The sequence below is a fragment of the Arenibacter sp. F26102 genome, assembly GCF_023015865.1.
In the GTDB taxonomy this organism is placed as follows: domain Bacteria; phylum Bacteroidota; class Bacteroidia; order Flavobacteriales; family Flavobacteriaceae; genus Arenibacter.
In genome coordinates this window covers 288,358-330,154 of sequence record NZ_JALKBC010000007.1, presented here as the reverse complement: position 1 = coordinate 330,154, position 41,797 = coordinate 288,358, and the positions used below count along the sequence as shown (strand labels likewise).

Below are 41,797 nucleotides of genomic sequence, written 5' to 3'. Positions count from 1 at the left end.
CCAAATTTTTGAAAATCATGCTCGAACACAGGTAAATAACACTATTCCGACTACGATTATTTTGCAATTCGGTAGATTACAATCTAATTTACGTCATTATTACCGCTTGAAAAATAAAATTTCTTGGGTCTCGAACTGACAAACCCCGACTGCGCCTGTCTGACAACATGCAATTGCAATCGAGAGGCCATTATTTAAACTATAACACTCTACCCCTGATTGTAACCAAAGCGCTTCAATTGATTTGGATCGCTTCTCCAATTCTTGTTTACCTTAACATAGAGCTCCAAATGCACTTGTTTATCGAAGAATTTCTCCAAGTCTTTACGAGCTTCGACACCCACTCTTTTGAGGGCGCTTCCCTTGTGGCCTATGATAATCCCCTTTTGGGAATCGCGCTCCACCATTATGACGGACCGCATGCGGATGATATCTTCGTCTTCAAAAAATTCCTCTGTATCGATCTCGACGGAGTAGGGAATTTCCTTTTTGTAGAATTGGAGAATTTTTTCCCTAATGGTTTCGTTTACAAAAAAGCGTTCCGGCTTATCTGTTAACTGGTCCTTTGGGTAATATGGAGGTGCCTCGGGCAGCAATTCCAAAATCCGTAAAAAAACTTCCTTCACATTAAAATTCTGCAAGGCGGATATAGGATGAATTTCTGCTGTAGGCAATTGCTCCTGCCAATACTGCACCTGTTCTTCCAAGATACCCTGCTCAGAAACATCAATTTTGTTCAATAAGAGCAATACCGGAATCTTGGTATTTTTAAGTTTTTCAAAAAAGCGCTCGTCCTTCAATGCCTTTTCCCCTATCTCCACCATATAAAGTAGTACATCGGCATCCTCAAAAGCGGACTTTACAAAGTCCATCATAGAGGACTGCAATTCATAGGCGGGCTTTATGATCCCTGGAGTATCTGATAAGACCACTTGAAAATCATCTCCATTGACAATTCCCAATATACGGTGCCGGGTAGTTTGTGCCTTGGAGGTGATAATGGATAATTTTTCCCCTACAAAGGCATTCATAAGTGTGGATTTCCCCACATTGGGATTCCCAATAATATTTACAAAACCAGCTTTATGCGACATCTTCCCTTTTTAACTTTTATAATGGCAAAGGTAACTAAAAAATTTCTTGAAACTCGCCTTAGCCGATAGCAGAATTTCACCATACTGGTGGCTATTTATAACTTTTTGACTTCATGACCGAAAACAGAAATTTTCTAGTTTACCTCACCCAAAACTTCCAAAAATAGCAGTTCTGACCTCTCCAAAAGAGAGGTAAATAGGAAACCGCACCCCTAGTGGCGGAGAATCATTAGTTGAATATAGCCATCTATATCATAATTAAGCCTAAAATTATGTAAAGTACCACAGTTACCAAACCACCGATCAAGGCATAGGGTAGCTGTGTATTTATATGGTCTATATGATCACTGGCGGAGGCCATGGAAGAGATAATGGAGGTGTCCGAAATGGGGGAACAGTGATCTCCAAAAACCCCACCTCCCAAGGTAGCGGCAACAATTAAAGGTAGTGGTGCGCCATGGATTTCGGCCATAGGCATGGAAATCGCCATCATTATGGCAAAAGTACCCCATGAAGTCCCGGTCGAAAACGCAATAAAGGAACTGATAACAAAAATAACTGCCGGTAAAAAAGCGGGAGATAACCATTCTTTGGACCAATTGGCCACAAACTCCCCGGTTCCCAAGGCATTACATGCATCCCCTATGGCAAAGGCCAATAACATCAGTAAAGCCAAGGGCATTAATTCGCTGATTCCTTTCAGGGTGAGATCGATCATTTCCTTGGTTTTCATAATTTTCTGCGACCTATACAAAACCATGGCGACTAAAATTGCTGTGAGTACTGCATATAGCACGGATGAAGAGCCAGAGCCATTGCCTATGGCCTTAAAAAGATGGTCCGAAAATGAAGTGGCGTCCTCCACAGCATCCCAACCCGTATATGCCAAATTAATAGGCATCATGAACACCATAGTCGCCAAAGGCACAATCATATTATAGGCCTTGGCCTTTATCCCTTCTTTGGCCGCGAAAGAGGTAACCTCGCTAGACAACATGGGTTTGGCAGTATCGCTTAACAATTTCCCCGTTTCCCTGGTACGTTTTTCAGCCTTGCCCATAGGACCTATATCCTTTTTGCCAATAATTACCACAAATACAATAACTATGGCCAGGATAGGGTAAAAATTATAGGCTATGGAAGCCAGCATGGTTCCAAACGGATTTTCTATTCCTTGGGTAAGCAATAATCCCATTATAAATGCCCCCCAGGCATTAAAGGGTATTAAAATGGAGGAAGGTGCGGAACTGGAATCGGCGATATAGGCCAGTTTTTCCCTAGGAATCTTTAGTTTATCAAAAACGGGCCGATAAAGGGTCCCTACCGTTAAGGAACTAATACTGGTCTCCACAAAGAGTAAAATTCCTGTAAGTAAAGCCATAAGCTGCACCACTACCCTACTATAGCCACTTTGTTTTTTCTCAAAATAGACTATCACCTTATTGATCTGGTTAATAAATCCCTCCACCCCTTTGGAATATTGAACAAACAACAGCAAAGCCCCTACCAGCGCACTGAACATAATGGTCCTTGTATTTCCTGGGGATTTAAAAACATTTACCATCCCCTCTATGGCCGCTAGGGTGCCGGTGAGAAAATTCCAGTCATTGATGATGACCCATGAAAACCATATTCCAAAAAGCAGGGCAATATAAACTTGTTTTGTTCTGAGTGCCAAGATAATAGCAATGACAGGTGGTAAGATTGAGAGAAAACCATAGTTATCCATAAATGATCGGGCGAATTAAGGGTGACGGATTTTAATTAAAATCGATACAAAATAGAAAGATTTTGGACAAGGAGGACTACAACTGGGGATTTTTAAATAATAAATCTACTGAAAGCAGGGCAACACCCCTATGTCTTACTTTGGTTATAGGCGGTTTCAAGAAATTTATTATTTTACCTCACCCAAAACTGCCAAAAATAGCAGTTCTGACCTCTCCTAAGGAGAAGTAAATAGGAAATTCCGACCCAAGGGTCTCAGAATCTTTGGATTGATAAACATTTAGGCTAATTTTTAATATTTAATTCAAAATAGATTTGGGAAATCATAAAAAGGATGTATATTTGCAGTCCGAAATAATTCAGTCAGCATTATGAACTGAGGGTTAAAAGCCAAGTTGACTATTTTGGAAACGCACATCGCGGGATAGAGCAGTAGGTAGCTCGTCGGGCTCATAACCCGAAGGTCACTGGTTCGAGTCCAGTTCCCGCTACTAAGCAAGACGCATCACTAGAAATAGCTGATGCGTTTTTTGTTTTATGACCTTCACCTCCCGTTTTCACTGAGTTCGTTGAAAATATTACGGATCAAGTACAATTTCTGGGTATTTGAATATTTACGCATATAGTTGAGTTAATCTAAATAGGAAGAATTCTGTATTTCTAACGCCCCTGAACTGTGCCCTAAATGCCTTATTTTGGATATAAACCATTGTACAGATACATGTTAATCTATAGAAGCGAGAAAGGTTTTCTTTTAGATTATTCGGACACCTATTATCCTAACAGTATCATTATTTGAATTAACTATATGAATTTGTTAGGTTATTAAAAGGTAAATTCGTAAAATACTCAAAAAAAATATACTCAAATAACTTCCAATATAATTTTTGAATGGCTTGGAAAAATTAAATTTTATTTGCTAAAGTTCGCCTATGATACAAAGAAGAAACTTCATCAAGACAGGTATAGCAGGAACCACGAGTATGGCATTAGGCAGTATTTTACCCGCCTCATGTAAATCAGAAACCTCATCCAATGCAGCGCAGAAAATCAAGGTTGATCTGCCACGGCCGATTACAGCAATGACAGAGGAATATCTGGGCATCAAGCCGCTGAATTTATACGGAGGATATGAAGAAATGATGCAGAAGATGCGTTCATACCGGCCTCTCGACCTCAATGCAGTGGAATGGAGAAAAGCAAATCCCAACAAGGATTACAGCGAATGGGCACGACAGGCAAGGGAACGCCTTTTATCAGGATTACATTATAATTTACCACCTGTTAACTTACAGGCACAAACCTTGGAAACAGTTGAGACCGATTCATTTATCCGTGAGAAAATAGAATTCAACTCCACTCCATGGTTCAGAGTTCCCGGGTATTTCTATATACCAAAAAACGTTCCCCTTCCTGCACCGGCATTGATTGTCATGCATGCCTGGGGTGGCCCAATGCTTTTTGGAGCCGACCGCATCTGTGGCGAACCTGTGCACCCTGCAATTGTGAATCACCGTGCAGAAACCAGCAGTGGAAGACCTCTGGCAGACTGGTATGCTTCCAAAGGATATGCAGTAATCGTTATAGACGCATTTCATTTCGGAAACCGTGCACCACGTGGTATTAACGGCCTTCCCAATTCATACGACCCTTCAAAACTCGATAATGATACACATCTAGATTATGAAAGCCGTGCAAATGGAGCATTACATTACGGAATACGTGAACTGAACTGGGCTGGAACTACCTGGGCAGGTATAAATTACGGCGACGATAGCCGCTGTGTTGATTACCTGCTTTCGAGGAAAGAGGTTGACGACAACCGAATCGGATGTACAGGGCTCTCTGGGGGAGGATGGCGGACAAACATGATCGCTGCACTCGAACCTCGCGTAAAAGCAACGGTGACAGTAGGATGGATGACAACTAGCGACAGCCAGCAGGCTTATAACGTTAATGGGGCCGTCAATACGTTTTGCATGCTACCAGGAGTATGGGACCGGATTGATATCCCAGATATGATCTCTATGGCATCCCCAAAAGCATGCATGGTGGTAAGTGGAACCGAAGATATCCTCTTTCCTCCTGTAGGGAAAATGGAAGCCGCACGCCAGATCAGCGAAACGTATTTATGGGCTGGAAATCCAACTCTTTTTAGGAATTATACCCCTGCTAAACCCCATTGCTACGATCAGGAAATCCAGGAGGAAGCACTTATTTGGTTTAATAAACACTTGAAGAAGTAGAAGAGTTAGTGTAATTTCAAAATGGCCTCACTGACCTAGTAATCTACCGAATGTACAATCCGTTGGGAATAAAAAGGCAAAAACACTTTATGAATTCCGGAATCTACATTTTACAATCCGCAATTCATTATCCTAAGTTATCTTCAGAGTTCGAATTATTCTGGTAACCGGTAGCGTCCTTGATAACGGAGCACAAGTCCTTCATTTGGTTGTACCTTTAACATGTCCAATTTCTTGGCCAGCAAGCAGCGGATCTCGTTAATCATCTTGAAATTGTCCAGCCGGTCGACACAAAGATAGATGTCGCAGATAAATTGACCGGATAAACTAAATACACAAAACATTGTTTTTGGTTGAACGCAAGATATGTGAAAGACGAAATATATCTTAAATAAGATAATGCCAAAACCATACACATTTGCAATTCGCTACAGCCAACACACAAACCAAAAATTACAAAAGAGTATATCTTTGCCTACGCTCATTTCCAAACTAAATAATTAACATCGGAAAACCAAGCTGAATGTGAAATACCTAGTCCATCCCGATTATTATCGGGACCTTAAAATTAATATTTTATTTTATCAGTATTGTTGAAATTGTACTGTTGAATTGTTGACATGTATAGAGTGATTTATTTCCTATATACCGTAGATGGTATTTAATCCGAACAGCAGGATTCCTTATCCCAATGTGTAGCACTAGGGTGAAATAAAAACACCACAGTTAACCCTGTAATTACACCATAGGGTGAACTAATATTCACGTTAGATCAAACATAAAAAGCCACACGCCTTAAGAGGGTTATGCTGTGGTGAATTTCACTGAACAAGGTGTGGTTAAACTAGGACTTTAAAACACTATAGTGACATTTAACACATAACTACCAGATAGTTATGTCGTCATACGTTTATTTACGTAGAGGATGAAGGTGTGGTGCTGAGGTGGTGTTTTTTACTACATTAGTATTATTCATATTATGCTTTTACGGGCCATAATCTCATTGATGTGCATATAAAAAAAGGAACAATGGCCTCCCATTGTTCCTTTTTAAACCCCCAAGATGATAATGACTTCACGGACCCCTCTTGAAAGTATGATCTCCGAAGCCATTTTGGCCGTATCCATATCACTAAACTTTACCCATGTCGGGTTGAAATTTAAAGTACTTCATACAATAATACATCAGTTCAAATCTGGGATAAGAATATTCTATTCCCAGATAACCCATAAAACCTGGAAAGGTATCTCAATAAATTTTTTAAAATTTACGCGTCACATAATACATAAACTGTATACAATAGCCCTATCATGAAAATGACCGAAGTAGATAGAATTTATCAAATTGAATTTATTTGCAACTATCTACTGACCTCTACAACATTAATATTGTGACCACTTCGTTTCGATTAAAATCACTCCAGTCCGGTATCTTTATACCTACAGAAGGTCTCTTATCTCGGTCAATGCGGACTTTACTTAATCCTGGGAGCACTTATCATTACCTAATTAAAAGTAGAACTCTTGATTCAGGTCAAGGTTCCTTGCTCCGTAAATTACATCAGGTCCATCTGCGAGCCGTGCCCTTCCAGATAACCAGTCCAGGCAATGAGACAAAGGATTTTTTCCAATTGCCATCTTTTCAAGATCAAACAACTCAACTCACTAACTTTCTTTATTCCTTTTTGTACTGAAACTCCTTGTCAAATCCTACTTTTTCAAAATCTTCAGTTTTGGGTAAATCGAACTGATATTTGTGCAGTTCGTCTATTTCCACGGTGAGATTTACACCTTCAAATTCCATCACATGCCCGGCAAATTCCTCATCATCCGAAACAAAATGTAGGTGATAACCCGCCACGTTGATATTACCAATAAATTTGGGGCAATAAAAACCTACCATAGTTCCCTTAAAATTCTCCCTTTCAAAGATGGGCCGTTCTGGTATTAGTACGTCCAATCCCTTTTCAAAAGGAGCTTCTTGTTTGTGCAACCCCCCACATTTCATTTTTGAAAACTCTCCATGAATCTTAAAGGCATAAAAAAAGTTTTTAGTAGGCAATTTATCATTGATAAATGCACGAAGATCATCATAACTTTCAACCTTAGGCAATTCGTAAGAAAAATCCTTATAAAAAAAGGCAGCATTGGCATAAACTATCTTTTTACTATCTTCAGGTTTATGGACTTTCCCGTCCTCAGAGGCCTGATAAAGGATCCCGTTGAGCATAATGAGTTCCCCGTCAAGTAAATTATAAGAACCCAGTCCAATATCCCCCTTAGTCTTTAATTCCTTTGCGCTCAAATCTCCTTCGAAAATTTTGTTTACAAAGGCATACCAAATGGAATATTGGTAAAAAATATCTGGTTTTTCCAAAGCGGCCTCACTCTTTTCAGAAACTTCCTTGTCTGTTTTTTCCTTTTCTTCTTGACAGTTTGTAAATAAAAGTAAAGTGACTAAAATCAAAAATACTAATGACGCTGAACTTGGTATAATATTATTCTTCATGATAAGGAGTATTTTAATGGTTAGAATTTTCATTTTTTAAAATCGTATTATAAAATAAGAGGTGCTTTGTCCATAATTTGTAATTAGAGCACTATGGTCATTGTCCCAAATTATCAAATAGCTCGTCATATTTAAGTCCCAATGAAATATTGAATCTTGAAAAACCACGGCATAATAAGCTTACCGTATCATCACTTCCCAGTATCGGGTACGTTTGGAACTGCCGTTGGCCCCTTCCACCTCCAAGGTAATGACCGTGCGTACATTTTTTTCCTTGAACCGATAAATCGGATTTTGCTCAGTTGAGCTGTCGCCATTGCCGAAATCCCATTTCCATTTTTCGATCTCACCTATAGATTCATCCTTAAAGGCTACTATTCCCATTTCCTCGTCAATGACCTTAAACGTCCATGCTGCCTTAATGGAATCCAAAAATTCTTTTTCCAACGGCATTAGTTGAAATGCACATAGATAGGAGGCATTGCTAACCATTTTGACATTGTGGGCGAGATTGACATGGCCTTCCCTTTTCCCCCCGTCAAAATCCAATATCGACCAAGAGAGGCCGATGACCTTGTTTTCCTTTAGTTCCGATTCCACAGCCCTTTGCGGCCCTTCATTATGAGCATAATCATAAGGGGTAATCCAACCTTCCAACACCAAAGTACCGCTTTCCCCATGCTTAAAATCATAATCATAGGCATAGTTTGCATGCGGAAACTCGGAAATCCATGACTGGCTTCCCCACACCAAAGCCCATGCATTATTTACGGGTGGGGTATATATATGGTAGTTCTGCGCATGTACACCACTGAAGTTAAAATGATTTTCAATATAAGTAGAGGTCTGTGGCTCCCATTTCATCTGCTCACGATCATATACGGGGTTTTGTATAAAGGGACCTCCCGAAAGATCTCCGTCCACTACCAATTCAAAAATATCATTCATATAACCCTCGGGATTAAAACGTTCAAAATCCCAAAAATCGTCGTAGGCCTCGTAAAGAAAATAAATACGGTTAAGGTCTTTGACCCAGCCTATGGTTACTTTTACGTCGAGATCTTTGGGGTCGATATCGGTGCCCATACCGTCTTCGGTATCGTTCAAAAGATCTGTTCCATAGGTGTAGTTTTCAGGCACGAGCTCCCAATCCCTTTTGTCCCCGTCGATTCGTGGCATTTGATTTCTGGGGAATTGAAATATTTGAAATATCTCCCCGTTTCTTGCCGTATTGTAGGTTGGTAATGACTGGCCCTCCACTATCAATATGTTTCCTATTAAAAGGCAAAGGCTGATCGACCAAGCCAAACTATGATCCTGAAAGTTGATTTTTTTCTTGTTTTTCATAATTTATAGATACTATCTGTATTCTTTATTGTAGCTGTTGTATAATTCTTCATTGAAAAATTGATCCGTAAATTTTTCAAAGGCCCAGGATCCACTTCCTAATATATCTCATTGAATATCTACATTAATAATATCGTCAAGTGTGCCCTATGCTGAGCAAACAAATTAGACGGCGATCATTTTAAATGACTTTCCCTAACTTCTTCTTTCCGATTTCAATAATAGGTAGGTTAAAGATTGGGTAATCTATTGTCCGATAGGATATAGCAACCTTATCCCTTGTCACAGACTTTTAAATGATCAACAAATATTTGTAAATTGTTTGGAGGGAATGCTTGGACACGATTTGTAAAAATATCTTTAGTTATCATTATCAACAGCATAAATCTTACCAGCCAGCATATCTGGAACTAGAAGCCGACCTTTGTCTTCTTCCAAATAAAAGTCTGCGGCAGATTTTAACCCATCAATTAGTACCGTTGATTCTTCAGTTACACCATCGATTTTCCATACCGTACCTGCTACCCAACTGCTGATGTAATAATTACCTTTACTATCTTGTTCAACTGCATCAGCGCCTCGAAATTGGCCTTTCAACGGTTTTAATTCCCCATCCCGTTTTACCAAAAAATTACCCAGAAAAAATGCACCCACCATAATATTACCATCATTGTCAATTCCAACGCCATTTGGGTTTAACATTAATGAGGATGTGTCTTGCGCTATGGCAACCTTACCGTTCAAATCAACATGATAAATACGTCCTAATTGTGGAACCAATTTTGCCTCTTTACTGCCTAGAGGCCAAAGTTGGTTATTTCCATCACGCATGTATTTAGTCGCACCCATATCGGCCACAAAAATGCCTTTCCCGTAGGCATCTACCGCAACATCATTCAAATACAAAACTTCTTTGGGAAAATTCTCTTTCTTAATAAAAACACTTGCCTTACCTTCTTCATCTACTTTCCAAATACGTGTTAAATCTGAAAAGTATAAATGATTATGTAAATAGACAATACCCTTAGGGTCATCAAAGCCATTTGCAAATACTTTTACACCATTATTAGAAATTTCTATTACTTCACCATCACCTTCATCATTCCCATTCATTATAGTAACATAGTAGTTTCCATTAAAGCCTTTAGTAATACTCTCGGGCTTTACACCTACATTCACTGGAAATTGAATATCAGGTGGCACTGAACTCCCTGATAATAACCAGATGGAAATTATTGTTAGGATAAGTATTATTTGATAGGAGTCTAATTTGACTAAAGTTGATAATTTTTTCATAATTGGTTGCTTTTATTAATAAAATTTCTTCTGCAGCACAAGAAAAAGGAAAACATGTTAGAATTCTTGAAACAGTAATTTATTAGAAACTCTACATCATCTCCGTCGTCAAAGCACGGCTACATCAGCGGCACAAGGGGCAAACTGAGTGTGCGCAAGCTCAAGTGCCCCGGTTCCCGGCTTAATACGGAAACATTCAACTCGGTCAGCGTCCTGGCTAGCTACAAGCAAATACCTCCCACTGGGGTCCATGGTAAGATTCCTAGCGTTGGAGTTAGTCGCTAACGCACATCGGCTCGAAAAAATCAATTTACCGTCCTCAGAATCCACATTAAACAGTGCTATACTCTGGTGGACCCTACAGATGTAATAGTAGTGCGTACCGTTGACGGACAAGCAGCCTTCGGCTCCCCAAAAGTCAGCCTTACCAAGGTTCTCCGGGTTCCCTTGCGCATTAAAACCTTCCGGATAACAGTGCACGGTCTGAATTGGCACAAGTCCTTTTTCATCATCAACGGAACAAACGATGGCGGTACCGTTAAGTTCACAATTCACGTAAGCAACTCTTAGATGCGGGTGAAAGTTGATGCCTCGCGGACCGCTCCCTGGAGTTAACTTCACATCACTATGTGGTGCTAATTTCCCCGTCTTTACATCAAGAACGTGCTGGTGAACATCATCTGTGCCTAAATCCATAGCGTACACCAAATTTGTTCGGGGATCGCCATGGATACCGTGTGGATGCGGAACTGTTTGGCGGAGGGGAACTGGGCCGGAGCCTTTGTAATCGGGCTGTGCCGTAACCTCGCCAATTATTCCGGTATCAGGGTCGAACGGTAGTACAGAGATGCCACCCTCCCAATACCTTGTCACGAGCAAGAAACGTCCTGTCCGGTCAAATGTTGCGCACGTATTTCCTCGACCACCAGTAGATTGGGTGCATACCTTCTCTAGCCCGCCATCAGGCAAGATTTTGTACGAAGTCACAAATCCGACACCGGCCTGCACCCCTGTATGGTGGGAGAGTTCGTGAGTAGCAATAAGAAACCTTCGATTAGGGTGAATCTCCAACCATGTCGGTGAATCTTGCTTTGTCTCCTTGCCTGTGGGATTCAGCGAACCATTGGAACTATCAAACGCAAAGGAGAGGATACCTACCCCAGGTTGCTTTGAGCCAACCCAGCCCAGCTGTCCCGGTTCAAATCCCGTATAACTCCCAACGAAAAGGTATTTTTGTGTCGTTTCGTTCATGTTACAATTGGTTAACTTAATAATTACTACGTTTTACTTGTCATCTGTCTGCTTGGTGAGCCATCTTACCGAGTTGCGAATCAGCCGTACCATCATTGGATGTCCCAGTGCTTCTGGTGTATGTCCGGGTGCGAGGTAGACAAATCGTCCCTTGCCTATCTCCCGCCACCAGCCGGCAGGGGCGGACTTGTTCGCGTCCGAGATGTTCCGCATCAGAAGGTGCTCGCGGTCCCCATAGTACTTGCTCATGTGCTGCTCGTCGTAGGTCCTGAAATCCTCAACGCCCGCCGTAATAGGGTGGTTCTTGTTCTCGATCCGAATCATAAACTCTTCCGGAGCCGGATGGCCACCATAGTCACCTCCGAAAATCTCGTAAAAGGGTCCGTTCGGAGGATAGAGGCCATGCGAGTTGTGCAGCGCCAGAAACCCGCCACCGTTGTTCACGAAATCAAAGATGGCCTTCTGCTGCTCATCGGTCATCCACTTTACCGGGGAGGAGCCCTGCTCGTGGCCGTTGGGCCAGATATTACCGTCCTTGAAGAAGATCAGCAAATCAACGTCCTTCAGGACCTCGGCGGTAAGCGCCTCGTGGTTCTCGATGTAGACCACCGGAATGTTCTCCTGTGCCAACGGGCCCATCAGGCCATTACGGATGTGGACCGGTGAGTGATAGCGGTCCCCGATCACTGCCAGAGCACGTGGCCGATCGGTAGACATGTAGACCTCCGAAGTATTTTGGATCTGGGCAGATAGTACGGTCGTTAGACTAAAGACCATAGCGAAAAGAACGAAAAATCGGCTCATTACCCTATTCCTTTTTGGTAAAGATGTAACTGGTTTCATACGAAAGTTTGGTTTAATGTTTACTAAATTATAATTGGCCTTTCTAATATCCGAATTAGTGTATTATTTAGAAATCTAAGTATCTCTTTGTTTCGCTAAAGTGGTTTTATTTTCTGGTAAAGCCGAATCAGCTTTTGATCGCAGAGGTTTTCCTGAGAGAAACGTTATTACCTCAATATCGGAGTTCCTTCGGAAAAGCTATCAGCTTTGCCTCAGCAACCAACGGACAGCATTCTGCTTCAACTTACGGTACATAGGGTTCCAATGCGCTGTCAGAAGATGACCAGGTTCCAAGTAACAGACGCGGCCTTTCCCATATTCATAGGCCCAAACTGCCGGGGCAGTCGTCCCCATGTCTTTCCCCTTATAACTATAGTGGAGACCATCCTCATTCACGGACTCCATCAAGATATGCTCAGGATCCTTGTCGTACTCCATGTAATGCTGCTCATCAGTGACGACGAAATCGGTAATGCCCTCCATAATTGGATGATCTAATTTTTTTACCTTAACCTTGAAGGTTCGGATGGGCGGATGTCCTGCATAGGCAGCGCCAAGCACGTGACGAAAATCGGTATTGCTACTCCCTACGTCCGTGACGTTGTGGAAGAACAGTGCCGAACCGCCGTTCTCAACGAAATCACGGACAGCCTTACCCTGGTGAGGTTGCATCCAGGCCTTCATTTCACCCGATGTGGACTCCAGAGGAGGATCGCTGACAACAGCGACCTCGCTAATGTTCTTGCCAAAATTATTGATGAAATCTAACGAAACCATTTTGTCTCCTCCGCCAATGGGTCCATTGCCATCGGGGAAAATGCGCCCATCTCGATGAACGATGAGCATCTTGTATCCTTGCAGGGTCTCAGCGTTAAGAGATGTGTAGTCATTGGTCATCTTTACGGATATACCCATGTCCTTAACGATGTCGCGAGTCAGTGCCGTACGGACTATATCCGCGTTGTGATAGTGGTCGCCCATCAGAGCAAATATTGTGGCTTTCTCCTGAGCTTTCTCTGAAGCCGGCGCACAGGCCATGGGGGAGGCTAGTACTACTCCAGCTGTTAATCCTGCCATCGACGAGATGGCTGAGCGCCTCGTGACACCCTTTTTTGGTAAAGATGGTTCTGATTTCATACGAAATTTTGTTTTAAAGTTTACTAAATTATAATGTGTTTTTACGAAATCTAAGTATCACTTTGATTTCATCAATAGTTTAATATTTTGTCACATAGCGGAATCAGTATCTGATTGCAAAGGCTTTCCAGAGAGAAAGGTTGTTACTTCTGCCCTGGCGGATTGTTGGACTGTTTGACCGCTGAAAAAACAAATCGACGAACAAAGTCATGCAGTAAATCAGGTACAAAATACGTGTCCCTAGTGGCGTCGGTTGCATCGGCCATCGTCACGACCAAAAGATCCAACTCTGGATACACCCCTATAAATTGCCCGCGGTGTCCATAAGCAAAATAGCCCTGCACTTCTATATCGCCCTGTGCGGTCTGTACAATGTCCGATTGTCTTCGAACCCAGTTTAGATACCCGTAACCCTTCTGTCGATCAAACTCCACTCGGTATTTCGAGGCCTCCTTTACCCATCCCATCGGCAGTATTTGCTTATCTTCCCAACGCCCATCCCACAGCAATAAATAGCCGAGGCGTGCCATATCCCTGGTAGTCATATGGAGTCCATTGGCCCCATCGGGAACCCCGTTGGAGCCCTTGTTCCATTCACTGACACCAATACCCAGTGGACCAAATAGATACTCTTGAGCCAAGCCAGAGACGTCAGACTTATCCCCAGCCACACCTTCTTTGGCCAACCTATCCAGAATGGCTGTAATTAAGCTTGGCGCTATATTGCTATACTCAAAGGCCGTTCCGGGGGGTGATTGGGGTTCACCTTCAAGCATTAGACTTATGTCTGCAGAGCCCCTACTGCTTCCAATGCCCGAGCGGTGGGTCAGAACGTCTTCTAAGGTCAATTCTGCAAACTTTGGATTAATCGAGTATTCGGGCAACAAAACAGCTACGCGTTGGTCTACACCGTCAATCCATCCCTGCTTCACGGCAATACCCAACAATGTCGCGACAAACGTTTTCGTGACGGAATAAATATGGTTGGGAGTCTCGGCAGTTTGACCATTGAAGTAAGACTCGGATACAAGTTGCCCGTTCCTAATTACAAGCAGGCTGTAGCCACTAGGAAAAATACACGGATAAATTTGTTCCGCTTCCTTTAACGCTGCACTATCCATGCCTACCGATTCGGGGGCGGTTGCGGACCAAGCCGTCGTGGGCCATGGTCCCGGAGCCTGTAACATTTGAGTTTGCGAAGCACCTCGACTAACACACGCGAACGTCAACAAGGTACATAGACCTATATAGCTGCCCAAGCGCTTTTTGTGACTGGAAAAACCCAAAAGACGAGTCTGGCAGCTATGTCCTTTCTGCTGTATACCCTTTACCTTACTTTTTTGTATCTGTATCATTCAGTATCCTGTTTTCTCTATATTGTACATATTTATTACTCCGATTTACTTGTCATCTGTCTGCTTTGTGAGCCATCTTACCGAGTTGCGAATCAGCCGCACCATCATTGGGCGTCCGAGAGCCTCAGGTGTGTTCCCCGGTGCGAGGTAGACAAATCGTCCCTTTCCTACCCTCTCATATCATTTAGTAAGTTCTTTTTTACCAATTGGTCTCGCTTTTTTATTTTTGATAAACAACTTGCGACTGCCTTTGTTTAATTTTTTTAACCCAAACAAAAAGAATTACAAACAATACAATTAATATGGCAGGGAATACGGTCATAGTTTGTAATGTGGCCTGGCCGGCAACTAAATTTAATTCGTCTCCGGTCAATCCTATTGCCGCGGCTGCCGCCTTATCAGAATCAATCCATCCCCCAATAATTGGTTGAAATATTGAACCAGATACCATTCCAACCGCACCAATAATCGACAAACCAATAGCACCGCTATTCGGAACTTTATCAGCTATAAATCCGAGCATGTTCGGCCAGAAATAAGCAATTCCCAAAGCATATATGATAGCCGCAACATAGGCCATACCTCCTGTTTGGGTACTGAATAAAAATATACCGATAAGTGTCAAAACGGCAGATCCTAAAAAGACACCCGTTTGATCGAACTTTTTAACAACATCTCCACCAAAGAATCTAGCCACTGCCATCAATCCCGTTACTAGAGCTAATATCAACATAGGTTCCGCACCGCTTTTGGCCAGGATCAATCCAACCCATTGTTGTGGCCCAAATTCTGAAATTGCTGTTAATGCCATACATACCAACATAAAAATAAATAATGGAGATAGCATTGCTTTAAAATTACTGGACAATGAAGTTGCATCCTGAGTTTTCGCTTTGGGCCAAGTCCTTCCATAGAATAAATAACCATAGATAAGCGTAGGAATCATAATCACCCATATTTGAGTTTCCCAACTCAACCCACCATCGGTCATAAATTTAGAAATTAAGGCTCCAATTACAATTCCTCCCGGAAACCACATATGTAAACGGTTCATCATTTTAATTATAATGTTTCCTTCATATGCATCTGCTACAAATGGGTTGATAGCTGCTTCGGTACAACCATTCCCGAAACCAATCAATAAGGTAGATATTAATAACCCAGCATAACTTCCAGAATATATGGTCATAATAATTCCAATGGCGTGCGCTAAAAAAGCAAATTGCATAATCAGTTTTCCTCCAATTGTGTTATAGATTAATCCACCAATAACCATGGAAATAGGAAAACCTAGGAACCACATAGAATTTATATATCCCAATTGTTCTCCAGTTAGACTTAATTCCTCTCCTAATTGTGGTAAAATACCAGCCCTTATACTAAAAGAGAAGGCATTTGTAATTACTGCAAAACAACCTGCATAAAATAATAGTTTACGATTTACAGCATTTGATTCGTTACTTGATGTTCCCATGGATTTATATTATATTGTTAATTTAGAACTGCATAAACGGTTTAATGATTACTCTTTGTTAGAATGTTCTCCTGTTGCCATTTCTTTTGGACCTACCGTCCTGGCACCAGGACAAAATATCGTTTTAATCAATAGGTTATTCTATTTCTTATCCTGTCCATCCAGTAACCTATCCCTTAACCGGGCTACCTCTTTTTCCTGCACTGCGCCTGCATTTTCGTTAAAATTCATCCGTATGTAAGTTAACACCTTGGCAATATCTTCATCACTCAAAAAATCCATTTTAGGCATCATATCATTGAAAGACTTTCCATTTACGGATATAGGCCCTTCAAGTCCTTCCAAAATCACTTTTATCAATCTTTTTTTATCTCCAGTTACCCAGTCCGATTCCACTAATGGCGGATAACGGTTCCCGTCTCCCTTGCCATCTGCCTGGTGACATGAAATACAGTAAGTATTAAATATTTTCTGGCCCTCATCTGCAAAACGATAGGAAAGGTTGTCATCGATTTCATGGGGATCCCTGATATGTGCCAATGCTTTACGCTCTTCCATCTTGCTTAACTGACCTTCACTGAAATCACCTTTATCACCTTTGTACATGATCCTCCAGATTTTCCCTTTTCGGCTATCACTAACATACAATGAACCATCAGGCCCCATGGCTAGACCCATCGGCCTATACGCTGCAGGCCCCATGCCATCGTTATACAATTCTCCAATAAACCCATCAGCAAAAATTTCAAAGGATTTTGAAAATTCTCCATTTATATATGGCACAAAACATACAACAAAACCTCCTGTAGGATAGGGAGCTCGACGACCACCACCATGAAAAGCAATAAACGCCCCATTTTTATATCGGTCCGGAAATTGATTTCCTGTATAAAATAAAAGATCATTTGGCGCCCAATGTCCGGAAAAACCGATAATAGGATCTACTAGGTCGCTTACTTTTAACTCTAAATCCACATCTCTATATTCAGGAGATACAATCCTTTTATTTTGTATCTGATCATAATAGAAATAAGGCCAGCCCCCATTGGCACCTTCTTTGATTTCAAGAAATTCTTCAGCTGGCAACATTGCACTTTCCCATTCTGAATAAAGGGACGGCCATATTCTATGCATATCGTCCCTACCATGTTCTAATACAAACAAACTATTGGTGGCATGGTTCCAGTCCATAGCTATCCCGTCCCTAAGTCCAGTGGCATATCTAACCCCGTCTTTTTGGGTCATATTAATTTTATTGGCATCAAATTTCCAAATGCCGGCATGTTTAGCAAATTCTGGGCACGGATATTGACCTGGGCTAAGAGGAGTCCTATCTTCTTCTTGACAATTATCAGTTAATGATCCAAAATTTACATACATGTGTCCTTCGTCATCAAAAGCGAGTGTCTTAGCTATATGTGAAGTATAAATTTCATATTTAAGAACAACTTCCCTTTCTTTTTCTGGCACTAATTTGCCAAGTGTCAACTTCTGTCTGTAAACAGCGTCTTTAGTACTATAAAAAATGTATCCATTGTAAAGCCTCATACTTGTTGGGCCATAACCCTCCTCTGCCGGATAATCCCCAAAATAGGCGATATTATCTCCCTTACCGTCTTTATTTATATCCCGGATAGCTACATTTCCCGAATCTTGCTTCGCGTTTGTCAATTTCACATAAATGTCCCCATTTTCATTCACGGCCAGGTGTCTGGCATTCCCAATGCTATCTACCACAACCAAAGCTTCAAACTCGTCTGGCAAGAATAGGCCGCCATTGTCAATATCCCCTGCCGGGAGGCTGGATTTTTGACTACAGCTACAGATAAAGGCACCTATAATAAAAATACATAACAGTTTAAAAGAATGTACTTTAGTTAAAAGCATATCACTTTATTTTATTTAGGTTAAAAAATTTATTATTTGTTAGGGTACAATACAAAATGTCACCAGTCTTTGGCTTAAAAGCCAACAATAGAGCATCAACCAATACATTAAGGTAACGTATTAATGGCTCGGAAACCATTTTACCGATTCCCCTTAATTTTCCTTTTTTTCCTATTAACTTCCGTACTTCTTTTTATACAGGCTTATTCATAGATTGAAAATGACAGGATTAGTAAGGCAAACAGAAAAAATTAATCAGTGTTTCCTTTTTTGGTGTCATGTTAATGCATATCTATTCAAATAAAAAACAGGCTGAGCCAACAACATGAAACAAAGTATTATGAAAATCAGTATTTTAACATTTAAAAGTGATATAATATCGAAATATAAACCACTGATAATCGGTAGGTATTTTTAATCCTTGATTCGCATTATTTAGTCAGCCTGTTGGTATTACATTAAATAGCTTTCATTTCCACTACAATCCGAAATTAGTATCAAGCTCATTTTGAGGTATTTCAAAAAAGTAATGGGATGGTGCGACCGGTTGAGTACCATATATTACCTGAAATTCAGGATTTAAAGTCTCCTCTAATATTCCCCATCGTTTGAGGTCATTAAACCTAGAGCCTTCGCCCATAAACTCAACCTCTCTTTCCCGCTTCAAAAGCTCGAATGCTTGAGCTTCCGAATAATTGGAAGGAGTATATTCAAAAATGCCAAAACGTCTACGCACTATATTTATAAAGTCGATACAACCTGATGGATCACCTTGCATAAGGGCACATTCAGCTCTCATAAGCAACACATCGGCATACCTCATCTGTCTAATGTTATTTCCTGATACAGCGGCACCAGCAGAAGCTCCACTTTCAGAAGGTTTTACTTCTTTGTTACCTTTTTTCTTATAATAATAACCTAAGGCAGCAAAATCATAGGGGCGATTGGGATTCTCAGCACACATATCGCACCAAGTGTCGTCTCCAGCTACACCACCATAAAATGTTTCCGCTCCTCTGGGATCTATAAAATCTGTACCTGATTCGTCCTGATACAAAAATGCTTGCTCCCTAGTCGGTGAAAACTTCCAATTAGGCCAACCGTTCCAGGAATGAAGCTGTGGCTGCATATTATTCATTGCGGGTGTTGGACCTCCTTCAACATTAGTAAACATTGCCGTTGTTGCATCACCCTCTTGATATGCCGACTGAAATTCGAAAACGCTCTCAATATTATTTTCGTTGGTCTCCCCAAAATTCCATAGATAGCCCTCAGCCGGCAGCAGGTCGTAATGACCTTCCAACTTAGCCAATTCAATTTCAGCTTCTGGATATCTTCCTGTGGTCAAATACAATTTGCCAAGAAAACCAGTTGCAGAACCTTTAGTGGCACGTCCAAGATCAGTATCTCCATAGTCCTCGACTTCTTTTAAAACTGATTGGGCTTCCTTCAGATCATTCTCGGCCACAGCCCAAACTTCATCGACACTATTTGCCAATGGGGCATCAATATTCTCGGATTGATCAAAACTTAAGCGGATCGGCACCTTTCCCCAATAATTGGCCAAATTAAAATAAGCCCAACCTCTCAAGAAATAGGCCTCTCCTCGTGATCTAATAACAAGATCATTCGATGGATTTTCAGCCAAATAGGCATCGGCCGTATCAATAGTCAAGTTAGCCCTAGAGATCATCACATACCACATTCTCCATAAGTTTTCAACTGTGCGGTTGGTTTCATTGTGTTGGTATCCCATCATTTGAATAATAGAAACTTCGTGATAACTACCTAGAGCTCCAGCCGTAGCCTCTGTTTCATTGGCCAATACGTCCCAAATTTCCGGCCACTGATAACTTCCTATCCAAAATTGAAAAAAGGAGCCATAAGTTGCATTGGTTGCCTGAACAATTTGTTCTGGTGTCTTGAAATACGTTGCCTGGGTAAACTGTTCAGGATTATTCAAGTCTAATATTTCCTCATCGCAAGAGACTAAAGGCAAAAGAAATAAAATAAATACTCCGATTATTTTAAATCTGTTTTTCGATATTTTTTTCATTTTTTTCATTTTTTTTGATTAAAGCCCTACCTGAATTCCAAAAGTAATTGTCTTTGGCGTTGGAGGGGTAAAATTTGAAACACCACGAACGAGGTTTTCACCTCCAATTTCAGGATCAAATCCATCATAACCAGTTAATCTTGCCGTAAGTAAGTTTTCACCACTTGCATATATTCTTAGTTTAGTCATTCCGAATTTAGAAGTAAGGTTATCGCCAAACGTATAACCAAGCGATACAAGTTTTAACCTAAAATAACTGGCGTCTTGAACCTGTAGGTCAGAAGGTCGTGTATTTCCAACGGCATCACCGCTAAGAGCTCTTGGCTGAATTCCGTTTCCAGGCTGAGACTCGCTTATCCATCTATCAAGCACACTAGTTTCTTGATTCATAATTCTAACACCCCCGCGATTCCATATATAGCCTCCGTCATATATATCTAAATTCGCTGCTCCCTGCCAGAACATGTTAAAATCGAATTGTTCCGTGTTTAGGCCCAGATTTAATCCAAATATATGTTTAGGAATTGGATTCCCAATCATGGTACGATCTTCTCCGTCAATGCGGCCATCACCATTAACATCCTTGAATCTAACATCTCCCGCACTAGTAGATGCTTCTTGATAATAGTCGAATCCACTTGATTGTGCCGCTGTATTCGCAGCATCTATCTCTGATTGGTTCATAAATAAACCGTCCGTCTTATATCCGTAAAAGTATCCTATGGGCAAACCTAACTCAGTCCTAGAATTTCCAGATAGAAAAGGCTGTCCAAGACCTAAGCCTTTTACATTATTTTCCATAAAGGTATAATTGGCACTTACGTTATAGCCTACTTTACCCAAATCACCTCTTTTAGTTATTAGAAACTCAAATCCTTTGTTACTCACTGAGGCTGCATTGACAATAGCATTACCGTCAATAGTTCCTCCATCTAGTCCTGTTCCATAACCTAACGACAATGGACTAGGTACAGCAAAAAGGATATCTTCGGTTTGCTTATCAAAATATTCTATCGTACCTGTAAGGGTATTGTTAAATAAGCCATAATCCAATCCGACCGTCAATGATTCCGTGGTTTCCCATTTTATTTCCGGAGAGGCGTTTTGAACTACGGTAGCTCCCGGTGCATCCTGTTGTGAAACCCCTAATGGATATCCAACTCCTTGTGAGTACACTGAAGATAGATAACGATATTGACCAATTGCGTCATTACCTGATCTTCCCCATCCTGCTCGCAATTTCAACTGACTAATTTCATTGATGTCATCGAAAAAAGACTCTTCATTTATTTTCCATGCTAACGACAACGAAGGGAAATAACCCCATCTATTGGTAGGTGAGAAGTTAGGAGAAGCATCTGTACGCATATTCACGGTCATAAGGTATTTTGACTTATAATCATAATTAAGTCTTCCGAAATAAGATATCCTAGAATCAATAAATAAACTTTGGGTAGGCGCCTGTGGACTAGATGCAACACTGACTAATTTTATTTCATTTGAAGCGTATCCAGTGGCCCCAATACCTATTCCTCCTCCTTTTATACCATCCTGCCAAGTGTTTCCAAGTAGACCCGAAATATTGTGGTCTCCAATTTCTTTATTATAATTTATAAAGGATTCAACTATTGGTGAGTACAAATACGAACTTCTTTCTGCCATTGCGTTAACCGAAACATTTGAAGCTGACACATAGGTATCAGTCCATTGAAAAAATCGATCAAAATTACCTTTTAGTCCAGCCTGAATTGTATAGGTAAAACCTTCAAAAGGCTTAAGTTTCACATTAAGCTGAGTCTGATACGACAATGTATTGGTTTCAGGGTGGACCCTGTTTGGTACAGATAATGGGTTAGAAATGTCCGAAGCATCATTTATCCTATCAACATCGGTATATCCACCGATTTGATTTTCATCGTAAATTTCTTTGTAGGGCATATACCCCAGTACGTTTCTAAAACTAGGGTTTGCACCTTTAAGAGTTTTATAGCTTAAGGCCGTATTTAATGAAACATCAAGCCATGGCTTTAGGGCAAAGGTATTCTTGTTACGAAGATACGTTGCTTTTGAAGAGGACCCGATTGTAATACCCTCATCGGTACGGTGGCCAATTGCCGCGTAATAGGTCGCTTTTTCCGACCCTCCCGAAAAATTCACATTGATTTCAGAAGTATTACCAGTTTGAAAAATTAGGTCCTGCCAGTCATTTCGATCTACTCTTACGTCATCTGATAACAACAAAGGCGTAATAGTTTGGTTTGCATTTGTCAGTGCATCATGAACATAGTCTATGTATTGATCGGCATTCATCACATCCCTTCTGTTGGTTGTTGATTTTATACCGCTCCATACATTTACATTTACTTCCATAGCCCCTTTTTTACCACTTTTGGTAGTGACCAATATTACACCATTGGCTCCGCGGGATCCGTAGATAGCCGTAGATGAAGCATCTTTTAAGACCTCTATATTTTCAATATCATTAGGGTTTACAGTAGAAAGGTCACCTCCTAAAAAACCATCGATTACTATTAAAGGATCTGTATTGTTAAATGTTGTTATACCACGAATACGAATTTTACCCCCTGATACCTCTACACCCGGTGCCCGTCCTTGGATTAGGGCGGCCAAACTAGTTGCTTGGCGATCGCCTAAATCTTCTGACGATATTGAAGAAACGGCACCTGTTAGGTCACTCTTTTGTACAGACCCATAACCAACAATTACAACCTCTTCCAAAGCGGCAGCATCCTCCTGCATGACAACGGAAATGACAGACTGCCCGTTCACTGGTATTTCAACAGCTTTAAAACCAATAAATGTGATCATCAATATAGCGTCATCAGCAACGTTTATAGAGAAATTACCATCAAAGTCGGCTTGGACACCATTTGTAGTTCCTTTTTCAATTACATTTGCACCAGGTAAGGGGGTGCCATCTACATCCGATATAGTCCCTGTGACAGTTGACTGGACCAACTTTGGCTCAACAGAAACACGATCTATAACCGGCTGTTTGGTAACTTTACCTGTTGGGGCCTGCATTAAAATAACCTGAGTACCCTTGACTTTGTAAATAGTATTTGTGTTTTCAAATAACTGTTGAAGCACTTTGTAAATACTCTCTTTGTTAACTTGGAGGGATTGCTTCCGCTGAAGATCGACATGATCAGTATTATAAATAAAATTGAATTTTGTGTGTGATTCAATATTATCTATAATTTCTTTGATTGTTACGTTTTCGACATCCAAAGAAACTTTGGCTATTTGCGAATAGCTGTCATTGGCGTGCATACCCAGCAGGGCTGTGAACAATAGCAGTAAGGTCAATTTCATTTTTAAGTCAAATTTCAACACAGTCGTTCTCAACCAAAGGTCGTTGAAGTTTTTTTTCATAATTTTGAATGTTTGTTAGTGGTTAACTATTTAATTTGGTTAATCGCTTTTAATTACCGGGAAATGTTAGCGCATTTTCCGGTTTTGTTTTATAAAAAAAACAAAGCAATGGTGACTAAATTTTTATATCATAGGCGTTAAGTTCTTTTGGTTATACTTTTGTTAGGATTTTACTTTATTATAACTCTGTTTCCCTTAATCTTAAAATCAATGTTATGGATATCATTAAAGTAGCCAAGCACTTCTCCGATGTCGACATTATCAAAACTCGCATGGAAAACCTCGTTTTCGATTTCAGCATTGGTGTTGACAATTTCTATGTTATAATGGCGCTCCAATTTTTTCAAGATGACTTTAAAGGTTAAATCATTAAAAATTATTTTACCCTGCATCCAAGAGGTGTATAGGCTTGTATTTACATCATCCACCGTTATACCCATTGAATCTTGATAAAATGTCCCTTTTTGCCCCGGTGACAATTCAACGGCACCCTCTTGTAAACGCTCTTTTTTGTTCAGATCCACTGCACCTTTGACAAGTACAACATCTATATGCTCATCCTCGCCATATGCCGAGATATTAAATTCCGTTCCCAGCACCTTTACATCCAGTTCATCAACATTGACAATAAATGGGTTCGATTCATTCGTGGTAACATCAAAATACGCCTCTCCGGTAAGGAATACCTGCCTAGGACCTTCACTTAAAAAATTCACCGGATATTTTAAGGAACTACCCGCATTTAGAAACACCAAAGTCCCATCAGAAAGCTCGACTTGAAACTTCTTTCCATTGGGTGTTTTTAAGGTATTAAACACCAGTTCTTTCTTTTTAGTTACTTGGGAATAGCTTATTTGATCTTGTCGTTGGACATAAACAATATTCCCTTCAGAGTCTTTAACTTCTTTGATTCCATCAACATGGACAACTTGAATAGTTCCGTTGCCCAATTCAAGGATTATGGAATCGTCCTTTGGCACAATTACAACTTGGTTTTGAGACGAAAAAAAACCTTGTTGATAGAAAAGCCCCAAGCCAATTAACAATACAATTAAAGCAGCATATTTTGTCCAATTTGGCAAAAGTCTCCGAACTGGTTTTTCCGTCTTATCTATTTGAAGACATATTTTGTTGTAGGCCTCATCTAGATTGTTTTCTATAGTAGCCAAATTTAGATCATGGTAATCACGGACATAAGCTTCAAGCACGGCCTGATTGCTTGGGTCCTTCAACCATTTTTTGAATTCAATTATCTCCTTTTCCGTTAAAGTACCCAGAAGAAGTTTTGTTATACTTTTTTTCATTATATTCTTACCAAATTTTCACCTTTTAAATGTTCTTTTTGAAGTCGTATTCATTACACATTGCACAACTAATACTCTAAAAAATTACAAAACCCTTAAAAAGAATTAAAAAAATTTTGATATTCGCACTTTTACTCATAAAATCAACCAAACCAACAACTAGCTTAAATGAATGAAATTGAGGCAGTAGCTGCCATGAAGAAAGGCGACAGAAGTGCTTTTCGGTATCTTTTCAACAATTATTATAATCGTTTGGTGGCCTATATAACCACATACACCCATGATAAAATACAGTCTGAAGATATTGTACAACATGCATTTATTAGACTCTGGGAGGATAAAACCAAGTTGGACGAAACCAAATCACCAAAAGCATATCTTTATGCCATTGCCTACAACAGATATATAGATACAGTCAAAAAAGCTAAAAAACAGGAAAAGCTTCTGAGTCAAATTTGGGAACGGGCGTTAGTGGATAGAATTCAAGAAGACTCCGATGCTCTGGAAGAGCGCATTCATAAGATGAAACAGGTCATTGATTCCCTCCCTCCAAAATGTAAGGAAATCATCATGTTGAATAAGATACAAGGGGTGAAGTACAAAGAAATTGCCGACCAAATGGGAATTTCCGTAAAAACCGTTGAATCTCAAATGCGGATCGCATTTACCAAAATAAGGGAGGCGTTTAAGGAGGAACACGCGCTTTTATTTTTACTGTTCAAATAATCGCTACACGAAGTCTCCAGACTTCGTACTCATCCATCTCGCATTCTTAAACAAGCAGACAGGATTGCCTACAGCTGGTTAGGCCCTTATACAATTCAGCGGATATTATCGTCCTTTACCGATTAAAGCATTTCCAAACCTAATTTTTCATACCTTAGAAATTTAGTAACAAACACTAGGTTGTAATATTCTCCCCGCTGTACATCCACAAAATTTTTACGGATAATAATGGACTTTTCGCACAAGATATTGTGCCAAGGAACTCAATAACCACCATCTCATTGGCCGTAGTCTTGATTGTTGTATCAAAAAAAATTATGACAAGAAATAATTAATCCGTGTAAAAGCGAAACAAATGAAATTAGAAAAAATATTGGACAAACTAGGTTCACTGGAAAAGAACTCTTTTATAAAAATTATAGACCATATTATTTCTAAAAATCCCAAGAACTTAAAAGATATTGAAAAAATATTAAGCTCATCTGATAAAGGCCTCAAATCTGTTGACAGTCTTAACATTTCCAATATATTCAGTTTAACTTCAGATGAATTTACAGATTATTTAGTGTGCGAGTTTCAGGAAGCCAATTCACAATTGGATATTCTTATCGATATTATAATCAGGGATGGAAATTGCATAATGAAGCAAGATTGGTTTTCTAGACTTTACGAAACCGAGATCAAGAATTTAAAAGGTAAAATCAAAAGTTTAAACACAGAGCTGGAGAATGAAAAATCTGAATTGAGTGAATCCAGGAAAAGAGATTTCAGAATTTATAAAGCCTGCCTAGCTACAGCCTATAACAATGATATTATAAATAACAGGGACGCCAAAATAACTTCTGATGAACTGTCAATAATATTAACCTTATCAAAACAACTGGGTTTATCCCAAGAAGATGTTAAGCTTATTAATTACTCTATTTTACCAGTCAAAAAGGTTGAAATTCAGGAGGTAATTAACAATCTTAAAAACATTGGTGTTGTATTTTTTTCCAAAAAAGAAAATACTCTTTATGTGGCCGACGAAATGGTTAGATTATTAAGAAACGTTCGAAAAAATGAGGTTGCAGAAAAGTTCTATAGACGTACATTAAAACTACTGAGGGAACCCATTATCAACCAAATTTCCAAAGAGCACAATATTGATAGAAAACTATCCAATTCCCAAAAAATAGAACAAATTATAAATGAAGGAATTTCTTTTACCGATTTACTTTCATCAAAAATTTACAAGCCAGGAATAACCTTGACCGAAAAGAAAAAAACATTAAATGAACTTTGTGAGAAAGGACTCAATATTCCTAACCTTAAGGGCAGCACCCTAGAAGATAAAATAAATAGTTTGATAGAGCATTTTGAGAATGTAGAAAAAGATGAAAAAGTTGGCATATCCATAGATGGGTTTGATAAAATGCTGACCGAGTTAAATCAATCGCTACCAAAACTAAATAAGGAATTAAAGGAACAGTTTGAACTGCAGGAGGAATATGTATTGAATGCCGATTTTCTATTGGACTACAATATTAAACCAAGAGATATTTTAGATCTAATAACTAACCCTGAATTGTCCAAATTTATTAAGGACCATGGCATAAAACAACGCGGGGACGATATTCTAAATATTCTTGAACATTATAAGGATGTAGAAAATTTATATCTGGAAAACTTTGAAAATGTCGGCTATCGCAACCTAAATTTATTAAAGGAAAACGGTATTGCAGTTAAAGAAAGTGAGCTAGGTTTAAAATTCGAAGAACTGACCAAATCCATATTCAAATCTTTAGGGTTTAGCGTTGATGATAAATTTAAAAACCAACTGAACACCCAAAAAGATATGATGGACATTCTTTTAAATTTGGGGAACAATGAAATAATAATTGTGGAGTGTAAAACAATAAAAGAAAAAGGGTACAACAAATTTAGTTCGGTATCAAGGCAATTAAAATCCTATCAAAATTTAGCACTTAAGAATAATCTGAGAATTGTCAAAATTCTACTTGTGGCACCTGAATTTAGTGATGACTTTGTTTATGATTGTGAAATGGACACCGAAATGAATCTATCCTTATTGAAAGCCTCTAGTTTATCCAAAATTTTTGACGCATTTAAAGAATCAAAATATCAGGAATTTCCACATGTTTTATTTAGAGATATTGTAATTAACGAAGAGCGTATTATCAAGGCATTGACCAAATAAATTTAATTTACTACAAAAAGTTTTTGAGTGCTAAAGAAAAGCTTCAGGCATAAAAAAGAGTTAAGCACTAAACGAAAAAGCTATTGTTCAATACCGGCTACTTGTAATAAAACTGGAGTGTTTACACCCACCTATGTGAGCATGCCTTAGTTGGCAGACATGCGTCTCATTCATACCCCTTCCATCTTCTGCTGCGTTGAAGGCCATCTTAAGACGATGAGGCAAATAGGTGGGTCGGAAAATCTCTAATTATGATAAAAAGCGTTCTTAATTGTAATCCCTTTTTGTATTTTGGAGGGATGAAATTTAAGTTTGTCCTGTCACTTATTTTTGTCCTTATTTACAATTGTTGTCTAGCAGGTATTACCTCTGAAAGTATCCCGGCACATCCCACCAACCTTTCCTCCTTTTCTGTACAAACGGAAATAGATTCATTAGCACTACTCATAAAAGAAATTGGAGTTTTTGCAAAAAAGAAGGACTACCAAAAAGCTATTGTCTATTCCAAGAAATTACTCAAGCAAGCCCAATTGGCATCGGATAGTAGTTATATTATCAATGCCTATTGGAGGCAGGGATATTATTTTAAAAGTTTGGACCAATTGGATTCCGCCTACTTTTATTTTGATAAATCCTATTCCATGAATTTAAAGTTACATGACAGTATAGGTGCTGGAGACCGATTGCTGGATTTGGCCAACATTCAGAAAAGCTTGGGCGATTATAATGGAGGTATGATTACCGCAACTGAGGGTCTGAAATATCTGGAAGGCTCCAATGAAATAGAATCTACCACTGGTCTGTACCTAACAATTTCGGTCTGCCAGAAAGAATTGGGAAACAATAAAGAATCCCTCCGCTGGAACGACAAAATTTTTAGTTTGCTAAACACACATCCCTCCTCAGTCATAACAACGGAAAATCTGTCGGCCATTACCATCACAAGAGCTAATATCCTGGCGGCACTGCACAGATACAATTCCAGCTTTGACATACTGGATAGCATAGCACAAAGTACCAAAGGGAATAATCAATTTCAATATTCCCGCGCCATTTGTAATATGGCCCATTTTATGTGGTTGGAAAATAAGAATAACCCACAGAGCGAGTCCCTCCTCTTAAACTCCTTAGAAATACGGCAAGAATTAAATACGGTTTCCGGATTAATATCCAGTACCATTCATTTAGCAGAATATTATTTTGAAACCAATAAACCTTTGGCATTGACTTATGCCCAAAAAGCCCTTACCAACTCGAAAAAACTAAATAATTCCGTCGCTATTTTGGAAGCTTTGGATTTACTATTACCCCTAAAAAAATCCTTAGGACAGGATGTTTCCGAGGAGGCTATCTATTATTCCAAGGTGCAGAACAAGCTTGAAAAAACAAAACAGGCCGTTCGCTCTATTTATGCTGCTACGAAATATGACAACGACACTTTAGAAAAAAGAAACCTTTTGCTACTGGCCCAAGTTGCCATTAAAGAAAAACAGAATATTATGGCTTTGGCCGCCACAGTAATCTCAATTATTGTCATTGTGTTTGTGGTCTTTTATAAAAATCAGCAGAAAAAAAAGGAGCAGTTGGAGATGGCCTACAAGACCGAGCTACGCCTTTCAAAAAAATTGCACGATGAACTTGGCAATGACATTTTTTACCTTATGACGCAAGTACAAAGAGACCCACGGGAAATAGTAACTTCAGAAAAGGTCATAATTCTGGAAGGCTTAAACAGTATTTATAAAAGAATAAGGGATATCAGTAAGGAATATACGGCCATTAATACAGGTGAAAATTTTGGAAAGGAATTTTTGGCCCTTCTTAATTCCTATAGCTCACCCAAAACTAAATTAATAACAAAGGAACTGGCTTCGGATTTTTGGGACAACGTATCTGCAGCAGCTAAAATTGAAGTATATAGGGTACTGCAAGAATTACTGGTAAACATGAAGAAACATAGTCAGGCTTCCATGGTCGCCCTAACCTGCACCAAGAACAATAAACAGGTTGTTATAAAGTATGTGGACAATGGGGTAGGATTTAATACTTCGGAGAATTATCAAGGAAATGGCCTTAAAAATGTGGAAAACCGCATGAATGGTATAAACGGAAATATTAATTTCGATTCAAAACCAAACGAAGGTGTCACTGCTACAATAACATTTGCCATTTAAAAATTCATATGCGATTTGATAGAATATTTGTATCTGAGGATATAGACAGCAATAATTTAGGGGTTACCACAATGCTTAAATCATTTGGCTACACCAATATTGGCCACTCCCAATACTGTGATGAGGCCCTTTTGAAATTGAAAAGGGCAATCCTGGATGGCATGCCTTTTGGACTTTTAATAACCGATTTGTCCTTCAACGATGCAAGAAATAAAAAAAAACTTCAAAACGGCCAAGAACTTATTAGGGCTATAAAAGAATTTTACCCAGAAATAAAGATTGTTGTTTTTTCTGTGGAGGACGACCACAACACCATAAAATCTTTATTTGAAGACCAAAAAATTGATGGTTATGTTTGCAAGGGACTGAACGGACTCAAGGAACTTCAAAACAGCATTGAAGCCATTGCCAACAATGAAACCTACACCTGCCCCATAGCGACAGTCGCTCTACAACAAAAAAACACCTTGGAATTAAATGATTATGACCAAAAATTATTGTCATTATTGGCCATAGGTTATAAACAGAATGAAATTAGCATATTACTCAAAGAAGACGGCATTTCGCCCAATAGCATAAGATCTATTGAGGCCAATATTAGTAAATTAAAGGACTATTTCGATGCCACCAATACTACCCATCTAGTTTATATAGCTTCCAGCATGGGGCTGATTTAGTAAGAGTTAATTTCCTTCGCCGCCTTCATTTCTTAACCAATTTAGTTTATAAAAAAGGGTTCCAATACTCCGGAACCCCTCTTCTCTTAACTAACTTAACAACTTATTTTAATAATTTTTTACTTGAACTTTTTTTATTTATAAAATCAATCCGCCCTTTACAGATACTTGCTTTGAACAAGTTCTCCTAATCAAGGCATAATTAAACAGACCTATAACTAATAGTCCTTTTCTTTTACCGACCTCTCTTTGGGTATTTTGTTCAGGGTATACCAAGCCTCGGTAGTCCACAAACTCTTCCCAGAGTCACTTTTTAATTCAGGATTCAAGTGAAAATAAACCATATGATTTTCCTTCAATCCATTTAAACCCACAAATACCTTCTTACGGTCTTTGGATAATTGTATCCGTGACAATTTCATGTCGGCTTTCCCCAGTTTAGGGCCTCCGTATTCTGGGGTGGGTAAATAATACCAGGTTTCCACTTCCAAATGCTCGGGATTTAAAGTGATATTTTTGGCCAATGGTTCTGTCAACTCAATTTCAAAGCCATTGGAAAGCGCATTTATCCGTAGCATTTCAAATGTGGAACTACCGTTATATTCCAAACGCTGGAGTCCATGTTTAAGCTTTCCATAATGCCCCCAATTGCCCGAGACACCTATGCCTCCCACAATCAACGAACCATCTGGGGCCCACACCAATCTATTTACACCAGCCTCGATACCCTGCGAAAACCTAAATACGCTCCCCTGTAATTGACCCTCAACCTCTTCATAGGCAACCCTCTTGATTCCTCCATGGGTAACTTCACCATGTATCAGTTGGTTTTTATAGGGGCCTAGGTTTAAGTAGGTAGGCTGACTGGGAGAATTTCCTATTTCGTCCTGAGGCAACCAAACCACAGGAAGTTTCTCCTTCAAATCTTTGGTACCATCAAAATCTACCGACCGGGACCCGTAGAATTCCCCCTTTTTTATATGGACTATCTTAGAAGCAGGTAGCCAATCCCCTTGGTTATCTGCTACAAAAATCTCTTCATCTTCATTAAACCCTATTCCGTTAGGTGTCCTAAGGCCCGACGCTATAAATTCGACTGTACCATCCATTGGATTTATTTTAGCCACCTTGCCCCTATCCTTGATCTGCGGGTCAGCGCTTGCCCCACCAGGCATAATAGCGGTTGCCAATGTGGCATAGAAATACCCTTCCTTAAAAGCTAGACCAAATGCGAATTCATGAAAATTGCCGGATACCCCCCAATCATTACTAACTGTCTCGTACTCATCTATAACCTCATCACCATCATGGTCCATAAGCCTTGTAAGCTCGTGTTTCTGCAACACGTATATTTCATTGCCCACCACTTTAACGCCCAAGGGTTCGGCCAGGCCTGTAGCTATTCTTTTAACCTCGATGTCATTTCGGTCCTTGGCCAAGTAATTTTTAATGTAATAAACCGAGCCATCGGCATCCCAGGTACTTAGAACAAGGGTGCTGTCCGACTTAAAGTCCATCCCCCCTACCCTTGGCTCAAAACCATCGGGCCTCATGTCGTATAAGGAAAAGGAAGGGTGGACAGCAGCCAGGGATGCCTTATCCCCTGGCTTATTTACCTCTTGTGGAGGGGGAGGTGGCAATGGTTCGGATTTTATAAAATCTTTGGAAGAATAGGAAAGTACTTCCTCCGGGACAACGGTAAACATGTTGCTTTTTTTATCGAACCATTGTAAGGAGACGGCAGCGCCTCCACCACCTTGTTCAAAATCTATCTTTATCGTATGCTTTCCCGCCTTGAGATAGGTTTCGCCGTCTATTGCCTGAAAAGCATGGGCGCCCCCGTTATCAACAACCAGTTTATCATCAATATAAAGTTGTGAACCATCATCGCTAATCAACCTGAACACATAACTATCTTCCTTTTCTACGGTGATCTGGCCTTGAAAAACAATTTTTATATCCGAGTTATGACTACCAAAGTCTTGGGCAGAAAGGACATGGACACTGCTGGTCACCCCATTCTGTATAGGGGCTTCGGTATATTTCCTATCCTTGTCATTGGGATCTTTGACATAAAGATGGGCCACAAGGCCGGTACCATTTTTTGGCTCCATATCCGACTCGAATTTCAATGGATTCGACTTTTCTCCCAGGGTATATTTTATGGGGTTTCCTTCGGAGTCATTATTGCCATTGTCATCCAAGGCAAGGATATATTTCACCATGTCCTCCAGATCATTATCATCCAGATCCGGATGTGGGGTCATCACCGCCTGGCCCCAGACACCACTTCCGCCCGATCTTATTTTGCCTACTAATTTTTCAATCGTTCCCGTATCATCCCCATATTTTTCCGCAATGCTCATATATGAAGGTCCAACAGTTTTTTCCGTTTCGTTGTGACAGGCGACACAATCGTTCATCGCCACTAGAGCTATACCCGTTTTCTGTGTGTCCTGATCGGACCCGGAAGCTATTGCCTTCCTTTGGAGTTTATCAAAACCTGGATGAAAAAGGATACTTAGTTCTGTGTTGGTTTTGTTCAAAAGAAGGGTTCCCTCAATTTCAAAAAATTCACCATCCTCAAAGGTGATAATTTCCTTGATTATTTCTCCAAACGTACCATCTGTGGAAAAATCACCTTCATCTTCAAGAGAGGTAATAACCGTACTCAAGCCCACTTGATAATCTGTAGGGTTGGCCACCGTAAAATACCTGACCAATCCGTTTTTATCTCCTTTACGCTGGTATCTAGGTGATTCCTCTACCAAAATAATATCCCCTTCTGGAGTTCTTAGTTCAACTTTAAAAATTACTTCCCCATCCTTAAACCTATGGCCTTTGTACTGTATTATCGGAGTAATCTGACCACCATCTTTCCAAAGCACCCATTCCTCGTTATGTGAAAAATAGGCATAACCCAAACTGGTAGGTTGGGGTCCGTGCTTTGTGGTATAAACTGCTCCATCAAAAAATACTCCTCCGTTCCAAGCCTTATATAAGGTTGCGGTTTGGGTATCATAGGCAACCCAAAGGTTGTCGTTTAGCGCTGCTGTAGCCATTCGTGGTCTTTCATCCAAAACCGATCTAAAAACCCAGACTTCCCTAGGCCGTTCTTTATCTAATTTAGACTTGTCAGAATTACAACCCATTAAAAGCCAAAAGGCAAAAAAGGATACTAATAAATGCTTCATATAATTATTATAGTATTAATGTTTATTTTGGTCATTACTGTTTTACTTTTCTTTCTAGGCAATACCTCCCTCATAGGACATAAAAAGAATAATATCCATGCCATTTAAATACAACTTTTGAGATTTACCTATGATACCTATTTATCTGAAATAGAAAATCTATGGGGAAACGGCAGAAATTGGTTAATCAATACTCTTTAAACCCCCTTTATCATTTATTTTATTTAGGGTCCTTGATTAGTACTGGGATTCCTTATCGATTAGCGCTACAAACTTCTCAAAAGTATTGATATCCGATTCCTTTGTGTTGGCAGAAATTATCCAACTCTCGATTTGTTTTGTGGGTTTTGAGACCAACAGGTATTGATCTTCTTCCTGTATTTTTTGATCAAAATCATTAGAATCAAATAACAGTGCTGCCCCAAGTTCTATTTTTTCCAAAGCCACATCTTCAGGATGTAAGCCCCATGTTATAATATAATCCGATTCGTTTTTTACTTTTTGACCCGCATGATAATTAATCCCTGTAACAAATTGCACCTCATCGGAAGTCAACGCAAATGCTTCAACTTTAGCTTTTCGAATACCTGTAAAAACGGTTACCCTTACCAATATATCCACCTTGGTATTTTTATACGGAACTCCTTCTGAAAGCATTTCCATATAAGAAATCGTTCCCTCCTTCACCACGCGTCCAGTTCTTTTACTTATGGGATTTAATGGCACCACCTCTTCTCCATCCCACAATCGAATACCGCCAAGGCCAACGGTATAGCCCACTTTGTAATAATCCGCCCCCCATCCATCTTTTTGCTGATCTGTGGTAGGGTACCAACGTGCTTTCCTCAACTCTAGGCCAGCCTTTGTTTTAGAGTAAATATCAATAGCTCCTGTTTTATTAAAATACATTCTAAAACCTAGCCATTCATTTTCTATAGCGGGTCCATGATGCCCTAAATAATTGAACAAATCCCCTGTTTCAGAGCTTACCTCATTCAGGTATTTTGTACTGTCCTTATTGAAAAACAGGCTTACATCAGTATTATTCTGTGAATAAATACTGACACCTGTAAATAATAGAATTATGACTGTTACTGCTAGTCGCATAATAAATTCTTTATTTTATTGTTTTTTGATTCTGTCGCTATTCCCTATTTGCATATAATTGGGCCATCAATCCCATTCCCATTTGGGCAATTACCCTATAATTACCCTGTTGTAATTGTAGCCCACCCCTATTGTCCTGAGAAACTTCCTTTAAAAGACCATCAGGAGTCAAATAGTTTTGCAATGCCGTCCAGCACTTTTCAGCATACTGCCCGTAAGATATGGGCAAAAAACCTTCCTTTACCCCGATCAAAATAGCGGCGGAAATCCCGGCAGACCCAGAGGTATCGGGCGCATTATCCGTATCCATAAACCCATTCCATAATCCATTCGCCTTCTGCATAGAAATGGCATTATCTACCCCTTCCTTGAATTTATTGATAATCTCCCGATCTTGAATTTCTCCTTTTAGTTCGGATAGTGTTCTGGCAAAACCCAGTAAGGTCCATGCAGCCCCTCGTGCCCAGTTCTTATAGCTATATGATCCCTTATCACTATGGTACCTTAGATTTAGATTACCATTTTCTATAAGTACAAATCGATGTTTTAATTGTTCGAGCGCTCTCTTTTTTAAAGCAGGATCATTCCATACTTTGCCTATCACGGCCATTGGGTAGGCCACAGTATAACATCCTTCGGCAGTTACCGTAGGCCCATCGGTGACCATACCATTTTCTTGGGCGTAACTATCCCAGGCCTCTATGACCGTTTTTAATATGGGGTGGTCCGGATGAATCCGGGCCAGGGTTGCATACGGAATGGTGGACTCTATTCCATCAATTCTGTTATCTCTGGGGTCGTTCCTAGAGTTTTCATACTTTAAATTCTCCCCTTCAAAGAACAAATCAAAATGATCCTTAATTGCCGTCAATGCCCTCTCCTCTTTCTTCAAGGAATACAACTGCCAGAGGCCATCCAGTACGGTACCTTCCCGCCAACCAAATGCCTGAACCGAATCAATCGACATAAAGCAATTTAAAAAATCAGGAACTGTACCCTTTTCACTAGGAGACAATAGCAAATGCGGGGTGAATACATTATTACTACCTTCTGTTGAGGATTGCTCAAAAAAACCAAAAGGCTTGGAGGTAAGAAGCTTTACTTTTATGCCGTATTTATTGATCAAAGGAATATGTTTACTATCAATCTTCAATTCATAAGGAACCAGAACCGAAGAATGCCTAATATCAAGAATCCCTAACTGGGTTTCCCCTTCATCCGGAACATATACCTGTAAAATGGCCTGGTCCCACATTTCCAACGCTACGGTCATGCGTAAAAAAACATATGCATCCCGGGGCAATTGCTTGGATTTCAACAGCACTTCGTCATCAGGATTAAGTACGTGTGGAGACCATCCAAATGCAATCCTTTTATCACTAGTAATTTTAGCAGAACTACCTACAACACTCAAAGGAACTCTAGTTGCCTCTTTTAATTTCCACTGGTCGGGAGAAGAACAAAGCGTTAAATTCGGAACAACAAAAAGCCCCAATCCTACTGGTGGTATTGTTTCTAAAAATTTACGACGTTTCATATTTTGGATAGTTGGTTATACCTGATTTTTTCTTTAATGAACCTATCTACTTTGAAGCAACCCTTCTTAAGTATCGAGCCGTTTTTTTCGATATTTGCTCTGGTCTGAATTTTATTTTTTTTGGTGATTTCCCAAACAACTCCTTAAACCAAACACAGGCGGCAAGGTAGCAACCATTTTCGTTGGCATGGAACCGATCATTTGAGCTCCAAAGATCGATCTCTTCCGTTTTCTTGAAAGATCTATTAAAGGCGTCACCAGATGGTAAAATGGGTGAATTGTAACGTTCGGAAAGGACTTCGTAATTATTCTTCAGCCCTTGGAACATTTGATCCGATGTTATCCCAAAGCCCTTCAAACGAGGGCAGTCTGGGGCATAGGCCCAGGTTTCATGAATATAAATTTTGGCCTGGGGCGCGTATTTATTTACGTAATCCCGAATTTCATCTGCATAGGGTTGGTAGGTTTCCGCCTTGAAACTAAGATGGCTAACCTGCTGAATGGTAACAATATCCCAATCATCCGTTAACAACCACTCTTTTAAGCTCTTGCCATTATGTGGCCTAAGTGTTGGATCCGATTCACTTTGCTTCATTAGGTCTGCATGTTTTTCCAAATAGCATCCCCCAATATTTGCCTTCCCAATAATAATATTGCTGCCTTCTACTGATTCTGTAATTTGTTTCAAATATTTACAGGCATTATCTGCAAAACTATTGCCAATGGTCAATATCCGGACAGTGTCGGCTACCTTATTCGGAAGGTCATTCGTAATGGCTTTACCCGGCTGGGTAAGAAATGCAAATATTAGAATTAAGTAAAAATTGATTCTGAGGTTTTTCATAGAATAATTAGATTTAGATTATTCAATTTCAGTTTTGTTTCGATTTTAAAATTTGTTTAATATGTTTTTGCATTATATGACTGGCCGGCCAGGTCATTGTTCCGTGGTCGAAACCAGGCATTTCATAAAGGCTGGTCTCTTGATGCCCAACAACTTTCATCATCCGGTACATATAGGCATTTTCTTCATAGCGGCCCAACATTTCTATTTCACGGTCGCCGGTTATCAGTACCAATGGCGGAGCATCGGCACGCACATGGAACAAGGGCGCATATTTATCTACCACCGGTTGCTTGTTGCCTACACCATTTTCTTTCCGCACGGTCATATGGGTAATTGTATGACCACTAAAGGGAATCAGTCCGGCAATTGAATTGGCATCGATACCGTACTTTGCCAAATAACTTTTATCTAGGCCCACCATGCTGGCCAAATACCCCCCGGCCGAATGACCGGCAACGAAAATCTTTGTATTATTACCTCCGTATTTTTCAATATTCCTAAATACCCAGGCCACCGAAGCCGCAGCATCCTCAATATAGACAGGGTTTTTCACTTTGGGGTGCATGCGATAATTGACCGCAACTACTGCATTGCCTTTATTTTTCAAATCATTGGGAATGGATTTTTCCCCTCCTGTGAGTCCGCCACCGTGGAACCAAACAACAGTTGCAAAATCTTTTTGGTTTTCGGGATAATAGATATCCAGTTTGCAACGCTCGTTCATATAATCGTCCTTTTCCCCTTCGTAGACATCGATATAGGATAGGTCTTCGATCAGTTTATAGGTGATTCGCTTTTTCTGTGAAAAAACAAGTGAAACCGTACCTAGAAACAAACCAATTAGAATAATCTTCTTTCTCATATACTACTACCTCTATATTACTGAAAAATGAAATTTATCTTACCAAAGCTGTCGCACACCAGAGCAAAGGTGCTTGCCCGTGCAGGTCGCCAACAATGCGTGGCCGGTTCATATAATGTTCCCTGCTGTTCATAATGTTCGTACCGGCACACACCTCTGTAAGCTCATCATCGGCATTGATATAGTCGGTTAGGGCCAACCAACCTTTTCTGGCCGCCGTCCCGTAATTTTTTTTATTCAGCCAGCCTTCTTTAACTCCAGTAATCATGGCATAGGTAAACATGGCCGTAGCCGAAGTCTCTTTCCAGGCTTCCTCATCGTCAATGATCTGTCGCCACATTCCATCTTCTTCCTGATATTTCAGTAAAGCTGACATCATCTTGTGGTATCCTTCCATTATACGTTCTCTATTGGGGTTCTTCTTTGGAAGTATCCGAAGAATCTCGGCCATACCAACTGCCATCCATCCATTCCCTCGGCCCCAGCTAAAGTGCGCTTCGGGAGAATGATAGAACAACCCATTATCCAATTGTATTTCATCAAGGTACAAAACCATTTCCTTGGCGGCCCTATCGATATATTTGGAATCATCTGTAACCCTATATGCCTGAGCCTGTATTGCGGTAATCATGAACATATCATCGATCCAAATACGGGTCTGCCAAGAATAACCTTTCTTTGCCCAGTTTTCCTCTTCTGGCTTAGCATCCTTGGGTAATATCCATTGGGTGTCTGCATATTTCAATCCCAGTTCAAGGTATTTTTGCTTCCCGGTTTGCAGATACAGTTCCAAAGGAACCGCCCCAAATACATTATTGTCCACATGGTTGGGCTTGGGAAGTAAGTTCTTCTCCTCATTTAACAAGGGATGAAAACGATCTTCAAATCGACTAAAAAGCTTATTGTTTTTTGTTGCTTCGGCAAACCACATACCCCCAAGCCAGGTACACACATCTGGATAGGTAATTTGCTTTGGCGGTTTTGGCGGCTTAGTATTTCCGTATTGCGAATGGGAAGTGTTCAGAAACTTTTCAGCAATTCGCATGCCTATCTCCTGGGGCATTTTCCCCTCTGGAAACTTTTTTAAATTGTAATTGCTCTGTCCGGATACCGAAAAAGTAAAAAGTGTTAAAAATAAAATGGTTAGTGTATTAGTATGCATATGGTGTTTTTTATAGTTTATAAATCATTTAATGGTTACTATTTTACTAGAGACCGTAACCGGCCTGGAATCTGAAATTGAAGCGAAACAAGAAATATTCCGTTTCAAATCCTTTGTAGGAATCTCCGCTTCATACCATCCGTTTTTCAAATCGGTTGCGGTAACTATTTCCCAAACTCTTTTTGGCCAATCCTTACCTTCTGGGCTATAACACACATTTGCGCTTTCAAAAGGCACAGGACCTGTAACCTTAAACCGAATTTTGGAATTGCTATTTTTCATTTTTACGGTTTCAATCTTTACAATTTTCGGAAGGGGATTCCCTTTTCCTTTAAGATGGTATTCAAAATAGAGCCGCTCCATGGACAACCAACCTGGCTCCTCCGCTGCTTTTCCCTTTGTTCCTCCTGGTAGTTCTATTTTGTGTGAGTTATTAGGGGCAAATAAGTGGTTGGTATCCCCTTTCATCGACATAAGTGTTTGGGATACTGCAGGAGGGTAGAACCAATTGTCATTGGCTGCACCAGCAATAAAAAATGGAGTTCCAATATTTTTGGTTACTCTTCCTGCATCCAAGTGCTTTAGCCAGTCTCTACGATCTTTGGCATTCATGTCGTCCAAGTTCTTTAGGAAGGTGGACCCATAATCATAATAACCACTGCCATAAACAGAAAAGGATGCCGTAACCATTGAATTTGCCAGACCAGATACAAAAGTGGTCAAATAACCGCCCCATGATATGCCCGTTATTCCTATTTTATCGGCCATAATATCTGGTTGGGAATGTAGCAGATATAACCCTTGAACAGAAGCGAGTACCGCAGAAAATAAGGTACTAGACTTAACTTCCGGCTTTACTACAAAGCGATATTCGCCATATTTATATTTTTCCCACGGGCCATGGGACATTGGTATTTTATCAGGATGAGCAACACCTGGTTCATCCAAGACAACTACAATATACCCCAGAGCTGCCCATTTCTTCGCCTTCTCTATTTCGGCATATCCTGCACCTCCGTGCAAAACTAATAATCCCGGGTATTTACCCTCTTGCTTGGGACGTGCAATGGCAGCAAAGATTTCGGCATTTTTCTCTTCTCCTGCCTCATGATAGTTATAGGAATGAAAAATCACCCTTCTTAGTTTTACTCCATTTTCAATTTCTTCACCCAAATCTTTTATAATCATTGGTGATTTACCAGTCAAATAAGGTCCGAACAAATCAGAAGTGTTGTTTTGGACCACTGATTGTGCAGGTATTATCCATATTTGGAAAACTACCAGCCATACGCTTAACATTAGCTTCATGATAGATCCTAGGTTAAATTATTTATTGGGGTTATCGGTCCTGAATGGGCGGGCCGGTAAACCTTCCTTGTTATATAAATTGGTCTCCGGATTATTTCCCCAAGCATATCTAATAAAGGCCGGTTCCTTAATCTGGTCACTTTCTACAATTATTTTATCTCCCATTATAATGGCATTGGCCCAGACAAACTTTTTATCTGTTCCAGCTATGGCAAAACCTTTTACTTCAGTTGTATTATTGGAAGTCACCAGTCCAGATCCTACATTTCGGAAAGAAATCACCCCTTTCCCTCTCTTGAATTTAACAGCTTTAAAGGTGGGTCCGGAGTACACCAAGTGTTTCTTACCATAATCCTTGTTCAAGGCTATCAATGCCAAACGCTGCCCCACATCCTGTTTATTCTTAGGGTGGATATCCTCTGCCTCCCCTAGGTCGATAATCACAGCTTCCCCAGTTTTTGGAAGTGTCAACGCACTGGTTTGTGCCTCCCTGAGTTCGGCCCAAGTACTCCTGGAAGGTTTATCATCGATTCTCAAATAATTGGCGAGCTGTACCCAATAAAATGGAAGGTCCACTCCCCATTTTTTACGCCAGTCCTTAATCAAATAAGGGAACAAGGTTCTGTACTGCTGCGACCTACCAACATTGTGTTCTCCCTGGTACCAGAGTATCCCTTTTATTTTAAATTGCAGTAATGGATTTATCATAGCGTTGTATAAGAGACCAGGATATAAATTTCGGGCATTTGGCTCATACCCGAACATATCACTGGTAATCCCTTTTCTATAAGTCCAATCGTCTGCCAAGGAATATTTTTTGTTATCAAGTTTTAGGAACAAGTCTTCTTCAGTGCCCGCAAAACCACCATTGCCACCATTATCGTCGAGCCTAACCGCTATAGTGTTGTTGCCCTCCTTTAGAACACCTTTAGTGATTTTATAGCTACGCTCCTCCATGTAGGTCTCCGATTCCCCTACGCTTTTTCCATTGATCCAAACCTTGTCTTTTTGGTCTATGGGACCTAGATTGAGGATGCCATCATTTTGGACGGCGTTAGCAGGTAATTGGATGGTGGTATA

27 protein-coding genes and 1 tRNA gene (1 of these 28 cut by a window edge) are annotated in these 41,797 nt (G+C 40.1%); 6 read left to right on the top strand and 22 right to left on the bottom strand.

The genetic code is table 11. The features are described from left to right. Positions 1 to 209 precede the first annotated feature (209 nt). Together era and MWU78_RS12705 are read right to left on the bottom strand one after the other, a co-directional pair. Positions 210 to 1,094 (bottom strand): GTPase Era, encoded by an 885-nt coding sequence (gene era / locus MWU78_RS12710; protein ID WP_246998262.1) that lies wholly within the window; start codon positions 1,092 to 1,094, stop codon positions 210 to 212. A 247-nt stretch (positions 1,095 to 1,341) separates the two neighbouring features. Then, the gene (locus tag MWU78_RS12705; protein ID WP_246998261.1) at positions 1,342 to 2,772 is read right to left on the bottom strand and encodes a Na+/H+ antiporter NhaC family protein; all 1,431 of its coding nucleotides are present in this window, start codon (positions 2,770 to 2,772) and stop codon (positions 1,342 to 1,344) included. A 468-nt stretch (positions 2,773 to 3,240) separates the two neighbouring features. Here MWU78_RS12705 and MWU78_RS12700 point away from each other — a divergent pair. Continuing rightward, positions 3,241 to 3,313, top strand: a tRNA-Met gene (locus MWU78_RS12700). Between the two features lie 441 nt (positions 3,314 to 3,754). After that, entirely contained in the window at positions 3,755 to 5,068 is a 1,314-nt protein-coding gene (locus tag MWU78_RS12695) for an alpha/beta hydrolase family protein (protein ID WP_246998260.1), read from the top strand. 1,675 nt (positions 5,069 to 6,743) lie between these two features. Here the strand turns inward: MWU78_RS12695 and budA are convergent. The 12 genes from budA to MWU78_RS12635 form a co-directional block, all read right to left on the bottom strand. Further along, a complete protein-coding gene (gene budA, locus MWU78_RS12690) occupies positions 6,744 to 7,577 on the bottom strand; it encodes an acetolactate decarboxylase (RefSeq protein ID WP_246998259.1) in 834 nt (277 codons plus the stop codon). 180 nt (positions 7,578 to 7,757) lie between these two features. Further along, positions 7,758 to 8,924, bottom strand: coding sequence for a PKD domain containing protein (locus tag MWU78_RS12685; protein ID WP_246998258.1), 1,167 nt, complete (start codon positions 8,922 to 8,924; stop codon positions 7,758 to 7,760). 360 nt (positions 8,925 to 9,284) lie between these two features. Then, complete coding sequence (locus MWU78_RS12680; RefSeq protein WP_246998257.1) at positions 9,285 to 10,220, bottom strand: SMP-30/gluconolactonase/LRE family protein; 936 nt, start codon at positions 10,218 to 10,220, stop codon at positions 9,285 to 9,287. Between the two features lie 108 nt (positions 10,221 to 10,328). Next, the gene (locus MWU78_RS12675) at positions 10,329 to 11,471 is read right to left on the bottom strand and encodes a beta-propeller fold lactonase family protein (protein ID WP_246998256.1); all 1,143 of its coding nucleotides are present in this window, start codon (positions 11,469 to 11,471) and stop codon (positions 10,329 to 10,331) included. Positions 11,472 to 11,504: 33 nt separating this feature from the next. Next, complete coding sequence (locus tag MWU78_RS12670; RefSeq protein ID WP_246998254.1) at positions 11,505 to 12,275, bottom strand: ThuA domain-containing protein; 771 nt, start codon at positions 12,273 to 12,275, stop codon at positions 11,505 to 11,507. Between the two features lie 240 nt (positions 12,276 to 12,515). Then, the gene (locus MWU78_RS12665) at positions 12,516 to 13,451 is read right to left on the bottom strand and encodes a ThuA domain-containing protein (protein ID WP_246998252.1); all 936 of its coding nucleotides are present in this window, start codon (positions 13,449 to 13,451) and stop codon (positions 12,516 to 12,518) included. 143 nt (positions 13,452 to 13,594) lie between these two features. After that, positions 13,595 to 14,806 carry a serine hydrolase gene (locus MWU78_RS12660; RefSeq protein WP_246998250.1) on the bottom strand — a complete coding sequence of 404 codons (1,212 nt, stop codon included), beginning with the start codon at positions 14,804 to 14,806 and terminating at the stop codon, positions 13,595 to 13,597. 220 nt (positions 14,807 to 15,026) lie between these two features. Further along, a complete protein-coding gene (locus tag MWU78_RS12655; protein ID WP_246998248.1) occupies positions 15,027 to 16,280 on the bottom strand; it encodes an MFS transporter in 1,254 nt (417 codons plus the stop codon). A gap of 141 nt (positions 16,281 to 16,421) precedes the next feature. Then, a complete protein-coding gene (locus MWU78_RS12650; protein WP_246998246.1) occupies positions 16,422 to 18,167 on the bottom strand; it encodes a c-type cytochrome in 1,746 nt (581 codons plus the stop codon). 478 nt (positions 18,168 to 18,645) lie between these two features. Beyond that, complete coding sequence (locus MWU78_RS12645; RefSeq protein ID WP_246998245.1) at positions 18,646 to 20,223, bottom strand: RagB/SusD family nutrient uptake outer membrane protein; 1,578 nt, start codon at positions 20,221 to 20,223, stop codon at positions 18,646 to 18,648. 18 nt (positions 20,224 to 20,241) lie between these two features. Beyond that, positions 20,242 to 23,619 (bottom strand): TonB-dependent receptor, encoded by a 3,378-nt coding sequence (locus MWU78_RS12640; RefSeq protein ID WP_246998243.1) that lies wholly within the window; start codon positions 23,617 to 23,619, stop codon positions 20,242 to 20,244. A gap of 170 nt (positions 23,620 to 23,789) precedes the next feature. Continuing rightward, positions 23,790 to 24,923, bottom strand: a complete 1,134-nt coding sequence (locus tag MWU78_RS12635) for a FecR domain-containing protein (RefSeq protein ID WP_246998241.1) — start codon at positions 24,921 to 24,923, stop codon at positions 23,790 to 23,792. Positions 24,924 to 25,091: 168 nt separating this feature from the next. Between MWU78_RS12635 and MWU78_RS12630 the strand changes: the two genes are divergently transcribed. The 4 genes from MWU78_RS12630 to MWU78_RS12615 all read left to right on the top strand — a co-directional run bounded on the left by MWU78_RS12630 (position 25,092) and on the right by MWU78_RS12615 (position 30,700). After that, on the top strand, positions 25,092 to 25,649 hold the full coding sequence (locus tag MWU78_RS12630) for an RNA polymerase sigma-70 factor (RefSeq protein WP_246998239.1): 558 nt from the start codon (positions 25,092 to 25,094) through the stop codon (positions 25,647 to 25,649). Positions 25,650 to 26,004: 355 nt separating this feature from the next. Further along, complete coding sequence (locus MWU78_RS12625; RefSeq protein WP_246998237.1) at positions 26,005 to 27,849, top strand: hypothetical protein; 1,845 nt, start codon at positions 26,005 to 26,007, stop codon at positions 27,847 to 27,849. A 251-nt stretch (positions 27,850 to 28,100) separates the two neighbouring features. Then, positions 28,101 to 30,023 (top strand): ATP-binding protein, encoded by a 1,923-nt coding sequence (locus MWU78_RS12620; RefSeq protein WP_246998235.1) that lies wholly within the window; start codon positions 28,101 to 28,103, stop codon positions 30,021 to 30,023. 8 nt (positions 30,024 to 30,031) lie between these two features. Then, positions 30,032 to 30,700, top strand: coding sequence for a response regulator (locus MWU78_RS12615; RefSeq protein WP_246998233.1), 669 nt, complete (start codon positions 30,032 to 30,034; stop codon positions 30,698 to 30,700). Positions 30,701 to 30,918: 218 nt separating this feature from the next. Here the strand turns inward: MWU78_RS12615 and MWU78_RS12610 are convergent, their stop codons facing one another. The 8 genes from MWU78_RS12610 to MWU78_RS12575 all read right to left on the bottom strand — a co-directional run. Next, a complete protein-coding gene (locus MWU78_RS12610; RefSeq protein ID WP_246998231.1) occupies positions 30,919 to 33,894 on the bottom strand; it encodes a PA14 domain-containing protein in 2,976 nt (991 codons plus the stop codon). A gap of 237 nt (positions 33,895 to 34,131) precedes the next feature. Next, positions 34,132 to 35,001 carry a DUF4861 family protein gene (locus MWU78_RS12605; protein WP_246998229.1) on the bottom strand — a complete coding sequence of 290 codons (870 nt, stop codon included), beginning with the start codon at positions 34,999 to 35,001 and terminating at the stop codon, positions 34,132 to 34,134. A gap of 37 nt (positions 35,002 to 35,038) precedes the next feature. Beyond that, entirely contained in the window at positions 35,039 to 36,538 is a 1,500-nt protein-coding gene (locus MWU78_RS12600) for a glycoside hydrolase family 88 protein (protein ID WP_246998227.1), read from the bottom strand. Between the two features lie 46 nt (positions 36,539 to 36,584). After that, positions 36,585 to 37,382 (bottom strand): DUF4886 domain-containing protein, encoded by a 798-nt coding sequence (locus tag MWU78_RS12595; protein WP_246998225.1) that lies wholly within the window; start codon positions 37,380 to 37,382, stop codon positions 36,585 to 36,587. Positions 37,383 to 37,410: 28 nt separating this feature from the next. Next, entirely contained in the window at positions 37,411 to 38,247 is an 837-nt protein-coding gene (locus tag MWU78_RS12590) for an alpha/beta hydrolase (RefSeq protein ID WP_246998223.1), read from the bottom strand. Between the two features lie 34 nt (positions 38,248 to 38,281). Continuing rightward, positions 38,282 to 39,409, bottom strand: a complete 1,128-nt coding sequence (locus tag MWU78_RS12585; RefSeq protein ID WP_246998222.1) for a glycoside hydrolase family 88 protein — start codon at positions 39,407 to 39,409, stop codon at positions 38,282 to 38,284. Positions 39,410 to 39,433: 24 nt separating this feature from the next. Further along, positions 39,434 to 40,717, bottom strand: coding sequence for a dienelactone hydrolase family protein (locus MWU78_RS12580; RefSeq protein ID WP_246998221.1), 1,284 nt, complete (start codon positions 40,715 to 40,717; stop codon positions 39,434 to 39,436). An 18-nt stretch (positions 40,718 to 40,735) separates the two neighbouring features. Beyond that, on the bottom strand, positions 40,736 to 41,797 hold the 3' portion of the coding sequence (locus tag MWU78_RS12575; RefSeq protein ID WP_246998220.1) for a sialate O-acetylesterase. 882 nt of this gene lie beyond the right edge of the window; 1,062 of the gene's 1,944 nt are visible here — the last part of the coding sequence; its start codon lies off the right edge, out of view; the stop codon is at positions 40,736 to 40,738.

Excerpts from the sequence above, each read along its gene's own strand:
- era (WP_246998262.1), bottom strand. The coding sequence starts at position 1,094 with ATGTCGCATAAAGCTGGTTTTGTAAATATTATTGGGAATCCCAATGTG.
- MWU78_RS12695 (WP_246998260.1), top strand. The coding sequence starts at position 3,755 with ATGATACAAAGAAGAAACTTCATCAAGACAGGTATAGCAGGAACCACG.
- budA (WP_246998259.1), bottom strand. The coding sequence starts at position 7,577 with ATGAAGAATAATATTATACCAAGTTCAGCGTCATTAGTATTTTTGATT.
- MWU78_RS12685 (WP_246998258.1), bottom strand. The coding sequence starts at position 8,924 with ATGAAAAACAAGAAAAAAATCAACTTTCAGGATCATAGTTTGGCTTGG.
- MWU78_RS12680 (WP_246998257.1), bottom strand. The coding sequence starts at position 10,220 with ATGAAAAAATTATCAACTTTAGTCAAATTAGACTCCTATCAAATAATA.
- MWU78_RS12675 (WP_246998256.1), bottom strand. The coding sequence starts at position 11,471 with ATGAACGAAACGACACAAAAATACCTTTTCGTTGGGAGTTATACGGGA.
- MWU78_RS12670 (WP_246998254.1), bottom strand. The coding sequence starts at position 12,275 with ATGAGCCGATTTTTCGTTCTTTTCGCTATGGTCTTTAGTCTAACGACC.
- MWU78_RS12665 (WP_246998252.1), bottom strand. The coding sequence starts at position 13,451 with ATGAAATCAGAACCATCTTTACCAAAAAAGGGTGTCACGAGGCGCTCA.
- MWU78_RS12660 (WP_246998250.1), bottom strand. The coding sequence starts at position 14,806 with ATGATACAGATACAAAAAAGTAAGGTAAAGGGTATACAGCAGAAAGGA.
- MWU78_RS12655 (WP_246998248.1), bottom strand. The coding sequence starts at position 16,280 with ATGGGAACATCAAGTAACGAATCAAATGCTGTAAATCGTAAACTATTA.
- MWU78_RS12650 (WP_246998246.1), bottom strand. The coding sequence starts at position 18,167 with ATGCTTTTAACTAAAGTACATTCTTTTAAACTGTTATGTATTTTTATT.
- MWU78_RS12645 (WP_246998245.1), bottom strand. The coding sequence starts at position 20,223 with ATGAAAAAAATATCGAAAAACAGATTTAAAATAATCGGAGTATTTATT.
- MWU78_RS12640 (WP_246998243.1), bottom strand. The coding sequence starts at position 23,619 with ATGAAAAAAAACTTCAACGACCTTTGGTTGAGAACGACTGTGTTGAAA.
- MWU78_RS12635 (WP_246998241.1), bottom strand. The coding sequence starts at position 24,923 with ATGAAAAAAAGTATAACAAAACTTCTTCTGGGTACTTTAACGGAAAAG.
- MWU78_RS12630 (WP_246998239.1), top strand. The coding sequence starts at position 25,092 with ATGAATGAAATTGAGGCAGTAGCTGCCATGAAGAAAGGCGACAGAAGT.
- MWU78_RS12625 (WP_246998237.1), top strand. The coding sequence starts at position 26,005 with ATGAAATTAGAAAAAATATTGGACAAACTAGGTTCACTGGAAAAGAAC.
- MWU78_RS12620 (WP_246998235.1), top strand. The coding sequence starts at position 28,101 with ATGATAAAAAGCGTTCTTAATTGTAATCCCTTTTTGTATTTTGGAGGG.
- MWU78_RS12615 (WP_246998233.1), top strand. The coding sequence starts at position 30,032 with ATGCGATTTGATAGAATATTTGTATCTGAGGATATAGACAGCAATAAT.
- MWU78_RS12610 (WP_246998231.1), bottom strand. The coding sequence starts at position 33,894 with ATGAAGCATTTATTAGTATCCTTTTTTGCCTTTTGGCTTTTAATGGGT.
- MWU78_RS12605 (WP_246998229.1), bottom strand. The coding sequence starts at position 35,001 with ATGCGACTAGCAGTAACAGTCATAATTCTATTATTTACAGGTGTCAGT.
- MWU78_RS12600 (WP_246998227.1), bottom strand. The coding sequence starts at position 36,538 with ATGAAACGTCGTAAATTTTTAGAAACAATACCACCAGTAGGATTGGGG.
- MWU78_RS12595 (WP_246998225.1), bottom strand. The coding sequence starts at position 37,382 with ATGAAAAACCTCAGAATCAATTTTTACTTAATTCTAATATTTGCATTT.
- MWU78_RS12590 (WP_246998223.1), bottom strand. The coding sequence starts at position 38,247 with ATGAGAAAGAAGATTATTCTAATTGGTTTGTTTCTAGGTACGGTTTCA.
- MWU78_RS12585 (WP_246998222.1), bottom strand. The coding sequence starts at position 39,409 with ATGCATACTAATACACTAACCATTTTATTTTTAACACTTTTTACTTTT.
- MWU78_RS12580 (WP_246998221.1), bottom strand. The coding sequence starts at position 40,717 with ATGAAGCTAATGTTAAGCGTATGGCTGGTAGTTTTCCAAATATGGATA.